Origin of the sequence: Pseudomonas sp. DE0157, from assembly GCF_007678615.1 — a bacterium.
Taxonomy (GTDB): Bacteria; Pseudomonadota; Gammaproteobacteria; order Pseudomonadales; family Pseudomonadaceae; genus Aquipseudomonas; species Aquipseudomonas parafulva_B.
On sequence record NZ_VEJN01000014.1, the window covers coordinates 1 to 56,532 of the forward strand.

General features: G+C 61.2%; 55 protein-coding genes and 2 pseudogenes (1 of these 57 only partly in view). 15 read left to right on the forward strand and 42 right to left on the reverse strand.

The window, feature by feature from the left end:
* The 4 genes from FS777_RS16450 to FS777_RS16475 form a co-directional block, all read right to left on the reverse strand.
* Positions 1-527 (reverse strand): hypothetical protein (locus FS777_RS16450; protein ID WP_145256461.1); only part of this gene is annotated, 527 nt, incomplete at its 3' end.
* 501 nt (positions 528-1,028) lie between these two features.
* Positions 1,029-2,930, reverse strand: a complete 1,902-nt coding sequence (gene cysN, locus FS777_RS16460; RefSeq protein WP_027914462.1) for a sulfate adenylyltransferase subunit CysN — start codon at positions 2,928-2,930, stop codon at positions 1,029-1,031.
* A 177-nt stretch (positions 2,931-3,107) separates the two neighbouring features.
* The gene (gene cysD, locus FS777_RS16465; RefSeq protein ID WP_058604935.1) at positions 3,108-4,025 is read right to left on the reverse strand and encodes a sulfate adenylyltransferase subunit CysD; all 918 of its coding nucleotides are present in this window, start codon (positions 4,023-4,025) and stop codon (positions 3,108-3,110) included.
* A 193-nt stretch (positions 4,026-4,218) separates the two neighbouring features.
* Complete coding sequence (locus tag FS777_RS16475) at positions 4,219-4,977, reverse strand: Nif3-like dinuclear metal center hexameric protein (RefSeq protein WP_145256467.1); 759 nt, start codon at positions 4,975-4,977, stop codon at positions 4,219-4,221.
* A gap of 169 nt (positions 4,978-5,146) precedes the next feature.
* Here FS777_RS16475 and algW point away from each other — a divergent pair, with 169 nt between their 5' ends.
* On the forward strand, positions 5,147-6,307 hold the full coding sequence (gene algW, locus FS777_RS16480; RefSeq protein WP_023534328.1) for a Do family serine endopeptidase AlgW: 1,161 nt from the start codon (positions 5,147-5,149) through the stop codon (positions 6,305-6,307).
* Between the two features lie 71 nt (positions 6,308-6,378).
* On the opposite strand, the gene FS777_RS16485 is transcribed toward algW, so the two are convergent.
* From FS777_RS16485 to FS777_RS16500, 4 genes are all read right to left on the reverse strand, one after another.
* Positions 6,379-7,143: an amino acid ABC transporter ATP-binding protein gene (locus FS777_RS16485; protein WP_058637173.1), complete on the reverse strand. Its 765-nt coding sequence runs from the start codon at positions 7,141-7,143 to the stop codon at positions 6,379-6,381.
* Positions 7,144-7,153: 10 nt separating this feature from the next.
* Positions 7,154-8,251 carry an amino acid ABC transporter permease gene (locus FS777_RS16490; RefSeq protein WP_058604933.1) on the reverse strand — a complete coding sequence of 366 codons (1,098 nt, stop codon included), beginning with the start codon at positions 8,249-8,251 and terminating at the stop codon, positions 7,154-7,156.
* A 10-nt stretch (positions 8,252-8,261) separates the two neighbouring features.
* Positions 8,262-9,440, reverse strand: a complete 1,179-nt coding sequence (locus tag FS777_RS16495; protein ID WP_058637174.1) for an amino acid ABC transporter permease — start codon at positions 9,438-9,440, stop codon at positions 8,262-8,264.
* A 66-nt stretch (positions 9,441-9,506) separates the two neighbouring features.
* Positions 9,507-10,535 (reverse strand): amino acid ABC transporter substrate-binding protein, encoded by a 1,029-nt coding sequence (locus FS777_RS16500; protein ID WP_145256471.1) that lies wholly within the window; start codon positions 10,533-10,535, stop codon positions 9,507-9,509.
* A 331-nt stretch (positions 10,536-10,866) separates the two neighbouring features.
* Between FS777_RS16500 and FS777_RS16505 the strand changes: the two genes are divergently transcribed.
* Together FS777_RS16505 and rhlB are read left to right on the forward strand one after the other, a co-directional pair.
* Positions 10,867-11,523 carry an alpha/beta hydrolase gene (locus tag FS777_RS16505; RefSeq protein WP_058637175.1) on the forward strand — a complete coding sequence of 219 codons (657 nt, stop codon included), beginning with the start codon at positions 10,867-10,869 and terminating at the stop codon, positions 11,521-11,523.
* Positions 11,524-11,623: 100 nt separating this feature from the next.
* Positions 11,624-13,072: an ATP-dependent RNA helicase RhlB gene (rhlB, locus tag FS777_RS16510; protein WP_058637232.1), complete on the forward strand. Its 1,449-nt coding sequence runs from the start codon at positions 11,624-11,626 to the stop codon at positions 13,070-13,072.
* Positions 13,073-13,203: 131 nt separating this feature from the next.
* On the opposite strand, the gene moaE is transcribed toward rhlB, so the two are convergent.
* The 5 genes from moaE to FS777_RS16535 all read right to left on the reverse strand — a co-directional run bounded on the left by moaE (position 13,204) and on the right by FS777_RS16535 (position 17,294).
* Positions 13,204-13,653 carry a molybdopterin synthase catalytic subunit MoaE gene (moaE, locus tag FS777_RS16515; protein WP_145256473.1) on the reverse strand — a complete coding sequence of 150 codons (450 nt, stop codon included), beginning with the start codon at positions 13,651-13,653 and terminating at the stop codon, positions 13,204-13,206.
* A gap of 2 nt (positions 13,654-13,655) precedes the next feature.
* Positions 13,656-13,901: a MoaD/ThiS family protein gene (locus FS777_RS16520; protein WP_058637177.1), complete on the reverse strand. Its 246-nt coding sequence runs from the start codon at positions 13,899-13,901 to the stop codon at positions 13,656-13,658.
* Positions 13,901-14,371, reverse strand: a complete 471-nt coding sequence (gene moaC, locus FS777_RS16525; protein ID WP_023534451.1) for a cyclic pyranopterin monophosphate synthase MoaC — start codon at positions 14,369-14,371, stop codon at positions 13,901-13,903. Before moaC ends, FS777_RS16520 begins: the two co-directional genes overlap by 1 nt.
* 121 nt (positions 14,372-14,492) lie before the next feature.
* The gene (locus FS777_RS16530; protein ID WP_023534350.1) at positions 14,493-15,887 is read right to left on the reverse strand and encodes a PhoH family protein; all 1,395 of its coding nucleotides are present in this window, start codon (positions 15,885-15,887) and stop codon (positions 14,493-14,495) included.
* A gap of 279 nt (positions 15,888-16,166) precedes the next feature.
* Positions 16,167-17,294 carry a polysaccharide deacetylase family protein gene (locus FS777_RS16535; RefSeq protein WP_078478029.1) on the reverse strand — a complete coding sequence of 376 codons (1,128 nt, stop codon included), beginning with the start codon at positions 17,292-17,294 and terminating at the stop codon, positions 16,167-16,169.
* Positions 17,295-17,429: 135 nt separating this feature from the next.
* Between FS777_RS16535 and yaaA the strand changes: the two genes are divergently transcribed.
* On the forward strand, positions 17,430-18,209 hold the full coding sequence (yaaA, locus tag FS777_RS16540; RefSeq protein ID WP_058637179.1) for a peroxide stress protein YaaA: 780 nt from the start codon (positions 17,430-17,432) through the stop codon (positions 18,207-18,209).
* 21 nt (positions 18,210-18,230) lie between these two features.
* Here yaaA and FS777_RS16545 read toward each other — a convergent pair whose 3' ends face one another.
* The 6 genes from FS777_RS16545 to FS777_RS16570 form a co-directional block, all read right to left on the reverse strand.
* A complete protein-coding gene (locus FS777_RS16545) occupies positions 18,231-19,367 on the reverse strand; it encodes an efflux RND transporter periplasmic adaptor subunit (RefSeq protein ID WP_145256476.1) in 1,137 nt (378 codons plus the stop codon).
* A gap of 69 nt (positions 19,368-19,436) precedes the next feature.
* Complete coding sequence (locus FS777_RS16550) at positions 19,437-20,858, reverse strand: TolC family protein (protein ID WP_145256479.1); 1,422 nt, start codon at positions 20,856-20,858, stop codon at positions 19,437-19,439.
* Positions 20,859-20,927: 69 nt separating this feature from the next.
* Positions 20,928-22,016 carry an ABC transporter permease gene (locus tag FS777_RS16555; protein ID WP_145256483.1) on the reverse strand — a complete coding sequence of 363 codons (1,089 nt, stop codon included), beginning with the start codon at positions 22,014-22,016 and terminating at the stop codon, positions 20,928-20,930.
* Entirely contained in the window at positions 22,009-22,674 is a 666-nt protein-coding gene (locus FS777_RS16560; protein ID WP_145256486.1) for an ABC transporter ATP-binding protein, read from the reverse strand. Before FS777_RS16560 ends, FS777_RS16555 begins: the two co-directional genes overlap by 8 nt.
* Before the next feature lie 18 nt (positions 22,675-22,692).
* Entirely contained in the window at positions 22,693-23,454 is a 762-nt protein-coding gene (locus tag FS777_RS16565) for a hypothetical protein (RefSeq protein WP_145256490.1), read from the reverse strand.
* An 89-nt stretch (positions 23,455-23,543) separates the two neighbouring features.
* Positions 23,544-23,969 (reverse strand): hypothetical protein, encoded by a 426-nt coding sequence (locus FS777_RS16570; protein ID WP_230375062.1) that lies wholly within the window; start codon positions 23,967-23,969, stop codon positions 23,544-23,546.
* A 367-nt stretch (positions 23,970-24,336) separates the two neighbouring features.
* On the opposite strand from FS777_RS16570, the gene FS777_RS16575 reads away from it, so the two are divergent.
* Together FS777_RS16575 and FS777_RS16580 are read left to right on the forward strand one after the other, a co-directional pair.
* Positions 24,337-24,801 carry a hypothetical protein gene (locus FS777_RS16575; RefSeq protein WP_058604910.1) on the forward strand — a complete coding sequence of 155 codons (465 nt, stop codon included), beginning with the start codon at positions 24,337-24,339 and terminating at the stop codon, positions 24,799-24,801.
* Between the two features lie 87 nt (positions 24,802-24,888).
* The gene (locus tag FS777_RS16580; protein ID WP_145256493.1) at positions 24,889-25,701 is read left to right on the forward strand and encodes an SDR family oxidoreductase; all 813 of its coding nucleotides are present in this window, start codon (positions 24,889-24,891) and stop codon (positions 25,699-25,701) included.
* A 21-nt stretch (positions 25,702-25,722) separates the two neighbouring features.
* Here FS777_RS16580 and FS777_RS16585 read toward each other — a convergent pair whose 3' ends face one another.
* The 4 genes from FS777_RS16585 to FS777_RS16600 all read right to left on the reverse strand — a co-directional run bounded on the left by FS777_RS16585 (position 25,723) and on the right by FS777_RS16600 (position 30,891).
* Positions 25,723-27,129: an efflux transporter outer membrane subunit gene (locus tag FS777_RS16585; protein WP_256675190.1), complete on the reverse strand. Its 1,407-nt coding sequence runs from the start codon at positions 27,127-27,129 to the stop codon at positions 25,723-25,725.
* A 98-nt stretch (positions 27,130-27,227) separates the two neighbouring features.
* Positions 27,228-28,301: an HlyD family secretion protein gene (locus FS777_RS16590; RefSeq protein WP_145256500.1), complete on the reverse strand. Its 1,074-nt coding sequence runs from the start codon at positions 28,299-28,301 to the stop codon at positions 27,228-27,230.
* A gap of 27 nt (positions 28,302-28,328) precedes the next feature.
* Positions 28,329-29,870 carry an MFS transporter gene (locus FS777_RS16595; protein ID WP_078478026.1) on the reverse strand — a complete coding sequence of 514 codons (1,542 nt, stop codon included), beginning with the start codon at positions 29,868-29,870 and terminating at the stop codon, positions 28,329-28,331.
* A gap of 115 nt (positions 29,871-29,985) precedes the next feature.
* Entirely contained in the window at positions 29,986-30,891 is a 906-nt protein-coding gene (locus FS777_RS16600) for a LysR family transcriptional regulator (protein WP_058604906.1), read from the reverse strand.
* Positions 30,892-31,072: 181 nt separating this feature from the next.
* Between FS777_RS16600 and FS777_RS16605 the strand changes: the two genes are divergently transcribed.
* Entirely contained in the window at positions 31,073-31,531 is a 459-nt protein-coding gene (locus FS777_RS16605; RefSeq protein WP_078478025.1) for a universal stress protein, read from the forward strand.
* 181 nt (positions 31,532-31,712) lie between these two features.
* On the opposite strand, the gene FS777_RS16610 is transcribed toward FS777_RS16605, so the two are convergent.
* From FS777_RS16610 to FS777_RS16625, 4 genes are read right to left on the reverse strand one after another with little or no spacing between them, the layout of a single operon-like run.
* Positions 31,713-32,567, reverse strand: coding sequence for an HlyD family secretion protein (locus tag FS777_RS16610; protein ID WP_058604904.1), 855 nt, complete (start codon positions 32,565-32,567; stop codon positions 31,713-31,715).
* Between the two features lie 10 nt (positions 32,568-32,577).
* A complete protein-coding gene (locus FS777_RS16615) occupies positions 32,578-32,778 on the reverse strand; it encodes a DUF1656 domain-containing protein (RefSeq protein ID WP_078478024.1) in 201 nt (66 codons plus the stop codon).
* Positions 32,768-34,945: an FUSC family protein gene (locus tag FS777_RS16620; protein ID WP_058637186.1), complete on the reverse strand. Its 2,178-nt coding sequence runs from the start codon at positions 34,943-34,945 to the stop codon at positions 32,768-32,770. The genes FS777_RS16615 and FS777_RS16620 overlap by 11 nt, the downstream gene beginning before the upstream one ends.
* Positions 34,942-36,471, reverse strand: a complete 1,530-nt coding sequence (locus tag FS777_RS16625) for an efflux transporter outer membrane subunit (protein ID WP_145256503.1) — start codon at positions 36,469-36,471, stop codon at positions 34,942-34,944. Before FS777_RS16625 ends, FS777_RS16620 begins: the two co-directional genes overlap by 4 nt.
* Positions 36,472-36,662: 191 nt before the next feature.
* On the opposite strand from FS777_RS16625, the gene FS777_RS16630 reads away from it, so the two are divergent.
* Both FS777_RS16630 and FS777_RS16635 read left to right on the forward strand, forming a co-directional pair.
* Positions 36,663-37,592: a LysR family transcriptional regulator gene (locus FS777_RS16630; protein ID WP_058604901.1), complete on the forward strand. Its 930-nt coding sequence runs from the start codon at positions 36,663-36,665 to the stop codon at positions 37,590-37,592.
* A 73-nt stretch (positions 37,593-37,665) separates the two neighbouring features.
* Positions 37,666-38,640: a D-glycerate dehydrogenase gene (locus FS777_RS16635; RefSeq protein ID WP_058604900.1), complete on the forward strand. Its 975-nt coding sequence runs from the start codon at positions 37,666-37,668 to the stop codon at positions 38,638-38,640.
* Positions 38,641-38,696: 56 nt separating this feature from the next.
* Here the strand turns inward: FS777_RS16635 and FS777_RS16640 are convergent, their stop codons facing one another.
* Positions 38,697-39,599, reverse strand: a complete 903-nt coding sequence (locus tag FS777_RS16640; protein WP_058637189.1) for a DMT family transporter — start codon at positions 39,597-39,599, stop codon at positions 38,697-38,699.
* Between the two features lie 182 nt (positions 39,600-39,781).
* On the opposite strand from FS777_RS16640, the gene FS777_RS16645 reads away from it, so the two are divergent.
* The gene (locus FS777_RS16645) at positions 39,782-40,669 is read left to right on the forward strand and encodes a helix-turn-helix domain-containing protein (protein ID WP_058637190.1); all 888 of its coding nucleotides are present in this window, start codon (positions 39,782-39,784) and stop codon (positions 40,667-40,669) included.
* Here FS777_RS16645 and FS777_RS16650 read toward each other — a convergent pair.
* The 6 genes from FS777_RS16650 to FS777_RS16675 all read right to left on the reverse strand — a co-directional run bounded on the left by FS777_RS16650 (position 40,666) and on the right by FS777_RS16675 (position 46,957).
* Positions 40,666-43,056 (reverse strand): TonB-dependent siderophore receptor, encoded by a 2,391-nt coding sequence (locus tag FS777_RS16650; protein WP_145256506.1) that lies wholly within the window; start codon positions 43,054-43,056, stop codon positions 40,666-40,668. The genes FS777_RS16645 and FS777_RS16650 overlap by 4 nt on opposite strands.
* 138 nt (positions 43,057-43,194) lie before the next feature.
* Positions 43,195-44,181 (reverse strand): FecR family protein, encoded by a 987-nt coding sequence (locus FS777_RS16655; protein WP_145256509.1) that lies wholly within the window; start codon positions 44,179-44,181, stop codon positions 43,195-43,197.
* On the reverse strand, positions 44,178-44,747 hold the full coding sequence (locus FS777_RS16660; protein ID WP_058637193.1) for an RNA polymerase sigma factor: 570 nt from the start codon (positions 44,745-44,747) through the stop codon (positions 44,178-44,180). The genes FS777_RS16655 and FS777_RS16660 overlap by 4 nt, the downstream gene beginning before the upstream one ends.
* Positions 44,748-44,751: 4 nt before the next feature.
* The gene (locus FS777_RS16665) at positions 44,752-45,078 is read right to left on the reverse strand and encodes a DUF3325 domain-containing protein (RefSeq protein WP_058637194.1); all 327 of its coding nucleotides are present in this window, start codon (positions 45,076-45,078) and stop codon (positions 44,752-44,754) included.
* Complete coding sequence (locus tag FS777_RS16670; RefSeq protein ID WP_145256512.1) at positions 45,078-46,655, reverse strand: PepSY domain-containing protein; 1,578 nt, start codon at positions 46,653-46,655, stop codon at positions 45,078-45,080. Before FS777_RS16670 ends, FS777_RS16665 begins: the two co-directional genes overlap by 1 nt.
* Positions 46,652-46,957 carry a DUF3649 domain-containing protein gene (locus tag FS777_RS16675; protein WP_058604892.1) on the reverse strand — a complete coding sequence of 102 codons (306 nt, stop codon included), beginning with the start codon at positions 46,955-46,957 and terminating at the stop codon, positions 46,652-46,654. The genes FS777_RS16670 and FS777_RS16675 overlap by 4 nt, the downstream gene beginning before the upstream one ends.
* On the opposite strand from FS777_RS16675, the gene FS777_RS21725 reads away from it, so the two are divergent.
* From FS777_RS21725 to FS777_RS16685, 3 genes are all read left to right on the forward strand, one after another.
* Positions 46,956-47,081 (forward strand): hypothetical protein, encoded by a 126-nt coding sequence (locus FS777_RS21725; RefSeq protein WP_256675189.1) that lies wholly within the window; start codon positions 46,956-46,958, stop codon positions 47,079-47,081. The two genes, FS777_RS16675 and FS777_RS21725, sit on opposite strands and share 2 nt — an antisense overlap.
* A gap of 115 nt (positions 47,082-47,196) precedes the next feature.
* Positions 47,197-47,544, forward strand: a complete 348-nt coding sequence (locus FS777_RS16680) for an HPF/RaiA family ribosome-associated protein (protein WP_058604891.1) — start codon at positions 47,197-47,199, stop codon at positions 47,542-47,544.
* 160 nt (positions 47,545-47,704) lie between these two features.
* Positions 47,705-47,995, forward strand: coding sequence for a DUF3509 domain-containing protein (locus FS777_RS16685; protein WP_058637196.1), 291 nt, complete (start codon positions 47,705-47,707; stop codon positions 47,993-47,995).
* Positions 47,996-47,998: 3 nt separating this feature from the next.
* On the opposite strand, the pseudogene FS777_RS16690 reads toward FS777_RS16685, so the two are convergent.
* The 6 genes and pseudogenes from FS777_RS16690 to FS777_RS16715 form a co-directional block, all read right to left on the reverse strand.
* A pseudogene (locus tag FS777_RS16690) lies at positions 47,999-48,232 on the reverse strand (phosphate-starvation-inducible PsiE family protein); the annotation flags it as partial.
* Positions 48,233-48,316: 84 nt separating this feature from the next.
* A complete protein-coding gene (locus FS777_RS16695) occupies positions 48,317-49,186 on the reverse strand; it encodes an RES family NAD+ phosphorylase (RefSeq protein WP_145256515.1) in 870 nt (289 codons plus the stop codon).
* 470 nt (positions 49,187-49,656) lie between these two features.
* Complete coding sequence (locus FS777_RS16700) at positions 49,657-51,333, reverse strand: trypsin-like peptidase domain-containing protein (protein WP_178091279.1); 1,677 nt, start codon at positions 51,331-51,333, stop codon at positions 49,657-49,659.
* Positions 51,334-51,534: 201 nt separating this feature from the next.
* The gene (locus FS777_RS16705; RefSeq protein WP_145256521.1) at positions 51,535-52,491 is read right to left on the reverse strand and encodes a hypothetical protein; all 957 of its coding nucleotides are present in this window, start codon (positions 52,489-52,491) and stop codon (positions 51,535-51,537) included.
* A 181-nt stretch (positions 52,492-52,672) separates the two neighbouring features.
* A complete protein-coding gene (locus tag FS777_RS16710) occupies positions 52,673-53,116 on the reverse strand; it encodes a phosphate-starvation-inducible protein PsiE (RefSeq protein ID WP_178091280.1) in 444 nt (147 codons plus the stop codon).
* Between the two features lie 137 nt (positions 53,117-53,253).
* A pseudogene (locus FS777_RS16715) lies at positions 53,254-53,502 on the reverse strand (phosphate-starvation-inducible protein PsiE); the annotation flags it as partial.
* Between the two features lie 218 nt (positions 53,503-53,720).
* Here FS777_RS16715 and FS777_RS16720 point away from each other — a divergent pair.
* Positions 53,721-53,984 (forward strand): YebG family protein, encoded by a 264-nt coding sequence (locus FS777_RS16720; RefSeq protein ID WP_058604888.1) that lies wholly within the window; start codon positions 53,721-53,723, stop codon positions 53,982-53,984.
* A 43-nt stretch (positions 53,985-54,027) separates the two neighbouring features.
* Here FS777_RS16720 and FS777_RS16725 read toward each other — a convergent pair whose 3' ends face one another.
* The gene (locus FS777_RS16725) at positions 54,028-55,047 is read right to left on the reverse strand and encodes a Glu/Leu/Phe/Val dehydrogenase dimerization domain-containing protein (RefSeq protein WP_058637235.1); all 1,020 of its coding nucleotides are present in this window, start codon (positions 55,045-55,047) and stop codon (positions 54,028-54,030) included.
* A 122-nt stretch (positions 55,048-55,169) separates the two neighbouring features.
* Here FS777_RS16725 and FS777_RS16730 point away from each other — a divergent pair, with 122 nt between their 5' ends.
* On the forward strand, positions 55,170-55,976 hold the full coding sequence (locus tag FS777_RS16730) for a SirB1 family protein (RefSeq protein ID WP_058604887.1): 807 nt from the start codon (positions 55,170-55,172) through the stop codon (positions 55,974-55,976).
* A gap of 22 nt (positions 55,977-55,998) precedes the next feature.
* Here the strand turns inward: FS777_RS16730 and maiA are convergent, their stop codons facing one another.
* Positions 55,999-56,532: the 3' portion of a maleylacetoacetate isomerase gene (maiA, locus tag FS777_RS16735; RefSeq protein WP_145256529.1), read on the reverse strand. 93 nt of this gene lie beyond the right edge of the window; the window shows 534 of its 627 coding nt (coding positions 94-627); its start codon lies off the right edge, out of view; its stop codon occupies positions 55,999-56,001.

Below are 56,532 nucleotides of genomic sequence, written 5' to 3' on the forward strand. Positions count from 1 at the left end.
GGCAGGATGCTGCTGCGCTGAAGCAGCGTGAACAGGTCTACACGGTGGCTCAGCGTGGGAATCCAGAGCGCTGGGCTAGAGGAATCCGCAGCTGGAAGCTGCCTGACCATGTGTATCTGAATCGTGAGCGAGACGCCCAGCAGCAAGTCGGTTAGGCAAGACACGACAACTACCTTGACACATACCGCCTCCAACATAAATAACCAAAAATCAACCTCATGTTCAGCCCCATCACACTCCATGACCCTTCGCATCATCTCAACCAGCTCATCGGTAGTAACGTCGGGAACCGGTTTGATATAGGGTTCGTATAGGACTTTACGGACCCAAGTGTCATGATCTTGGCCACCGTAGATGCCTTGAAAATCCAGGAAATCAAAGGAAGTTGAAGCTAGCTGATTAAACTCGAGAACCATGTGTTCCGTCAGGTCGCGTTCCCCGCAGTCTATTTCCTCAGAAAGACTAGTAAGCTTCAAAACTAGTTTCTCATCAAGTTTGGGTGGCATTAATTCACTACGCAAAGCCATACAGCCCCTCCACTGCTGGAATTTATAACGGCGCTTTTTGTGTCTAAAAGCACACTCATATTTTCAATGAGCAATTGAAGCTTACCTGACGGAGTAAGTTTTAACTTGTAGGATCCGTCTGAATACATCATGAGCGCCTGCTCCCTAATAGAAGATATATGCCACGGCGAACACCCTTAACCGACACCGGCGACGAAAGAGAAGGATGCTCCGAACAAGGCATGGCGCGGCTCTTGGAGTGGAGAGCGTCAGAGGAGCTTGCAGGATTCAGAATTAAAAATCGCTAGCCTTCCGGGTATGGATACAGCTCTGAGGCTTAGGGAAGACTCTTTGCACGCGGCGGTGAATGGCACCAGTTTTGCCAGTGTTCGCGGCTATAGCTCCTGGTTGCGCAACCTTTCAGATTCTCAGCAAGACAGTTGCTCTTACGGAACCCGCAAAAGCAACGGATTACGCGTATACAAAAAACCCGCCGAAGCGGGTTTTTTTGCAAGCCAGCGATTAGATCGCCCCACGCTGCCTCAACACATCCAGCACGAGCTTGACCCCTTCTTCCACGCTGGTGGCCTGGGTATCGATCACCAGATCGGCATCCAGTGGCACATCGAACGGGAAGCTCTCACCTGGAATGTTATCGCCTTCGGCCGCATACAGGCCCTGCGGATCGCGTTCGCGGCAGACCAGTGGCGAGGCTTGAACGTAGACGGTCACCAGGCGGTCCTTGCCGATCAGGGCCTTGGCCTGTTCGCGGCCTTCGGCATCTGGGGCCACGAAGGCGGCCAGGGTCAGCAAGCCGGCTTCGTTGAACTGGCGCGCCACATGGGCGGCGCGGCGCCAGTTCTCGGTACGGCCAGCGCGATCCTGTGGCAGGCCCTTGTTCAGGTCATGGCGCAGGTTCTGCCCGTCGAGTACATAAACGGCACGGCCCATGTCGAACAGTTTGCGCTCCACAGCGTAGGCCAGGGTGCTCTTGCCAGCGCCGGACAGGCCGCTGAACAGTACGGTCGCCGGCTGCTGGCCAAAGCGCAGGGCACGCTCTTCGGTCGAGACATGCGCCGACTTGCCATGCTGCCCGGCACTGCCATGGGGCAGTACAGGCTGGGCGATGATCATGCCGGCGCCCACGGTGCCGTTGGTCAGGCGGTCGATGACGATGAACGCACCGGTGGTGCGGTTGCTCTCGTAGCCGTCCAGCGCAATGGCGCTGTCCAGGGATACCTTGACGCGACCGATCTCGTTCAGCTGCAAGGCGCTGGCAGCGCCTTTTTCCAAGGTATTGACGTCCACCTTGTGGGTGATGCTGGCAATCGAACCCGGCACGTAGCTGGTCGCACGCTTGATGTCGTACTTCTTGCCCGGCAGCATCGGCTCTTCGGCCATCCACACCAGCATGGCTTCGAACTGGTCGGTCACAGGCGGCACATTGTCGGCATGCACCAGCAGGTCACCACGGGAGATGTCGATCTCGTCTTCCATGGTCAGGGTCACGGCCTGACCCGGGCCTGCGCTTTCCAGCTCGCCTTCGTAGGTGACGATGGACTTCACCCGGCTGCTCTTGCCCGACGGCAGCACGACGACTTCATCGCCCTTGTGCACCACGCCGCTGGCCAGGGTGCCTGCAAAACCACGGAAGTTCAGGTTGGGGCGGTTGACGTACTGCACCGGGAAACGCAGGTCGGTGAAGTTGCGGTCGGCCGCCACTTCCACGGTTTCCAGGATTTCCATCAATGTCGGGCCGGTGTACCACGGCGACTGCTCGCTGTGGTTGACCACGTTGTCACCCTTGAGCGCGGACATCGGCACGAAGTGCAGGCTGCTCGGCGTCAGGTTGATGGCTTCGGCGAAGGCCAGGTAGTCGGCCTTGATCGACTCGAAGACGCCTTCATCGAAGCCCTTGAGGTCCATCTTGTTGACGGCGACCACGATGTGCTTGATGCCCAGCAACGAGGCGATGTAGCTGTGGCGGCGGGTCTGGGTCTGCACACCGTAGCGGGCATCGACCAGGATGATGGCCAGGTCGCAGGTGGATGCGCCGGTCGCCATGTTACGTGTGTACTGCTCGTGGCCCGGGGTGTCGGCAATGATGAACTTGCGCTTGGCCGTGGAGAAGTAACGGTAGGCCACGTCGATGGTGATGCCCTGCTCACGCTCGGCCTGCAGGCCATCGACCAGCAGCGCCAGGTCCACTTCCTCGCCTGTGGTGCCGGACTTCTTCGAATCACGGGTGATGGCTTCGAGGTGATCCTCGTAGATCATCTTCGAGTCATGCAGCAGGCGCCCGATCAAGGTGCTCTTGCCGTCATCCACGTTGCCGCAGGTCAGGAAACGCAGCAGTTCTTTGCGCTCGTGCTGAGCCAGATAAGCGAGGATGTCTTCGCTGATCAAATCGGATTGGTGACTCATCTCATTCAAGCTCCAAGCTGTCAGCTTCAAGCGGCAAGCTTGTCGGCGTACAACTAGTTAGAAATTAGGTTGATCAACCCACTTGGCATTCTGGAGCGCTCGCGGGCCATGCAGGCGGCAATCCACAAGGTTCGAACGCTGCGCGCTCGATTGCTCTTGCAGCTTGCCGCTTGAAGCTTAGAAATAGCCCTGGCGTTTCTTGTCTTCCATGGACCCGGCGCCGTCGTGGTCGATGACCCGGCCCTGGCGCTCGGAGGTGCGGGTCAGGAGCATTTCCTGAATGATGTCGGTGAGCGTCTCGGCTTCGGACTCCACGGCGCCCGTCAACGGGTAGCAGCCCAGGGTACGGAAACGCACCTTCTTCTTGACGATGCGGGCTTTTTCTTCCTCGGACAGGTGCTCGAGGATGCGCGCGTCGTCGATCATGATCAGGGTGCCATTCTTCTCGATGACTTCGCGCTCGGCGGCGAAGTACAGCGGCACGATCGGGATGCCTTCGAGGTAGATGTACTGCCAGATGTCCAGCTCGGTCCAGTTCGACAGAGGGAACACACGAATGGACTCGCCTTTGTTAACCTTGCCGTTGTACACGTTCCACAGCTCAGGGCGCTGGTTCTTCGGATCCCAGCGGTGCTTGCTGTCACGGAAGGAGTACACGCGCTCCTTGGCACGCGACTTTTCTTCGTCGCGGCGCGCGCCACCGAAAGCGGCATCGAAACCATGCTTGTCCAGCGCCTGCTTGAGGCCCTGGGTCTTCATGATGTCGGTATGCTTGGAGCTGCCATGGGTGAACGGGTTGATGCCCTGGGCCACACCCTCGGGGTTGACGTGGGTGATCAGGTCGAGCCCCATTTCCTCGACCATCTTGTCGCGGAAGCGGTACATCTCCTGGAATTTCCACTGGGTGTCGACGTGCATCACCGGGAACGGCAGCTTGCCCGGGAAGAAAGCCTTGCGCGCCAAGTGCAGCATCACGGCGGAATCCTTGCCGATCGAGTACAGCATGACCGGGTTGTCGAACTCGGCGGCCACCTCGCGGATGATATGGATGCTTTCCGCCTCCAGCTGTTTCAAGTGCGTCAGTTTGTCGACCATGGCTACTCACGAAAAACGATCTTATGGACGGCCAGCGGGCCGTGTTCGAGCGAGCCACTCTATCACAGCAGATGCTTCTATTTAGGCGCCTGGATAGATCGAAAGCGTCTAACCATATGACTGAGGGTTTGGGCTGCGGGTCGGCGCTCAAGCCTGCCAACCCATTGCCACGCGGCCTGCGCCGACAGGTCGGTCAGATCGGATTGGGGCAGTCGATGAACAGGTGCTCCACGGCAAAACGCCGTGCCAGGTAATCGCCCAATGCCTGCACGCCGTAGCGCTCGGTCGCATGGTGCCCTGCGGCGATGAAGCTCACGCCGTTTTCGCGGGCGCTGTGGTAGGTCTGTTCCGACGCTTCGCCGGTCAGGTACAAGTCCACCCCGGCCGCGATCGCCGTGTCGATGTACCCCTGCCCGCCGCCGGTGCACCATCCCACACGACGAACGACTCTGTCTTCCTCGACCAGCAACGGCTCACGCCCCAGCACATCCTGCACACGGCGGGCGAAATCGCGGGCAATCATGGGTTGGGCCAGCGACCCGACCAGCCCGACCACCTTCGGGTTGTCTGGGTCGAGCGGGCCCTCTACGGTGATCTGAAGCTGTTGCGCCAGCTGCACGTTGTTGCCCACTTCCGGATGGACGTCGAGCGGCAGGTGAAAGGCCAGCAGGCTGATGTCGTTGTTGAGCAGGGTTTTCAGGCGTCGCTGGCGAATGCCGGTGATGCAGGGGTTTTCCCCCTTCCAGAAATAACCATGGTGCACCAGCACGAGATCGGCTTGAGCCTCAACGGCTGCATCGAGCAAGGCCTGGCTGGCGGTCACGCCAGTGACGATGCGCCCGACCTGCGGCCGGCCTTCGACCTGCAAGCCGTTGGGGCAATAGTCTTGGATCCTGCTGCTGCCCAGGTAGCGCTCGGCTTCTTCGACCAATGTACTCAGCGCGACGGCCATGGGAAATCTCCTCGAAAAAACTGCGTGCCTGCCAGGCGCAAGGCCTGGAGAAGGTCCGTATAATGCCGGCCATTATGGGCCGTCGTCGGCACTGGGGGAACCGGTGTATGATCGCGCGCCCACGCTCCACTGCGCGGCCCCAGGCCGCGGCTCTTTCCAGGATTCGTTCATGTTCAAGGCTCTGCGTTACTTTGGCTGGCCCCTGCTCACCGGCGTGCTCATCGCCGCCCTGATCATCCAACGCTTTCCGGAGTGGGTCGGCTTGCCCAGTCAGGATGTCAACCTGCAACAGGCGCCCCAGTCCACGCAGGTGGTGCAGGGCCCGGTCTCCTATGCCGACGCCGTTACCCTGGCTGCACCTGCGGTAGCCAACCTGTACACCACCAAGGTGGTGAACAAGAGCTCGCACCCGCTGTTCGAAGACCCGCAGTTCCGCCGGTTCTTCGGCGACAACCTGCCCAAGCAACGCCGCTGGGAGTCCAGCCTGGGCTCGGCGGTGATCATGAGCCCCGAGGGCTATCTGCTGACCAACAACCATGTGACCAGCGGCGCCGACCAGATCGTCGTGGCGCTCAAGGATGGCCGGGAAACCTTGGCCAGGGTGATCGGCAGCGACCCGGAGACGGACCTGGCGGTGCTCAAGATCGACCTGAAGAAACTGCCGGCCATCACCATCGGGCGCTCCGATACCATTCGCATCGGCGACGTGTCCCTTGCGATCGGCAACCCGTTCGGGGTCGGCCAGACCGTGACCATGGGTATCATCAGCGCCACCGGCCGTAACCAGCTGGGCCTGAACAACTACGAAGATTTCATCCAGACCGACGCGGCGATCAACCCGGGCAATTCGGGCGGCGCCCTGGTGGATGCCAACGGCAACCTGATCGGCATCAACACTGCCATCTTCTCCAAGTCAGGTGGCTCGCAAGGCATCGGCTTCGCCATTCCAGTGAAGCTGGCCCTTGAGGTGATGAAGTCGATCGTCGAGCACGGCCAGGTCATCCGGGGCTGGCTGGGTATCGAAGTTCAGCCGCTAAGCGCAGAGCTTGCCGAGTCGTTTGGCATGAAGGACCGGCCAGGCATCGTGGTGGCGGGCATTTTCCGCGAAGGCCCGGCAGCCAAGGCCGGTCTGCAGTTGGGGGATGTGATCCTGAGCATCAACGGCGAGCCGGCGGGCGATGGCCGCCGGTCGATGAACCAGGTGGCGCGCATCAAGCCCAACGAAAAGATCACCATCGAGGTAATGCGCAACGGTCAGCAGCTCAAGCTGATCGCTGAGGTGGGTCTGCGGCCACCGCCAGCGCCGGTGGCCAAGCAGGAAGAAAAGTAACGCAAGTGCCCAGCACGTGGGCGCTTGGGTTGGCCTGCGGCGCCACGCAGGCCAATCGCCCTTCTACTGCCTCAATGCAGAATCTGGCTAAGGAACAAGCGCGTGCGGTCGCTCTGTGGCCGGTCGAAGAAATCGTCCGGTGACGCCTGCTCGACGATCTCGCCCTTGTCCATGAAGATCACCCGATTCGCCACAGTGCGGGCAAAGCCCATTTCGTGGGTCACGCAGAGCATGGTCATGCCATCTTCGGCCAGGCCAACCATGGTATCGAGCACTTCCTTGACCATTTCCGGATCCAGCGCCGAGGTCGGCTCATCGAACAGCATGATCTTGGGCTTCATGCACAACGCCCGGGCGATGGCCACGCGCTGCTGCTGACCACCGGACAACTGCCCTGGGTACTTGTGCGCCTGCTCCGGGATACGCACTCGCTCCAGGTAGTGCATGGCGATTTCCTCGGCCTTGCGCTTGGGCATCTTGCGCACCCACATGGGCGCCAAAGTGCAGTTTTCCAGGATGCTCAGGTGCGGAAACAGGTTGAAGTGCTGGAACACCATGCCCACTTCGCGGCGGATGGCCTCGATCTGCTTGAGGTCGTTGGTCAGCTCCACACCGTCAACCACAATTCGCCCTTGCTGGTGTTCTTCCAGGCGGTTCAGGCAGCGGATGGTGGTGGACTTGCCCGAGCCCGAGGGCCCGCACAGCACGATGCGCTCGCCCTGGCGAACATTGAGGTTGATGTCCTTGAGCACATGGAACTGGCCATACCACTTGTTCACGCCCTGCATCTGGATGATGCCTTCGGGGCCGGCAGGCTGCTTGATCGCTTCACTCATTTCGAAACTCCTAACGCTTGTGGCCAGTGTCCAGCTTGCGCTCCAGGTGCATGGAGTAGCGGGACATACCGAAACAGAAAATCCAGAAAACCAAGGCGGCGAACACATAGCCTTCGGTGGCCATGCCCAGCCAGGCCGGGTCGGCGGCAGCTTGCTTGACGCTGTTGAGCAGGTCGAACAGGCCGATGATGATCACAAGGCTGGTGTCCTTGAACAGGGCGATGAAGGTGTTGACGATGCCAGGGATAACCAGCTTGAGCGCCTGGGGCAGGATCACCAGCCCCATCGAGCGCCAGTAGCCCAGCCCCATGGCGGCGGCGGCTTCGTACTGCCCCTTGGGGATGGCTTGCAGGCCCCCACGTACCACTTCGGCGATGTACGCCGACTGGAACAGGATCACCCCGATCATGGCCCGTAGCAGCTTGTCGAAGCTCATGCCCTCGGGCAGAAACAGCGGCAGCATCACCGACGACATGAACAACACCGTGATCAGTGGCACGCCTCGCCAGAACTCGATGAAGGTTACGCACACCACTTTCACCGCCGGCATGCGCGAGCGCCGCCCCAGTGCCAGTACGATCCCCAGGGGCAAGGCCCCGACGATGCCCACGGTGGCGATCACCAGCGTCAGCATCAGGCCACCCCACTGGCTGGTCGGTACCGTCTCCAGGCCGAACAGTCCGCCGTGCAGCAGGGTGTAGGCCACCAACGGGTACAGCACCAGGAACCCCAGGCCGTAGACCGCCTTGCGCGGGAAGCTGCGGATGAACAGCGGCGCTGCGCCCAGCACCGCCAGCCATACCGTCAGGTCCACCCGCCAGCGCATCTCGGATGGGTAGTAGCCATACATGAACTGGCCGAAACGCTGCTGGATGAACACCCAGCAGGCGCCTTCCTTGGTGCAGTCGGCACGGGTGGTGCCCACCCAATTCGCGTCGATCAACGCCCACTGCAGCAGCGGCGGCACGATCAGCCAGACCAGGTAGATGGCGAACAGGGTAAGCAGGGTGTTGAGCCAGCTGGAGAACAGGTTGGCACGCATCCAGGCGAGCACACCGACGGTCTTGACCGGAGGCGGCATGTCAGGTTTGAAAACATGAGCATTCACAGGCGTGTCCTCACCGTTCGATCAGCGCGATGCGCTTGTTGTACCAATTCATCAACAGCGAAATGCTGATGCTGATGGCCAGGTAGACGCTCATGGTGATGGCGATCACTTCGATGGCCTGGCCGGTCTGGTTGAGCACGGTGCCGGCGAACAACGAAACCATTTCCGGGTAGCCGATGCCTGCGGCCAGCGAGGAGTTCTTCGCCAGGTTCAGGTACTGGCTGGTGAGCGGTGGAATGATCACGCGCAGCGCCTGCGGGATGATTACCTTGCGCAAGGTTGGCCCTTCGCGCAGCCCTAGCGAACGCGCAGCCTCGGTCTGGCCGTGGCTGACCGAACGGATGCCCGAGCGCACGATTTCAGCGATGAACGCCGCCGTGTAGATCGTCAAGGCCAGGGTCAACGCCAGCAGTTCAGGGATCAGTACCCAGCCGCCGACAAAGTTGAAGCCCTTGAGTTGCGGCACCTCCCACTGCACGGGGCTGCCGAACAACAGCACACAGGCACTTGGGATGGCGATCATCAGCGCCAGCCCTACCCAGAACTTGTGAAACGGCTGGCCGGTTTCTTCGAAGCGCCGGTTGGCTCGGCGCACCATCAGCACGGTCGCCAGCACAGCTATCAGCAGGGCAGCCACGAAGGGCCAGAAGCCTTCTGCCATGGAGGCCCCAGGCATGTTCAGGCCGCGGTTGCTGATGAAGAACGCGTCGTCGATGTTGATGCTGCCCCGCGGCCCTGGCAGGGTCAGGAACACGGCGAAGTACCAGAACAGGATCTGCAACAGCGGCGGGATGTTGCGGAAGGTTTCCACATACACGGTAGCCAGCTTGTTGATCATCCAGTTCGGCGACAGCCTGGCGACACCGATGATGAAGCCCAGCAGGGTGGCCAGCACCACGCCGATGAGGGTCACCAGCAAGGTGTTAAGCAGCCCGATGACGAACACCCGCGCGTAGCTGTCCGACTCCACGTAGGGAATCAGGTGCTGGGCGATGCCGAAGCCGGCACTGCGGTCAAGAAAGTCAAACCCCGAGGTGATGCCCCGGTGCTGCAGGTTGGTTTGCGTGTTGTGAAACAGGTACCAGCCCAGACCGACCACGAAGACGATGGTCAGTAGCTGGAACAGCCACGCGCGCACACGTGGATCGCTCAGGGATAAACCCTTTCGTGCGCCAATTGGATTTTGCATGAAATGCCCCGAAGAAAAGGGTAGCGGACCGCCTGCGGCGGCGGGATGCCGCCGCAGGTGCAACCATCAGCGCACAGGGGGTGCGTACTGGATGCCGCCGTTGTTCCACAAGGCATTCATGCCACGGTCGATCTTCAGGTCGGTGCTCTGGCCAAGGTTCTTCTCGAACACTTCGCCGTAGTTGCCCACTTGCTTGACGATCTGCACTACCCAGTCTTTGGGCAGCTTGAGGTCATTGCCGTACTCGCCGTCGCCACCGAGCAGACGCGCCACGTCCGGGTTCTTGGTGCCCTTGGCCTCGGCCTCGACGTTCTTGGAGGTGATGCCGGCTTCTTCGGCATTGAGCATGGCGAACAGGGTCCACTTGACGATGCTGAACCACTCCTCGTCACCCTTGCGCACGACCGGCCCCAACGGTTCCTTGGAAATGGTTTCCGGCAGTACCACGTAGTCAGCTGGGGCAGCCAGCTTGGAACGCTGGGCGAACAGTTGAGATTTGTCCGACGTCAGCACATCGCAACGGCCAGACTCCAGGGACTTGGCGCTTTCATCCGAGGTGTCGAAGGTGATGGGAGTGTATTTCAGGCCGTTGGCGCGGAAGAAGTCCGATACGTTCAGTTCGGTCGTGGTGCCGGCCTGGATGCAGATGGTCGCGCCATCGAGCTCCTTGGCACTGGATACGCCAAGCTTCTTGTTGACCAGGAAACCTACGCCGTCGTAATAGGTGACCCCGGTGAACATCAGGCCCATGCCGGCATCGCGCGAACTGGTCCAGGTGGTGTTGCGCGACAGCACGTCGACTTCGCCCGATTGCAGCGCGGTGAAGCGTTCCTTGGCGTTGAGCTGGCTGAACTTGACCTTGGTCGCGTCCCCGAACACGGCTGCCGCCACGGCGCGGCAGACATCGGCGTCGATCCCGACGATCTTGCCTTGTGCATCCGGAACCGAGAAGCCAGGAAGACCGTCACTCACGCCACACTGGACGAAGCCCTTCTTCTTAACCGCATCGAGCGTCGCCCCGGCCTGGGCCGTACTCACAGCGCCCAGGGCAGCGGCAGCGGTCAGGACTGCCAGGGTGGTTTTCAACATCTTCATTCACAACCTCCAAATCGCTCTTGTTGTATCGAGCCGGAATTGCACCGCACCCTTTTGAGGCGCATCCGACCCGTATTGGCTTGTTATTGGGTCACTTGGCGCAATGGGCTGTTCTGTGACAGCCTTCGCGTGCAAAGGGTGTTACCGTCTCGGCCTGTCCTTTGCATCACAGATGGAAGTGCAAACCGCGTACCAGATTGCGTGGCTTGAGCGTTTAAGCACGAGTCAAGTAGGGAAAGTTGCATCGTTGCGACATTCTTTTTCCGACTCGCCGGGCGCGCGCCTTCTTTTCAAGCACGACCTCTTCCACACGCACGTTTTCGGAGCAGCCATGACCGACCCACTCATTCTCGAACCTCAAAAAGCCGCAGATGCCTGTGTGATCTGGTTGCACGGCCTGGGCGCGGACCGTTACGACTTCCTACCGGTGGCCGAATTCATGCAGCAGCATCTGCTCACGACCCGGTTCGTCATGCCCCAGGCGCCGACCCGGTCGGTGACCATCAACGGCGGCTACGCCATGCCCAGTTGGTACGACATCAAGGCCATGACGCCGGCCAGGGCCATCGACGAGGCCGAGCTCGATGCCTCGGCCGAGCAGGTCATCGCCTTGATCAAGGCCGAGCAGGCCAAGGGCATCAGCCTGTCGCGCATCTTCCTGGCCGGGTTCTCCCAAGGGGGCGCCGTGGTGCTGCACACGGCCTATATAAAGTGGCAGGAAGCCCTGGGTGGCGTGCTGGCCCTCTCCACCTATGCCCCCACCTTCGCTGACGAGCACACGCTGAGCGCGTGCCAGCAACGCACCCCGGCCCTGTGCCTGCATGGCGTGCACGACCCGGTGGTGATCCCATCGATGGGACGTACGGCCTTCGAGTACCTGAACACCTGGGGCGTCGCTGCCCGCTGGCACGAGTACCCAATGGAACATGAAGTGGTCGTCGAAGAGCTGAACGACATCCTCCAATGGCTGACCACGCAACTTCAGTAAGCCGCGCGCACGAGTCGTTCAAGGCCATTGCACTACGCCGAGCAGGGATCTTGCATTACACTGCCCGGCGTACATTCCTTAACCAATTGACGAGATGACCGTGCTCAAGGCACTCAAGAAAATATTCGGCAAGGGAGACATTGCCCCCCAGGCCACTGCGCCCGCTGCCAGCATTGCCCCGGCGCCAGCGGCCCCCCAGGCCCATGCGCCATCGGCCCCTGCCGTTGCGCGCAGCCAGCCTGCCGCCCAGGTTGTACAACCTGCCGCTACCAAGCCTGCCAGCGACAAACCGCGTCGAGAGCGCAAGCCAAAACCCAAGCCCCAGGCCAGCCTGTGGAAACCGGAGGACTTCGTGGTCGAGCCCCAGGAGGGCAAGACGCGTTTCCACGATTTCAAACTTTCCAACGAGCTAATGCACGCCATTCACGACCTGGGTTTCCCCTACTGCACGCCGATCCAGGCGCAAGTGCTGGGCTTCACGCTGCGCGGCCAGGATGCGATCGGCAGGGCCCAGACCGGTACGGGCAAGACTGCCGCGTTCCTGATCTCGATCATTTCCCAGCTGCAACAGACGCCCCCGCCCAAGGAACGCTACATGGGCGAGCCACGCGCACTGATCATCGCCCCCACCCGCGAACTGGTGGTGCAGATCGCCAAGGACGCGGTCGCCTTGACCAAATACACCGGCCTGAACGTGATGAGCTTCGTCGGCGGCATGGACTTCGACAAGCAGCTCAAGGCTCTGGAAGCACGGCACTGCGACATCCTGGTGGCTACGCCCGGCCGCCTGCTGGATTTTAACCAGCGTGGCGAGGTGCACCTGGACATGGTCGAGGTGATGGTGCTGGACGAAGCCGACCGCATGCTGGACATGGGCTTCATCCCGCAGGTGCGCCAGATCATTCGCCAGACGCCGCCCAAGAGCGAGCGCCAGACGCTGCTGTTTTCGGCCACTTTTACCGATGACGTGATGAACCTGGCCAAGCAGTGGACGACCAATCCCGCCATCGTCGAGATCGAGCCCGAGAACGTGGCCAGCGAAACGGTCGAGCAGCACGTTTATGCGGTGGCTGGCAGCGACAAGTACAAGCTGCTGTACAACCTGGTGACCCAGAACAAGTGGGAACGGGTGATGGTGTTCGCCAACCGCAAGGACGAAGTACGCCGTATCGAGGAAAAACTGGTACGCGATGGCGTCAATGCCGCGCAGTTGTCCGGCGATGTACCTCAGCACAAGCGTATCCGTACCCTCGAGAACTTCCGTGAGGGGCGCATCACGGTGCTGGTGGCGACCGATGTGGCTGGACGCGGGATCCATATCGACGGCATCAGCCATGTCATCAATTTCACCCTGCCGGAAGACCCTGACGACTACGTGCACCGGATCGGCCGTACCGGCCGGGCAGGCACCAGTGGCGTATCGATCAGCTTTGCTGGCGAAGATGATTCGTACCAGTTGCCTGCGATCGAGACGCTGCTGGGGCGCAAGATCAAGTGCGAGATGCCGCCTGAGGAGTTGCTCAAGCCGGTGCCGCGCAAGCACGCCTGATCGGGTTGGGTCGGTCAGGTCGATCTGCCCATGCTCCTGGCCGCCGGACCGGCCTCGATGGGCCGCGCAGCGGCCCTGGGCATCACAGCTCCCCGGGCGTTCGTGCAGAGCCCAAGGTCAATCGCTCCCCCCTATCCCCATCGCCCTGCCGCGTCCTGATCGCTCTGACGTCCTTCCACCCATCGTTCCCCTTGCCCGGTCGTTTCCTTCTTCCAGAACGGTGCCCGGGTCTTCAGGTAATCCATGATGAAGTTGCAAGCCTCGAACGAGGCCTGCCGATGGGCACTGGCCACGCCGACGAACACGATCGGCTCGCCGGGCGCCAAATGCCCCACGCGGTGCAGCACCTCGACCTTCAACAACGGCCAGCGCTGCTGTGCCTCGGCCACGATCTTGGCCAGGGCCTTTTCGGTCATGCCGGGATAATGCTCGAGCACCATGCCCGCCACCTCCTGGCCGTCGTTGAAGTCCCGCACGTAGCCGATGAAACTGACCACTGCCCCGACACCTACGTTGGCCGCATGCAAGGCGTTGGTCTCAACGCCCGGATCGAAAGCGCGTTCCTGTACCCGAACGGCCATGCTCAACCTCCAGTCACAGGCGGAAAGAAGGCCACTTCGTCGCCGTCTTGCACAGGCTCATCCAGCCTGCACAATTCCTCGTTGCGCGCGCACATCAGGTTTTGCTCGGCCAGCACCTGGTAAGGCTCGCCTCTACCCACCAACGCCAGGCGCACATCGTCCACTACTCTGAACGTCCCTTCGAGCGACTCGCTGCCGCGCTCCAGCCGCTCCCGGTAGCGAGCGAAATACATCACCTTGATCTTCATCAGCCTTGCACCTTGTACGGGCCGCTTTTGCCGCCCAGCTTCTCCAGCAGGCGCACTTGCTCGATGACCATGCCCTTGTCCACGGCCTTGCACATGTCATAGAGGGTCAACGCGGCTACGCTGGCCGCCGTCAGCGCTTCCATCTCCACACCGGTCTGCCCGGCCAGCTTGCACCGGGCGACGATACGCACTGCATCACTGCCCTCGGCGCTGAGCTCGACCTTGACACTGGTCAGCATCAGCGGATGACACAACGGAATCAGGTCGCTGGTCTTCTTCGCCGCCTGGATGCCGGCGATGCGCGCCACGGCGAAGACATCACCCTTGGGGTGCTCACCGTCAACGATCATCTGCAGGGTGTGCGGCAACATGCGCACGCGCGCTTCGGCCGTGGCCTCGCGCTCGGTCACGGCTTTTTCAGTGACGTCGACCATGTTGGCCCGCCCTTGGGAATCAAGATGTGTCAGCACTGCTCTGCTCCTGTGAAGGGAGCTGAGAGTGTAAACCGGTGGGTCAGGTTTGAGCAGGGGCCAGGCCGACGCATTGCGGCCCGAAGCCGCCGGGCGGTGAACCGCCCGGCGTGCGGGGCTACTACATGTGTGACTCGGCGAACTCGGCCAACACCGACCGAGGCACCCCTTGCAGGGTGATGTGCACGCCATGGGGGAAGTCCTTGAAGCGTTCGGTCAGGTAGGTCAGGCCCGAACTGGTCGCGGACAGGTACGGTGTATCGATCTGCGCCAGGTTACCCAGGCACACCACCTTCGATCCCGCGCCAGCACGGGTGATGATGGTTTTCATCTGGTGCGGCGTGAGGTTCTGGCACTCATCGATGAGGATCAGGCTCTGCTGGAAGCTGCGACCACGGATGTAGTTGAGCGATTTGAACTGCAGCGGCACACGTTCGAGGATGTACTCGACACTGCCGTGGGTGCTTTCATCGTCCATGTGCAAGGCTTCGAGGTTATCGGTAATGGCGCCCAGCCAGGGCTCCATCTTCTCGGCCTCTGTTCCCGGCAGAAAACCGATCTCCTGGTCGAGCCCCTGCACGCTTCGGGTGGCGATGATGCGCCGGTAACGCTTGCTGACCATGGTCTGCTCGATGGCCGCCGCCAGTGCCAGGATGGTCTTGCCCGACCCCGCCGCCCCGGTCAGGTTGACCAGGTGGATATCCGGATCGAGCAGCGCCAACAGCGCCAGGCTCTGATGAATGTCACGCGGTTTCAGGCCCCAGGCTTCCTGATGCAGCAGCGGCTCCTGGTGCAGGTCGAGCAGCAGCAGTTCGCCCTCGCGCGTGCCCTTGATCCAGCCGACGAACCCTTGCTCATCGATGATGAACTCGTTCACGTGCACCGCAGGCAGCGGCTCGGCCAGTTGCACCCGGTGCCAGGTACGGCCACGTTCCTGACGCGTGTCGACCTTGCTGACCCGGTCCCAGAACGAGCCGGTGACCGAATGATAGCCCTTGGACAACAGCGACACGTCGTCGACCAGCTGGTCGGTGCTGTAGTCCTCGGCGGCGATGCCGCAGGCGCGCGCCTTCAGGCGCATGTTGATGTCCTTGGTGACCAGCACCACGTCCAGGTCGGTGCGCCGTGCCCTGACTTCGAGCAGCTGATTGATGATGATGTTGTCGTTGAGGGTTTCGGGCAACAGCTTGTTCGGCTCGTTGCGCGGAGTCATCAGGATGGACAGATACCCTTTTGGCCCACTCTTGCCACGCTGGATGGGTACCCCCTGCTCCACCACGCTAGGCGAGGCATCACCCAGCGTCTGGTCGATCAGGCGGATGGCCTGGCGGCATTCGGCAGCGATGCTTTGCTTACCGGCCTTGAGCTTGTCGAGTTCCTCCAGCACCGTCATGGGAATGGCGACGTGGTGCTCCTCGAAGTTGAGTAATGCGTTGGGGTCGTGAATCAGGACGTTGGTATCGAGCACATAGAGGATTGGCTTGCTGGAGGAAGGGGTGCGTCCTTGGTCATCCATACTCGGTCACCTTATGTCGAAGCGGCACGGCGTGGTCTGTTACGCCGCGGGGTGACTGCCGTTCTTCCCGTATCCGCGTTGTTACGGGCGGGAAGCGATCTGGCCAGGTGGACCGATGTGACGCCACCTGTGCTGCAGGAATCGGCTGTCTGGTTTCTTCATACCGCAAAAGCCATGACCGGAAAAAGCATTTTCATGCGATTGCCAACTTTATTTTTCCGATTGACGAACAGGCCTTGGCGCCAACGCCAAGCAGGTCTACAGTCAGAAGTCAGGTTGCTACTCGCCCTGTCCATATTCGCGACAATCCTGCCAACCAATGCCGCTTTGCGCGGTGTGCTCAAGCAGCCATTGCACCGCAGGCCTGGCCTTGGGCAAGGCGTCGTGAAACTGGATCACGCCTTTGCGCCACAGCAGCATCAAGGTCAACACACGCTCGGCTGAGGCCTGCGCACTCAAGCCCGAGTCGTCCTGCGCATCGATATCCCACAGCGAGACCTGCAACTGCTGACGCTGCATGAACGCCTGGCCGTCGGCCCGCCGCTGGCCATACGGTGGGCGAAACAGCGGCACATACTGCTCGGGCAGGTCTGCCCGCACCCGTGCCTGGCTGCGGCTGATCGAGGCCTGCCAATCCGTCCACTGCGCATGGGACCGGTATTCCCACCCCTGAATGCCTACGCACTGGCCAGCATACAAGCGCCGCAGGGCCGCCAGCGACTCGCCGTCGCGACGTTGCTGCAAACGGCTGCCGAGCACGAAGAACGTCCCATCGAGTTTCTGCTTGCGCAAGTAGGCAGTCAGCTCGTCGGTGGTGCCTGCCGCCGCGCCCGGCCCACCGGCAAAGGTGAGCAGAAACAGCCGGTCATTGAGTTCATCGCCGTTGCGCTCGGCTGCAGACAGCCGCTGTACTTCGCTGCTGGTCTGGGGCAACAACGCCGCCTTGCGCAGTTGCTCGTTCAGGTACTGCTCATGAAATTGCCGGCTGGGCTCGATCCAGCCGGTGTAGAACTCACCCACATCGGTGGCGAAGGTCGCAGCTTGCAAGCGCAGTTCGGCCATCGACGTCACCGCATAGCAAAAGGACGCATCTTGCTCGCAACTGCGTTGCGCCTGTTGATAACCCTGCCAAAGACGCTGCCACAGCCGCGCCCGCACCTGCCTGATCTTCTGCAAGTTGACCTGCCGCAGGCCCAATCGGGCTGCCAGGGCGTTCTCGTCGAGCAGCTCGTTCTCGTGCAGTACCCGGGCGAACGAGAGGATTTCGGCCCGCGACGCCACATCGAACAGCGCAGGGTTGTCCAGTTGCTCGGGCCACAGGCCACGGTCCAGGCTGGCCGGCGTGGAAGGGGCGGCTTGCACGGCCAGGCTCAACAGGCCAGTCAGCAGGGCTGAAACGACGCGCACGGTCAGGGCTCCGTTCAAGGAAAACAGGCACTATAGCCGCTGCATCGGCCATGGGCGTTGACTATTGTCGCCATAGTTTGGACTTGCCTCGTCCAACCCTTAGAATCCCGCTCTTTGATGCCAGGAGCAGATCCGATGCTGACGGTGATTTCCCCCGCCAAGACCCTCGACTACGACACCCCACCGGTGACCGAGCGCTTCACCCTGCCCCGCCACCTCGACCATTCCCAGGAACTGATCGAGCAGCTGCGAGAAATGAGCCCGGCGCAGATCAGCGAACTGATGCACCTGTCCGACAAGCTCGCGGGCCTGAACGCCGCGCGTTTCGGCAGCTGGACACCCACGTTCACGCCAGAGAACGCCAAGCAGGCCCTGCTGGCCTTCAAAGGTGACGTCTACACCGGCCTGGACGCCCAGACCTTGGGTGAGGACGACCTCAGCTACGCCCAGGATCACCTGCGCATGCTCTCCGGCCTCTACGGCCTGCTGCGCCCGCTGGACCTGATGCAGCCCTACCGCCTGGAAATGGGCACCAAGCTGGCCAACGCCCGCGGCAAGGACCTTTACGCGTTCTGGGGCACGCGTATCAGCGAGTGGCTCAACGAGGCCCTGGCCGAACAGGGCGATGATCTGCTGCTGAACCTGGCCAGCAACGAATATTTCAGCGCGGTCAAGCGCAGCGCCCTGAAGGCCCGGGTGATCAATGTGGACTTCAAGGACCTGAAAAACGGCCAGCACAAGATCATCAGCTTCTACGCCAAGAAGGCGCGCGGCATGATGAGCCGCTTTGTCATCGAAGAGCGCATCAGTGACCCAACGCAGCTCAAGCAGTTCGACGTGCAGGGGTATTACTACAGCGCCGAGCAGTCGAAGGTCGATCACCTGGTGTTCTTGCGCGATCAGCCCGAAGCATAGGGCGCCGAGCGCGGCGGGGCATCAGGGTAACCTGACGTACCCTGCCCCCAGCCCTGACACCTCGACCCCCTGCGGCCCTATGCCGTCCACGCTGACGGTCACCTCGCTCGGCGCTTGGCCAGGGTCCTCACGAAACCACACAACGTGCTCACCTGCGCTGCTGCGCTGCAGCGCCTCTGGCGGGATGACAAACGCCTGGGCCTTGCTCGAGATACGTATGTCCACCTGCGCGCTCATGCCCAGGCGCAAGCTAGAGCGGGCTGGCTCGGCAGGCAGCTCGAGTTCGGCCACCACCTCATACCAGGCCCCTGCGCCATCCAGCGTCTTGGGTTGCTGAGCGATGGGGCCTAGTTTGCCTTCAAGGTGCTGCCCGGCCACGCTGACTCGCACCTGCTGCCCTTGCTGTACGTTAGGCAAGTCCTGCTCCTCGACTGTTGCCAGCACCTGCAATCGGTCCAGGCCGATGAGCTCGAGCACTGGCACGCCGCGCGCGACGTGTTGGCCAGCCTGCAAGGGCACGACCTGATTGACGCCTGCGGTCTTGGCAGGGACGACAACGCCGCTCAAAGGCGCATTGACGGTGCGTTGTCCATGCAGCGCGAGCAGCGCATGGTACTGAGCTTCGGCGTTCAGCAGTTCCATACGGGCAATCTGAAGGGCGTCGCCTTGACCTTGTGCAAGGGTCTGCTCCAACGCCTGCTCGGCCTCAAGCACCGCCTGCGCATGCATGTCGACCAGCTGGATCAGGCTACGAACTTCCATACCCGCGACGATACCGCGCTCGAAAAGGCGCCGGTTTTCCTCCAGGTCCAGCTGACTTGTGGACAGCGCATTGCGGGTGCTGCTCAGGTTCCGTTTCGCCCTGGCCACCTCGGGACCGGTGGTCCAGTGCTCCAGTACGTCCGCGTAGCGGCGGGCTTTCAACCAGGCTGCCTGAGCCATGCGCAATTCGATGTCGAGCTGTTCGGTATCGAGGGTGAACAGTGGATCACCCGCGCCTACCTGCTGCCCGGGCTGTGCCAAAACCGCTGCCACCCGTCCCTCGAAGGGCGCATTCACCGTCACCTGACGCGCAGCCTGGAGGCGACCGACCAAGCCCAGTCGTTGCTCGAGCGTTTGCGGCTCGATGCGCACCCATCGCGCCGTCTCAGGCTGCACTGAGCGGCCCCCTGATACCACGCGCCGAATCCGACGCTCAGCACTAGCAGCAGCAGACCGTTGCGCCAGTTAGTCATGGAGTACAACCCCCCAGCGCTCGAGGGTCGTGCCCAGCAGTTGGTCAAGGCTTGTCTGACCATTGAGATAGGCGATAGCCTCATCCAGACGCGCATGCTGAGCATAGCGAAGGTCACTTTCAAAGCTCAGGACCTCGAAGTTGCTTGAGCGGCCGAGCGACAGTTTTTCCTGCTCGATCGCAAGCTTGCACCGGGATAACGCCAGCGCCCGGCCGGCGATCTGCAACTGCCGCCATCGCCCCTGAATATCCTTCACGGCGTTGAAGATTTCGCGTTGCAGCTGTTGGTCTGTTTCGGCCTGCCCCAGGGCATGTTCTTGCAGCGCAACCTGCGTGCGCACCTGAGCTTGTCGTACCTGAAGGTCACCGATGGGGATCGCCAGCTCCAGCCCGACGTAATGCCGCCAGCTGGCCTGCAGGCCGGGCCTTTCGTGGGCCTGCGCGGCGCCGGCAACCAGCGACAGGTCCCAGCGCTGCTGGTCCTTGGCCAACAGCAGATCCACGGCAAGCTGCTCGCCTGTGAGCTGCTGCATGAGGTAGGCCGGTTGCAGAGCCTTGGCCCGGGCGAGCGCACGGGTAGTGTCAAGGTGGACCTGGCGTGGCTCGATCTCATCCACGGCCAGCAGTGGCGTGCTCAAGTCAATGGCCAAGGTCTGGGCCAGTGCCAGGCGACTTTCTTCCAGTTGCCGGTGACTGTTCTCCCGGGCCAACTCCTGGTTGGCCACTTCCGCTTGCGTCTGAACAATGTCGAACGCTGCCATGCGGCCGGTTTCGATGAGCGCCCGGTTCACGTCGACCAAACGCCGGGCACGCTGCAAGGCCTGGTCGGCGATCTTTTGCTGCTCCTGGGCACGGAGCAAGGCTCGATAAAGCAGGATGACCTGACTGATGGTCTGCCCCACGGTTTCGCGCAAGGCCAATCGGTTGAGCTGCTCCGACAGTTGCGCCTGACGCAAGGGGGCGGTGGCGACGTCCACGCCAGCGCCGCGCAGCAAGGGCTGGACCACGGTCAGGTTCGCTCCGTCCCGTTGGCGGGGCCGTTGGCCCTCAATCTCGATGTGGTCATAAGACCAGTCAAGGTCCAGGCGTGTACCGAAGGGGGTCAGCAGGCTGGCGGCAGGCACGAGCTGCACATCGCGCTGGCGGTCGTTCTGATCGCGGTGACGCAGGTAGCGCGCCTTGAGCAACTGCGGGGCGTATCGGTCGCGCGCCACGCGCAGGTCGAACCTGTCCGCCACACGCTTGAGGTGGGCGCTTCGAATGGCACGGTTTTCACGCAATGCCAAGGCCACGGCTTCATCGAGTTGAAGCGGCACTGGATCGGTCCGGGCCAGGGCCAACGCGCTGACCGCATCTGCCCGGGCTGCGATGGGAATGGACAACACCCAGGCCAGCGCCAGCCAACTAGTCTTCACGCAGCGCCTCCACCGGCTGCAACCTTGCTGCCGCAACCGCTGGGTATACCCCGCAGGCAACCCCTACGGTCACTGAACTGACCATGCCAAGCGGCACCGCGGCCAGGGCCAGCCCAGTAGGCCACCCGGACAGCAGGGCAAAAACCAGGCGGCCAGTACGCCGATCAAGGCCCCGCCAACCGCCCCTGTGCCTGACAGCAACATGGCTTCGAGCAGAAATGACCAGCCGATATCCTGTGCCCGCGCGCCCAATGCAAGGCGAATACCGATTTCTCGGCGTCGTTCGGCCACCGTCATGAGCATGATGTTCATCACCCCGATGCCGCCCAGCAACAAGGCGATGCCGGCAAACCCGGCCAACAGCCACGTGAGCATTTGCGATTGAGCGGTCATGCCCGCCAACAGTTGACTGGGCAACCTGACGAGCACCTGGTGGCGCGGCAACTGCATCTGCAGGTAAGCGGACAGGTGATCGGCTGCCAACGCCAGGGACTGCACGTCGCGCCCCAGTGCCAGCACCAGGCTCACCTCCGGCGTCGGCGTCAATCGGCGCATGCCTGCCAATGGCATCCACACGGCCTGGTCGAGCATGACCGGCAACAGCGGGTTGTCACCGGTCGAGACCAACAAGCCAACGACGTCATACACGTAACCGCCTATCTGCAACCGATCGCCCGTCTTGGCGTCCAGCTGCCTGGCCAGGATGCTGCCCAGCACCACGTGGGGTGCCTTGTCGTCATGCGCCGACAGCAAGCGACCTTCGTCCACGTCCAGCTTCAACAACCTGGCAAGGCCAGCGCCGCTGCCGATTATCATCGCCTCCTGCTGCAGGCCAGCACGGCGAATGCTGGCCGCAGCCACGCTGATCGCGACGGCCGCCCGTACGGACGCCGACATGGCGGTCAGATCAGGTTCGGCTTTCGAGCCTGCTGTGCCCTCGCGCTGCAGTTCAGCGACCATCAGCTCACTGCCAAGGTCCTCGTACAGCTGCCGCGCATGCTGCGCCGCGCTATGCCCCATGTTCAGCAACGCCACTACCGATGCGCAGCCCACGCCGATACCCAACCAGGCCAGCCAGGCACGACGCCCCATCAACCGCACGTTCTCCAGTGCCTCGCTCAGACGTTGCTGCCAGCCAGGGCCGTAGGGCTCATGCATCGCTCAGCCTGCCTTGATCGACGCGTACCCGTCGCTGCAGTCTGCGTGCCACCTTGGAATCATGGGTGACCACCAGCAATGTAGTGCCCCTCTCCCGGTTGAGCGTTAGCAATAGGTGCAGAACCTGCTCACCGGTCTGGGCGTCAAGGCTCCCGGTGGGCTCATCGGCCACCAGCAGGTTCGGCTCGGTGACCAACGCACGCGCGATCGCCACACGTTGGCGCTGACCGCCGGACATCTCGGCGGGCCTCTTGCCAGCCTGACTGGCAAGGCCAACGGCACGCAATTGCACCTCGGCGAGCTGGCGGGCAACGGGCAAGCGCAGCCCTCGATACGACAGCGGCAACGCCACGTTGTCCAGGGCGCATAACCGCGGCAGCAGGTTGAAACTCTGGAAGACGAAGCCAATCAGGCGGTTACGCATCACGGCGCGCTGGTCGGCGCTGGCCCCTGTCATGTCGGTACCACCGATCCATACCTGGCCTGCGCAAGGGCGGTCCAGCAGCCCAATGAGGTTCAGCAACGTGCTCTTGCCCGAACCGGACGGGCCGATGACAGCGCACGTCTGCCCGCTGGGGATCAGCAGGTCGATGCCGTGAAGCACCGGCACGTCACCCTGAAAACGGCTGACATTGCACAGCTGTACGGCGGGCATCATGCGGGCTTGCCTGGTTCGTCAGGGCCTTCGAGCGGGCGGGTGATCTTTTTTTGCCTGTTCTTCAAGCTTGCGGGCGGTTTTCAGGAGGGTGTCGATCAGAGAATCGGGGTCATCGCTGCGAGGGGGGTCGGTTTTGCCTATCATCAGGGTCATGTTGACTTCGTAATTGCCGAAACCTGCTTCCAGAATGGGCGGCAGCGACTTGTAAGTTGCAATAATTTCCCTGATCGCCTCATCTTGATACCCCGTCTGCTGATATTCAGCGTTTGCTTTATCCACCATCGCCCGGGACCATACTTCATAGCGCTTGCCTAACTCTCTGCTTGCGGCGAGGCGCTCGTTGTGGGTGAAATCGCCGCCTTCGTCGTAACCAATCAAAGCGAGCTGTTCAATTGTCAGTTTCTGGAAAGGATTACTCCCCTTTCCGTTCAGAAAATCCGTGGCTTGCCTTGCCCTTGCCAATAACTCGGGATCATCCGTGTCTGGGACATGTGCGTCGTGAAGGGGCTTGGTAAGCCTATATGCACTTCCGCCTAGCTCCATCTGTATCTTGGATGCCAAAGCAGCCAGCTCTTGCCGACTAAGCTGACTGTCGCGCGCAGCCGCCCGCTGAGCGGCACTTGCAAGTTGTTTGGACAACGTAGAAAGATCAAGGGAGGCTTGGCGAGTTGCACCTGAGGGTACCGCGCCCTCTTGATTCGGGACTGCTGAATGGGTATGGACGCGCGTAGAAGCGAGCGCACGGATTGGAGCAACAGAAAACTCACTAACTTTTGACATGACCAATCACTCACTATTTTGAAGTTCCACGGGCAGCCCAAATGCCCGCAGTGCTTGTGACGCCAAGCACTGCAGGCATTTTTAGCCGCTTACTTCATGGTGAATTCAGCCTTCCAGGCATAATTCGCGCTGAATCCAGAGTTCACAGCCGTGCACGTGGCCCCACCGGAGGGGGTCGCGGTCTTGTTCCATTTAGGCTGTTTAATGCCACCGGACATCATCATCACGAACGTAGTGCTGAAGGCACAGGTTTTACCCCCTGCCGCATACCTCAACATAGCGCCGTTGGTATCGGGGCTTACCAATCGTTGCACGCTAAAGGTAATCGACGAGCCGGGCTGTACCTCCTGAAGTGGTGTGGGCCTGGCAATCTGATACGTACTGGTCTCGTTCGCATTGGTCAGCTGGAGCTTCACCGGCTCGGTTCCGAGATTTCTGAACGTCACTTCAACGGGCGGCCCCGCAAGGGCTGGGGCCGCTGCCAGCATGACTGCGGTGGCAGAGAGGATTCGCATGCAGTTCTTCATCGTTTCAAGCCTCGTCTCTTCCATGTGTTTTGGGATCAGAAGCCTGCGTGGGCCGGCCACGCATTGACTGCGACGATCCTTCGTTCACAGCCGCCAATCACGACGTCTGGCCATGTTGGCGGCCCGGCGCTGAAAAACCTTAAAAACTGAAGGGTCTTCAAACGTTACGGGATGTGCTGAGAAATCGTGGAGCCCAGGCGCGAAGGACCGTTTATTGACGTCAAGCAATAAACAGCGGCAAAAATTTTTTAGATCGCCATCTTAATCCACAGCCGGCCACCCCCCTCGTTTTGAGCGTTCACCCATTTCACGCTACGATGCTTCAACCCTCGCGCAACCAAGGTCTGCAAGGCTCATGATCATCGGCGCTCTCCTTATCCTCACCTGGCTGGTGCTGTTGCTGCGCTACCCTGCCAAGGCCTTGCCGATTTCGCTGGCCGCCGTGGGTGGTCTGGGCCTGGTGGCCTTGTTCGTCATCTGGCAGGACACTCGCGAAACCTCGCAACTGGCCCGCTTGGACATGCGCCTTGCCTATGCCCCCACCCAATGCCCCGCCGACCGCCCCTTGCAGGTCACCCTGAAGAACGGCAACAAGGTGCCGCTCACCGAGCTGCGCTGGCGTGTGGCGGCCTATGCGCCAGGCGACACAGTCAACCTGGCAGAAAATACCTACAATGCACCGCGCTACCGTGGGCCTGGCGAATTGCAGCCGGGCGCGCAGTGGTCCGATTGCCTGCCATTGCCTGCGCTGCGCTCGGGCTACCGTGCACAGACGTTGGAATTCAGGGCCGAGCACCTGCAAGGCAGCTTTGCCAACTGACTCCTTGTCGACGCCCAACGGCTGGCGACCGGTTGGCGACTCGGCGCAGACCCGCTGCCCCTCCACACAGACCCAAAGGCCTTCTGCATGTCGACAGTCCTGATCACCGGTTGCTCCAGCGGCATTGGCCGCGCCCTGGCCGATGCGTTTCGCGATGCCGGCCATCAGGTCTGGGCCACCGCCCGCCAGGCTGAAGATGTGGCGCGCCTGGCCGCTGCGGGCTTCGTTGCCCGGCAACTGGATGTCAACGACCCACACGCCCTGGCCCTGCTCGCGCAGGAACTCGAGGCACTGGACATCCTGATCAACAACGCCGGCTACGGCGCCATGGGGCCGCTGCTCGATGGCGGGGTCGACGCCCTGCAGCGCCAGTTCCAGACAAACGTGTTCGCGCTGGTCGGCGTGACACGCGCGCTGTTCCCCCAGCTGCGTCGCGCCCAAGGCCTGGTGGTGAACATCGGCAGTGTCTCCGGCGTGCTGGTCACGCCGTTCGCCGGCGCCTACTGCGCCTCCAAGGCTGCCGTGAAGGCCCTGAGCGACGCCCTGCGCCTGGAACTGGCGCCGTTCGGCATCCGCGTGATGGAGGTGCAGCCTGGGGCCATCGCCTCGCAGTTCGCCAGCCACGCTCAGCAGCAGGCGCAGCAGGTGCTGGCGCCGCAATCGCCGTGGTGGCCACTGCGTGAACACATCCAAGCCCGGGCCCGCGCCTCGCTCGACAGGCCGACACCGACGGCGACCTTTGCCCAAGGCGTGCTGAAAGCGACCCAGCGTTCGCCAGTGCCGGTACGGGTGCGGCTGGGCAATGGCAGCACGGCCCTGCCGCTGATGGCCCGCCTGGTGCCGCAGCGTTTACTGGACAAGGTGCTGCGCAAACGGTTTGGCTTGTCACGAACGTTGTAGGCCGGTCACGAGCCTACGCGTTCAGACCTTGTCGAATGCCTGCCACCCACCGCCGAGCGCTTTGTACAGCCCCACGAGCGCCTGGGATACCGCGGCAGCGCTGTCGATCCACTGCTCTTGGCTGGCCAGCAAGGCCGACTGCACGGTCAGTACATTGAGAAAATCCACCGCGCCTTCCACGTATTGACGCTGGGCCGTTTCCAGGGCGATGCGGTTCTGGCGCACGGCTTCGGCGAGGCGATCGCGACGCAGCTGGCTGGCGTTGTACAGGCGCAGCACATCATCGATTTCATGCCAGGCCCCCAGCACCACCTTGCGGTAGTTCAGGGCCGCTTCCTGCTGCTGCGCCTGGCGCAGGGCCAAGGTGCCCTTGAGGCGACCGCCTTCGAAAATCGGCAGCGACAGCTGCGGCCCGAAGGCGAAGCGGCGAGCATCCCAAGCACCGAAGTCAGCCAGCTGCATGGCCTTGAAACCCACGTTGCCAGACAGCCGGATACGTGGATAAAAATCAGCCTTGGCCACGCCGATGCTGGCCGTGGCAGCATGCAGGCGCGCCTGGGCCTGGCGAATGTCCGGACGACGCTCGGCCAGCTCCGACGGCACGCCGATGGCGAACGTCTGCTGCGGGGCGGGCAGCTCACCGGCTTGCAGCAAGCTGCCCTGCAGGCTGCGTGGGGGCTCGGCCGCCAGCAGGCTCAAGGCATTGATCAGATCGTCACGGCGCGCCTGCAAAGTGGGCAGGCGCGACTCGATCAAGGCGACCTGGGCGTTGGCCTGGGCCACGTCGAGCCGGGTGGCCACGCCTTCGGCCTGACGGTCTTCGGACAACTTCAGGCTGTGCCGCGCGACCTTGAGGTTGTCCTCGGTCACCTGCAACGTATGCTGCACCGCGCGCAGCTGGATGTAATCACCGGCCGTTTCGGCGAGCAGGGCCAGCAGGACGCCGTTTCGGTCGTTCTCGGCCACCTCGACACTGGCGTCGGCTGCTTCGACCTGACGCCGCACACGTCCCCAGACATCCAGCTCCCAACCTGCTACCAAGTCACCCTGCCACAGGTTGAAAGCCGATTTGCCCGCGTTGCCGGAGGGGTCACTCAGCCCTTCGGCGCTGTTGCGGGCACGGCTGTAGCCGGCATTGGCGTCCACCGACGGCTGCTGGTCGGCGGCCACGGTGCTGCGCAGCGCACGGCTTTGCAGCAAGCGGGCACTGGCGATCTGCAGATCAAGGTTGCGCGCGGCGACCTGTTCGATCAGTGCGCTGAGCCGTGGGTCGTGAAAGCTGTCCCACCAGCGCAACTGCATGGGCTCGGCCACAGGTTGGCTGGGCGCGTGCTCACCCTCCAATTGGTCCCACTGCTGGGGCGCGTGGGTATCGGGCTGCTGGAAGTCAGGGCCAAGGGTACAGCCCGTGAGCAGTGCAGCGAGCATTATGGCCGCAGGGGCCTTGCCCCCCAAACGCGTGATGGGCCGCGATGAACGGGCTGCCTGTGGGCCGGCGGGTGCAGGGCTCTGCGCGTAGGTGATGTTCATCGGGCCGTCACCTCGCTACCGGCCAGCTTATCGCCTTGGGTGTCGCTGGTCGTGTCGATGATCGCTTCGACCGACATGCCCACACGCAAGCGCGTCAACAACGGCTGCCCGTCATCGAAGACGATCTTCACCGGGATGCGCTGCACCACCTTGGTGAAATTGCCGGTGGCGTTGTCCGGCTTCACCGCGGCGAACGTCACCCCCGTGGCCGGAGCGATGCTTTCGACGTGCCCATGGAGTCGTTCATCGGCAAAGGTATCGACGCTGATGCTGACCGGCTGACCGGGCTGCACGTGGGTCAATTGGGTTTCCTGGAAGTTGCCTACCACATAGGCCTGCTGCAGGGGCACCACCGACAACAGCCGCGCCCCGGGGTTGACATAGGCCCCGATGCGCAACGCGCGTTCACCGACCATACCGTCCACTGGCGCCGTGATGCGGGTATAGGAGAGGTCCAGCCGGGCCTTTTCCACCCCGGCTTCGGCGCGCTTGAGCTGGCCATCGGCGCTGGCGACCTGAGCGGCGAGGATGTCCACCTGCTTGCGCGCAGCTACCGAAGCTGCACGGGCATTGGCCAGGCGAGCACGGGCCTGATCCACGGCGCTGCGTGCCTGCTGGGCGTTTTGCACGGTACCGGCGCCCTGCTCGGCCAGGCGTCCGTAGCGGCGAACTTCATGATCGGCGAACGCCGCCTCGGCCTCGGCGGCTTTCACCGCTGCCTGGGCCTGAGCAATCAGCGCGTCCTGGCGGTCGAGGGTGGCACGGGCATCGGTGCTCTGGGCCTGGGCCACTAGCAGCTGCGCCTGGGCAGCGTCCAGGGCAGCCTGGTAGTCGCGGGCATCGATGGTGGCCAGCAGTTGGCCGGCCTTGACTTGCTGGTTGTCCTCGACCAGCACCTGGGTGATGAAGCCGGCGACCTTGGGCGCGACCACGGTGTAGTCGGCGGTCACGTAGGCGTCGTTGGTGCTCTGCCGGTGGTCGCTGCCCAGCAGCCAGGGACCGACGAGGGCGGCCAGCACGGCCACGGTCAGCACAGCGCCGATGAACAGGGTTTTACGGTGGGTGGTCATTTGGCGTTTCTCGAATTCAGACAGGGGTCAGGCCACCGCACGCGGTGGATAAACCCGGGTGGGCATGACAGGAATCAGGCAGATCAGGGCTACGGCGATTACGGCCAGGACCAGGTAGAGGTCGGCCGAGGTCAGTACCAGCGCCTGGTCATGGATGCGCCTGGCAAGGCTGGCAGCGTGGTCGTCCAGCAACGGGGCATTGCCCAGGCTGTCGACCAGGTGATTGGAATGGAAATGCCGGCGCAGCGTGCCCAATGCATCGAGCAGCCCGCCCGCCACGACGGCGGACAAGCCCTTGACGGTGTTGAACCAGGCCGAGGCGAAGGGGCCTTCCTGGGGGCTCATGCCCGTGGTCGAGAGCATCAGCAACGGCAGCACCGCCATCGGCTGGCCGAACACCTGCAACAGGTAGAACGGGTAGAAATCGGTGCGAATCCACTGGCTGGTGAGCAGGCTGCTGCCGATGCAGGAGGCGGCCAGCATCCCCAGGCCGATGCCCAGCACCCAGCGACAGTCGACTGCGCGGATATTGCAAAGCGCGGCGGTCAGCGGCAGGGCGATCAATTGTGGCATCGCCACCAGCAGCATCAGCGGGCTGGTCTGGGCGGGCCGGTAGCCCTGGAGCTGTGCCAGGTAGGCGGACGGCAAACTACCCACACCCGAGAGGACGATGAGCACGCCCGCGACGGTCAACAGGGCAAAGGCCAGGTTACGCCGGCCCAGCAAGCGCAGCTGGAAAAACGGCAAGGGCTCGGACCACTCGTTGAACATGAACAGCACCAACAACAGCAGCCCACCGCCCAGCAGCCAGCAGATCAACGGCGAATCGAACCAGCCCCAGCGATCACCCAAAGACAACCCCAGCACGATACCGCAGATCGCCGGTAACCCAAGCAGCACACCACGCCAGTCGAACTGCCTGAAACGCTCCAGGCGCAATGGGTCCTGCGGCAGCCCCCACGCCACGCAGCCACCGGCCACCAGCGACGGCAGGATGATCTGCCAGAACGCCCAGCGCCAGCCGACGTATTCGGTCCACAAGCCGGCCAACGGTGTACCCAGGTTGGGGCCGAAGGTGGCAGTCAAGGCATAGCACGCCAGGCCGTAGACCTTGATGCCAGGGGGCAGGAAGCGCAGCGCCACGCTCATCAGCATCGGCGGCAGTGCCCCCGAGGCAAGCCCTTGCAGCACCCGCAGCAGCATCAGGCTGTGCAGGTTGGGGGCGAAGGGTTGCAGCAGACCCAGCACTGCGAAGGCACCGATGGCTGCCAGGGTGAAGCGCCGCAGGGAAAAGGTGGTCGCCAACCAGGGCGAGAAGGCCATTGCCGAGACGGAGGCTGCGCTGTACACCGCCAGCAGCCAGGCCCCCTCATCGGCACCGATAGCCATGGCCCCGCGGATATCGGCCAGGGAAATCTTGGTCACGGACTCGTTGAGGCCCGCACACAGCACCGCCAGCAACACGCCGAACAGCCCGACCACCACCTGCAGGCCGAACGCGCCCTGTGCAGGGGCGGTCGATGCAGGCGTGGCAGCCAGCCCGCTAGCAGGGGCAGAAACGGCATTCATTTAGAGACATCTCCAGCAACACTTTTACGACTGGAGCGATTTTAGGCAGGGTAAATGCTGACGAAAACTGAATTATTGGCAGTTTTATATTGCGCCAAACGCAACGATGGCCTGTTCAGGGATCGCTTCGGGTACACGCCTTGATCGTCTGACGCAGCCACTGGTGGGCCGGGTCGTTGTCGAAACGTGGGTGCCAGGCCTGCATCACGTTCACTTTTTCAAGCGGTACGGGAATCTCGAAGGCGCGCAGGGGCAGCTTTAGGCGCTGGACACTGTTCAGGATGTTGGCTGGAATCGGCAGGATCAGGTCCGAATCGGGTAACGAGAACATCGCCGAGTGAAAGCTGGTGGTGATCAGCGCCACCCGGCGCTCCACCCGATGGTTGGCCAGGGCCACATCGATCGGACCGTTGGCACGGCCGCGACGCGACACGCTGATCTGTGGGAACGCGGCGAAGCGTTGTGGGGTGATGTCCTGGTCGAAGACCGGATGTTCCATGCGCGCCAAGCCGACGAAATAGGTGCTGAACAAACTCTGCACCTTGATCTCCGGCCCCAGCTCCACGGAGGAGCTAACGATCAGGTCGATGTGGCCGTTGCGCAACATGGCATCGTCGTCACTGCTGCCTTCGGGCACGAAGCGCAGCACGGTATTGGGCGCGTCGGCCAGCATCATGCGCAGCAGCTTGGCCCCGTAGAGGGCGATGAACAAATCGTTGGTACGCACGTTGAAGGCACGGTGCAGCTTGGACAGGTCGACGCCTTCACGGCTGCGAAACACCTGCCCGGCCTGCTCAACCAGGCCATGCACCTGCTCGCGCAGGGCCAGGGCCCGTGGCGTTGGCACCAGCCCGCGACCGGCGCGCACCAGGATGGGGTCGCCCATGGCCTCGCGGATGCGCCCCAGCGTGCGGCTCATGGCGGCTGGGCTGAGGTTCATGCGTTGTGCCGCGCCTACCACGCTGCCTTCATCGAGCAGCACGTCGAGGGCGACCAGCAGGTTCATGTCAGGGAGTTGCATGGCCGTTTTCCGAGACGACGTTGGGAAACGGCGATGTTAGCAGGTTGCTCGATTGCGCCCGACGCAATGTGCTCGTGCGTGGCAGGGCCTTTATTCGCAGTCCAGGTGAGGTCGAGAATGGCAGCAGCAGGTTCGGCCCCATGCCGGAAGACGAGCCACCACTCACGATAAAGGATCCCGCATGCCCAGCCCCGTGCTCATTGCCATCGACGCCTCCCCTGCCACTCAAGCGCTGCTCGCCCTGGCCCGCCGCTGGTGTCGCCCTGAAGACCATACCTTGCATGTACTGCTGGCCATCGATGCCACCTTTGCCGTGCACGAACAACCGGCGCCCTACACGGCCGACGAACAAGCGCAGTACCCTGCCGCGTGCGAGGAACAGCAACAGGCCGATCATGCCCTGGGCGAGGCGGTCCGTGCCTTGCAGCAGGCAGGCTTCGCCTGCCAGGGCTGCATGGTGGCCGGTCAGCCTGTGGAGGTCATCGTGGCCAGGGCACAGGCACTGGAATGTGAACTGATCATCATGGGGCACCGTCATCTGTCGCGGCTGGGGCGACTGCTGGACCCCTCGATCAGTGCCAAGGTGATCGATCAGGCCCAGGTGCCGGTGCTGGTCGGGGCGGCTGAACGTAGCGCTTGAGAAGCTGAACATCAGGTAAATGCGGGACCTGTAGGAGCGGTCTTGTACCGCGATGGGTCGCGCAGCGGCCCCAGGAATATTTGCTGCGAAGCTGAAATCTTGGGGCCGCTGCGCGGCCCATCGCGGCACGAGACCGCTCCTACAAGGGGTAGCGTGCCGCAGTGTCAGGCCGCCGAGTGCTTCACTGCGGATCGACCACCACCGTACAGGTAGTCCCCGCTGCCAGGAAGAAGCCTTCGGGCACCTGGTCGATATGGATGCGCACAGGCACCCGCTGGGCCAGGCGCACCCAGTTGAAGGTGGGGTTCACATCGGCAATCAGCTCGCGGCTCTGGGGGTTGTCGCGGTCGTAGATGCCCCGGGCGATGCTCTCCACATGGCCCTGCAAGCGTTCCCCGCTCATCATCTGCAGTTCGGCAGGGTCGCCTACCTTCACATGGGGCAACTTGGTTTCTTCAAAAAACCCGTACACCCAGAATGACGCCTCATCGACCACCGCCATCACCGCCTCGCCGGTGCGTGCGTAATCGCCCTTGTGAACGTTCAGGTTGGTCACATAGCCATCGACCGTGGCCACGATCCGGGTACGTTTGAGGTTCAATTCGGCGGCCGCCAGGGCCGCCTGGGCCTGCTGGTAGTCGGCCAGAGCAGCGCTGGCAATGTTGCTGGCATCGTCGCGGTTTTCCTTGGAGATCACCAGGTTGTCCAGGTCGGCACGGCGCCTGGCATTGACCCGGCGCATTTCCCAGGTGGCCTTGCGGGCGGCGACCAGGGCCTTGGCCTGTTCGACCGCCAAACGGTAGTGTTCCGGATCGATCTGGATCAACAGGTCGCCCTTGCTGACCCGCTGGTTGTCCTTGACCGGCACATCGACCACGTAGCCAGGCACATCGGCCGCCACGTTGATGATGTCGGCGCGTACCCGGCCATCCCGGGTCCAGGGGGTGGTCATGTAATGCAGCCACAGCTGACGACCGATCACCACGGCGGCCGTCAGGACCAGCAACGTGGCGACAAGGCTGAAGAACTTTTTCATCGAAGGATTCTCACCAGTAGAGCGACAGCGCCGGGGCGCCGAACAGGCAGACGAACAGGCTCAGGCGCAGCAGCGCCGGGTGCCAGAAGAAACGGTAGCCATCAACGCTGGCAATGAACCGGTCAAGCCCCCAGGCCAGGCCTAGCGCAAACAGGAACATCAGGGTCAGGGTGGGCATGTACACGCCGTGGAAGGCGATTTCACGAGGCATGGGGCAACCCTTTGGGTGGCGCAAGCGGTGAGTGGGGGTCGAGCAAGGACGAGCGGATGAAGTGCAGGTAGCTCTGCACACGGCGTAGCACTGACGTGTCGAAGTGCCGCGCAAACGGCTCGTCGGTGGCCTGGACTCGGGAAATGGCATGGTCCACCGCCACCAGGGCACGCTCATGATTCCCGACGCTGGGCTGCAGGAACAGGCGCGCCAGGGCACGGCCCATGACCCGGATAGCCTGGCGCCACGGCTGGGACTCGGCATAGGCCGGGTGCACGGGGGCCCGCGCCTGCTCCTTGCGCAGCTCGATGACCGCATGGCCGATTTCCAGCACGCTGAACATCCAGCCCATCAACTGGCTTTGCACCTGGGGCTTGCCGGCCGCCAGGCCATAGGCCTGGTGCAGCAAGTCGCGCGTGCGGCTTTCGAAAGCCGTGCCGATGCCGCGCAGGCGCCCGCTGATGGCAAACAGCACTTGTTCACGCAAGGCCTGCTCCAGCCGGCTCCACAACCAGCGGCTATTGGGTGGCAGGATGATCGCCCCGGCAGCCGCGCACACGAACATGCCGACGACCATGGCGATGTAGTCGTTGATGAAGCTGTACGGGTCATACACCGTCAGGTTGTTGGGCACCGAGCCAATGGCGAAAAACACCAGCAGGCCAATGCCGTAGCCCGAGTAGGCCGGGCGCGACGAGAGAAACGCACCCAGCACGAACACCGGCGCCAGGACCATGCACAGCAAAGGGAAGCCGTCGATCCAGGGAAACACGAAGAAGGTTTCGAAAAAACCGACCACCGCGCCGATCGCCGTGCCGCAGGCCATCTGGAACGACAGCCGCTTGGGGTTGGGCGAGGCCGCCGACAGCCCGGCGGTGACCGTGGCGATCAAGGTCATCATGGCGCCGCTTGGCCAGTCGCTGATCAGCCAGTAGCTGCCCAGCAGCAACAGCACCGCCGCCGAACGCAGCCCGGCTGCCAGGCATACCAGCGTACTGGTCTGTGCCACGTAGGGTTCGTCCCACTGCTCCCGCGCGTGGTTGTGCACGGCCAGGGAGGCGTGGGTTTCGGCGTAGCTGTACATCTCGTCCACGAAGCGGTAAAGCAACTCGAACGCCGTGTGAAAATCCAGCAGGTCGGCTTCGCCGGGCGCGGTGGCCAGGTAGTCGGCGCGCAAGCTGCGGACCTGGGCCTGCAACCCTTCGCGGTAGGCACCGAGCTCGAGGGTCAGGCGCAAGGCGTCGGCGTCGGTCAGCGCGCGCCCCACATAGGGTTCGAGCAGGTCGACGAGGGTGTGCAGGCCAGGCTCGATGGCGCTGACGATCTGCACAGGCCCGCGTGCGCGAAGCCGCTCGATCAGACGGTGCAGGGCGTTGAAGCGGGTGGTGATGGCCATGAATTCGCTGTTCATGCGCACCAGCCGGCCACTGCGCCGACGCATGTGCGGGTCCTCGAAGGCAGTGACGTTGCGCAGGCTTTCCAACCCCACCGCCTCGGCCACGAAGCGCACATTGCTGCTTTCGAAACGCTCACGCTGACTGTCGCCGCGCAAGGCTTCGACGACTACCGCCGCGAACGCGCCAAAGCGCTGGTACAGGGCGTTGCGCATGGCGGCACTGGCCGACTGCGGCAGGATGGCGGCGCTGACGAAGGTGGACACCAGGATGCCCAGGGCAATCTCCAGCACTCGCCAGACCGCGGCCATGAATGCCTGGTCGGGGTGCTGCAACACCGGCAGGCCGATCATCGCCGCGGTGTAGCCGGCCAGCACGAAGCCATACGCCTGGAAGGTGCGGTAGCGCATGGCGCCTGCCGAGCACAGGCCCACCCAGACGGCCAGGCTGGGCAGAAACAGTTCGGTGTTCTGCGGGAAGACGGCCATCAATGCGACCATCATCACAGAGCCGGCCAGGGTGCCCAGCACCCGGTAGAAGCTCTTGGCGAACACATGCCCGCTTTGCGGCTGCATGACGATGAACACCGTGATCATGGCGGTACGCGGCTGCGGCAACTCCAGGCGCATGGCCAGCCACAAGGTGATGAAGGCTGCAGCCAGCACCTTGAAGATGTACACCCAGGTGACCCCATCGGTCCGCACCCAGGCATGGAAACCGCGCCGCCATTGCAGGCTCTGCGACCAGCGCAGGGGTAAACCCCATGTGCTCATGGGCGTGCTCTCGGCTTGGGGTTGAGAATGGCGAGGGTTGCCGGCGTGGCTGGCGGCGCCTGGCGCTCTTGGTCCGGTACATCCGAGCCGGCTTGCAGACCGCCGCCCAGCGCCGTCACCAGGGCGGCGTGGGCGATCAGGCGCGCGGCCTGCACCTGCTGCTGAACCTGTTGCTGACGAAACAGCAGCGTTTGCGCGTTGAGCACGTTCAGGTAGTCGGTAAGGCCCCGCTGGTAGGCGACCATGGCGATGTCATAGGTTTTCTGCGCGGCGGCGACCGACTCGGCCGCGAAGTGCGCCTGCGCCTGCATCGATTCGCGACGCACCAACTGATCGGAGATGTCCTTGAGCGCGCCGATCACCGTCTGGTTGTAGCGCGCCACGGCCACATCATAGTCGGCGGCGGCGGCCCCCAGTTGCGCGCGCAGACGCCCGCCATCGAAGATCGGCAGGGTGACGGCCGGGCCGACGGTGTAGTTGAACTTGCGCCCGGTGAGAAACGCCAGCGGGCCGCCGCCAGTGGCGACGAAACCCAGGCTGCCGATCAGGTCCACGTTGGGGAAGAAGCCGGCGTGGGCCATGTCGATCCCACGCGCCTGGGCAGCGACCTGCCAGCGGCTGGCGACCACATCGGGGCGCTGGCCGACCAGTTCGGCGGGTAGCCTGGAAGGCAGCGTCAGCGGTGCGGCAAGGACCAGGCTGGGGCGCTGCAGCTGCGCGCCCTCCCCTGGCCCCTTGCCCGCCAGGGCGGCCAGCTGATGGGTGGCCAGGACGATAGCCTCGTCCAGGCTGTCGAGCTGGCGATGGGTTTCCGGCAGCGGCGCCTGGGCCTGGCTGACCTCCAGATGGGTGCCGATGCCCGCGTCCAGGCGACGCTGGGCCAGGTCCAGGATCTGCTCTTGCTGCGCCAGTTGAGCCTTGATGATGTCGCGCCGGGCGTAATGCAGGCTCAGCTCGATGTACACGCTCACTACCGTGTTCTGCAGCTCCAACTGGGCCTGCCTGGCCTCTGCCACCTGTCGATGGGCCTGGTCCACGGCCTGCTCGCTGGCATTGCGCTCGCGCCCCCAGAGATCGAGGGCGTAGCTCAAGCCAAGGGTTGCGTTGTTATCCCAGGTGGTGGCACCGGACAAGTCGCCAGGGCCATAGAAGGGGTCGTCAGGCCAGTTGTGCCGGTTGAGCGTCGCCTGACCGTTGCCTTGCAGGTGTTCGGCCGACTCGGCAAGGCCAGCCAGGGCACGCGCTTGACGCACCCGTGCTGCGGCGATGGCAAGGCTAGGGTTGGCGGCCAGCGCCATTGCTATCCAGTGATCGAGCTGGGGGTCGCGGTAGGCGCGCCACCATTGCTGGTCCGGCCAGTGGGCATCGGTGGCGGCCTGCTCGATGGCTGCACTGGGGCTCAGGGTGTTGGCTTGCAGCGTTTGGGTCTGCGGGGCAATGCCCCAGGTTCCGATACAGCCGCTCAAGGTGAGGGCAAGGGCACAGGCACTGAACGCTTGAAGCGTTCCGATGATGCAACGCGGCACAGCTGCGATATCCCGAGGAAGAGGTGGAGGGGCTGGGCAATTCTAGGGGGCGGCCACACTGGCGATAAGCGCTGATTCCTGCGAATCTTTGTTACTGAAACGGCGATAATCAGCCTTTGGTCGAAGGCAACTTTTCATCCTGGTTGCACGACTTCGTGACACAATTTTGTCCTCTACATCGAGAGTGACCCATGGACACCCTGCAAAACATGCGTGCCTTCAGTTGCGTGGCCCAGCTCGGCAGCTTCACGGCCGCAGCGGGCCAGTTGGATACCACCACCGCGAACGTCTCGCGAGCCGTCTCCAACCTGGAAGCTCATCTGCAAACACGCCTGCTCAACCGCACCACGCGCCGCATCGCGCTGACCGAAGCCGGCAAGCGCTACCTGATGCGCTGCGAACAGATTCTGACCTACGTCGAAGAAGCCGAGGCCGAGGCCAGCGACGCCCATGCCCGCCCTGCCGGGCAGTTGAAGGTGCACTCGATGACCGGGGTGGGCCAGCATTTCGTGGTCGATGCCATTGCCCGCTACCGCGAATCGCACCCGGACGTGACCTTCGACCTGACCATGGCCAACCGTGTACCCGACCTGCTCGACGAAGGCTACGACGTGTCCATCGTGCTGGCCACCGAGCTGCCGGATTCAGGCTTCGTGTCGCAACGGCTGGGCATCACCTACAGCATCGTCTGCGCGTCGCCGGCCTATATCGCCCGTCATGGCGTGCCGCACAAACCGGCCGATCTGCTCAAGCATGCCTGCCTGCGCATGGTCAGCCCGGTGATACCGCTTGAAAAATGGCTGTTTGACGGCCCCGAAGGCCAGGAAATGGTCAACATCACCAGCTCGCCGTTCATGGTCAACACGGCCGATGCGATGCGCACGGCCATTCGCAGTGGCATGGGGGTGGGGGTATTGCCGATCTATTCGGCCATCGAAGGCTTGCGTAACGGCACCCTGGTGCGAATCCTGCCGCAATACCGGCTGCAGGAACTGAACCTGTATGCCATCTACCCGTCGCGCCAGTACCTGGACGCGAAGATCAAGACGTGGGTGGAGTACCTGCGTAACTCGCTGCCGGAAATCCTCGCGGCCCATGAAGCCGACTTGAAAGCGCACTGAGCCACCACCGGGCCAAGGGTTGCAGCCTGCTGCGCACAACCTGTAGCTTCAGGCTTTTGCCTTCAGGTGAACGATGAAAAAGACCGTCCTTGCCTTCAGCCGGATCACCCCGGCCATGGCCGAGCGCTTGCAGCACGATTTCACCGTGATCATGCCCGATCCCAAACGCGGTGACGTCAACGCGCAGTTCAACGAAGCCCTGCCGCATGCCCACGGCCTGATTGGCGTGGGCCGTAAGCTGGGGCGTGCCCAGCTCGAAGGGGCCGGCAAGCTCGAAGTGGTGTCCAGCGTGTCGGTGGGCTACGACAACTACGATCTGGACTACTTCAACGAGCGCGGCATCGCCCTGACCAATACGCCGGACGTGCTCACTGAAAGTACGGCTGACCTGGGCTTTTCCTTGATCATGGGCTGCGCCAGGCGAACCGCGGAGCTCGACGCCTGGACCAAGGCCGGCCATTGGCAGGCCAGCGTGGGGCCTGCGCTTTTCGGCAGTGACGTGCATGGCAAGACCCTGGGCATCGTCGGCATGGGCAACATCGGCGCGGCCATCGCCCGGCGGGGTCGCCTTGGCTTCAACATGCCGGTCATCTACAGCGGCAACAGCCGCAAGACGGCCCTGGAGCAGGAACTGGGTGCACAGATGCGCAGCCTTGAGCAACTGCTGGGCGAAGCTGATTTCGTCTGCATCGTGGTGCCGCTGTCCGATGCCACGCGCCAGTTGATCGGCGCCCGCGAATTGAAGCTGATGAAGCCCTCGGCGTTTTTGATCAACATCGCCCGCGGGCCAGTGGTGGACGAGGCGGCACTGATCCAGGCCCTGCAGGACGGCACGATCCGCGGTGCCGGCCTGGACGTGTATGAAAAGGAACCCCTGGCCGACTCCCCGCTGTTCAGCCTGCCCAATGCCCTGACCCTGCCCCACATTGGTTCGGCCACCGCCGAGACGCGTGAGGCCATGGCCAACCGCGCCATCGACAACCTGCGCGCGGCGCTGCTGGGCGAACGGCCCAGGGACCTGGTCAATCCTCAGGTGTGGAAAGGCTGAGCACGGGCGTAGCTGACACGGGCCGCAATCAATGCGGCCCTGTTTCATGAACAGGCCTAGGCAGGCCGAGGCACCTCGGGGCCGCGCGCAGCCTTGGGTTTGCGAAACACCAGCACATTGCCCGCCATCACCGCTACCAGGCCAAGCAAGGCGGTGGGCGTCCATTGATAGCCTTCGACGGCCGCCGACACGTTCAGGGCCACCAGCGGGAAAAGCACCGTGCAGTAGGCCGCACGCTCCGGCCCCATGCGCCCGACCAAGGTCAGGTATGCGGTGAACGCGATCACCGAGCCCGGCACCGCCAGGTACAGCAATGAGCCCACGTAGCGTGCGCTCCACTCCATCTCGAACGGAATCCCACCCACCAGGCAGGCAATTGCCAGCATGCCTGCCCCATAAGCCATGCCCCAGGCATTGGTGGTCATGGGCTTGAGCCCGGCCGCCTGCTGAACACTCGAAAGCATGTTGCCTGCCGAAAAACACAAGGTGCCAAGCAGCGCTAGACCAAGGCCGTACAGGGTTTGGCGGCTGGCTGCATGGTGCGACAGCTCCGGCCAGAACAGCAGGCCCAGGCCCAGCAATCCCAAGGCGCCACCGCCTAGTACATGCGGGGCCACCTGACGGCCAAAAAACAGCCGGGCATTGATCGCGTTCCACAAGGTGGCGGTGGAGAACACCACGGCAATGAGGCCGCTGGCGATCCATTGGCTGGCGCTGAGAAAGCAGATGAAGTTGATGCAGAACAGGCATAGTCCCTGGGCCAGGCAGATCTGGTGGCCGCGCCGACCCATGGGCTGCAGGCGCCGGGTGAGCAACAGCATGGCAAACAGGATCAGTGCTGCCAAGGCAAAGCGATAGACGATGGATACGGGGATGGCGACCCCACCCAGCTGGAATTTCAGGGCAATCCAAGTCGTACCCCAGATCAGCACGGTGAGCAGGTAGAGCGACAGGTTCATGGTGTGTTTCCTTTGGGCCTTCCACAGGTGTCCCGGCCAAGGCAGGCATGCCTGGAGTAACGGGCACCGCCAGTATTTCGCTCGGTAGCCCTGCCCTGCTTGCATAAACTTGCGCTTTTGCGCATCAGGGCGCTGTCACCTGCCCTTGGCCGCAGTAGCATGTGCAGCAGAGGTAGGCCCCGATGACGCCATTCACGCAGCTGCAAGTGTTCAATGTCATGCATGCATCCCCCAACGCCCGGCTGGAGCTCAGCGCGCACCTGGGCGATGGGCTGGCGGCTGCGCTGTGGCGCAACCGCGACGATGCCCGCGACTACCAGGCACCCAGCCACCACACCCTGTCCTGCTACCTGGCTGACGGTACCGGCACCTTTCGGCGCCAACGCCCGGCCGACAAGGGTGCTCCGGACAAGCTGTGCGTATTGCCGGCCGAGCACGAATCGAACTGGGTGATCAACGGGGCCATCCGCATGGCCCACCTGTATGTGAGCCCGGCGCAGTTCGCGCTGGGGTGCGTACGCCTGCTCGACCGGGAGCCGCGGGCGCTGCAACTGCAGGAGGCGACCTTCATGGACGACCCCAGGCAGGCCCTGCGCTTTCGCCAGCTGTCAGGCCTTGACTGGAACGAGCCGGCCGAACGTTTGCTGGCCAGCAGCCTGGCCCACGAGATCGTCGACCATGCCTTGCTCAGTCAAGTGGGCCTGCGCCAGGGGCTGCGCCTGAAGGGCGGGCTAGCGCCCAGCCAGCGCCGGCAGTTGATCGACTACATCGAAGCACACCTGGAGCATGCCCTTACCCTGGGCGAGCTGGCCGTGCGCTGCAACCTGTCCGAGTACCATTTCGCACGCATGTTTCGCGTGAGCTTCGGCTTGCCCCCCCACCAATACCTGCTGGCCCGGCGCCTGCACCGGGCATGCCTGCTGCTGCGGCTGGGCCATGCGCCCTTGGGCGAGGTAGCCCTGGCCTGCGGGTTCGCCAGTGCCAGCCATTTCAGCAATCGCTTCCGCCAGGTGCTGGCGGCCACGCCTGGGGAGTATCGCCAGGCCCTGGGCCGCAGGGCTGGTCGCTAGAATTCGAAGGTGCCCGATACGCTCACCTGCCGCGCATCGCCCACCGCCACGAAGTACTGGTTGACCGACGAGCTGTAGTACACCTTGTCGAACAGGTTCTTGACGTTCAGTTGCAGGCGAACGGTGTGCGCGTCCAGCTGGGTCTCGAAGCTGGCGAAGGCGTCGGCCACCGTGTAGGACGGCAGGTCGAAGGTGTTGGTGGCATTGCCGGTACGCTCGCCCACATAACGCGCCCCGGCACCGGCGCGCAGGCTGTCGCCACCGAACAGGCTGCCGAAATCGTAGACGGCGGACAACGAAGCGCCGTGCCGCGCCACGTTCTGCAGGCGGTTGCCCTTGAGGGCCGGGTCCTGGGTGACCTTGGCATCGGTGAAGGCGTAGCTGCCGATCAGGCTCCAGCGCTCGCTCAACTGGCCGGTCAGGTCCAGCTCGACGCCCCGGGAGTTCACTTCACCGGCATTGCTGTAGACCGTCTCGCGGGTGCTCGAATCGAAGTTGGACACCAGAACGTTGCGCTTGGTGATGTCGAACAAGGCCAAGGTGCCGGTGATGCGCCCTGGTACGTCGAGCTTGGCCCCAAGCTCCCACGACTTGCTCTCTTCCGGGGCGATGGCGCCGTCGAGCACCACGTTGCCGGCCAGTGGTGCGATGGTCGAGTTGGGCTTGAACGATTCGCTGTAGCTGCCGTAGAACGAGAGCTGTTCATCGACCTTGTACACCACCCCCGCATGGGGGACCCAGGTTTGCCCGCTGATGTCGGTGTTGGCCTTGAACGGGCGTCCGCGACCGGCGTACTGGTCATATTGCTGGAAGCGCCCACCGGCCACCAGGATCCAGTGATCGTCCAGGTGCAGCGCATCCTGCATGAACAAGGCGTCGGTGCGCAGCTCGTCGGTCTGGTCACTGTCGGAGGCGCGCACTGTGCTGCCCTCCACTTCACGCCCATACACAGGGTTCAGGTAGCTGAAGGGGGTGCGCGGCGTCTGGCGGATCAGGTCGGCGCGGTACACCTTGCGGTCTTCATGGTCCAGGCCCACCAGCAGATCATGCTGCAGGCCTGCCAACTGGACTGTGCCGGCCAGGCTCGCCGTGACGAACTGGTCTCGGCTCATGGCACCGCGCGTGCCATCGATGCTGCGCGTCAGTGTGCCGGTGCGCGGGTTGACCCCGGTCACGCGGACCTGGCTGGCGTCATAGGTTTCCCGGTTGAAGCTGTAGCCCAGGTGCAGCTTCCAGTCGTCGGCAAGCTGATGGTCCAGTTGCAGGCTGTAGAGGTCGGAGCGGCCCTGCATGTCGTTGAACGGCTCATCCAGGCGCCGAGTGGCCGGGATGTTGAGCGGATGGCCGTCGTTGCCGAAGGCCGTGCCGCGGTCGAACGGGTAAAGAAATTCACGGTGCTCGTAGGCCACCACTACTTGGGTATCCTCGCCCAGCCAGGCCAGCGAGGGGGCCAGCAGTGTCTCGCGGCGCACGCCGTAGTTGCGCCAGTAGTCTTCGTCCGTGTGGTCGGCAATCAGGCGGTAGGCCAAGTTGCTGTCGCCCAGCGCACCGGTGCTGTCGAAACCACCACCGCTGCCGTTCTTGCCATCGCCGTAGGTCGAGCCGCGTGCAGTCAGTGCGTTGTAGGCCTGCAGCTGGGGCCGCTTGCTGACCACGTTGATCACCCCGCCTGGATCCTGGATGCCGTACAACAGCGAAGCCGGCCCCTTGAGCACCTCGACCCGCTCGGTGCTGGCGCTGAGGCTGCGGCCCTGCACCAAGGGCATGCCATCGCGCATGATCGAACCGTCGCGGTTGTCGCCAAAGCCTCGCTTCATGACGGTGTCGGAGGTACCGCCGAAATTGTTGCCTTGGGTAATGCCGCTGACATTGGCCAGGGCATCGTCCAGGTTGCGCGGCGCCTGGTCGCGCAGTACTTGGGCGGGCACCACGTTGATCGCCTGGGGGATGTCCTGGGTGGGGCCCTGGCCGCGCATGATCGAGGTGGTGGTCGGCGGCTGATAGCTCAAGCTGTCGAGCTGCGAAGTCACGGTGGTGGCCTGCAGGTTCAAGGCACCGGCGGTGTCCAATGCCTGCAGGGTGAAGGTATGGGCATCGACCCGTTGCCAGGTCAGCCCGGCATTACCCAACAAGCGCTGCAACGCCTGCTCGGCGCTCAAGGCCCCGTGCAGCGCAGGCGCTTGCACGGCAGGCAGCGTCAGGGTATGGACCACGCTCTGCCCGGTGACGCGGCTGAAGGCGGCGAGGGCCTGGAGCAGTGGCTGGGCAGGTTGGTCGAAGGTATAAGCTTGCGCGCGTTGCGCCGCACTCGCCGCCTGGATGTAGATGAACGGCGGGAGTACTGCAAGACCGAGCCAAAGGGGAACGCAACGCAAAGTAGACTTCATGGACGCTGACCTGAGAGAAGGTATTGAGTGCGAATGAATCGCACTTTCACGCACTACACGGTTATGGCGTGCTGTTACCTCACCTGCGGTAGGAAGTTTTTTTGGAGGGCATGAAATAGGGTGGTCAACGACCAGCAATCAACGGATAACCGTGAACCGACCAAGCACTGTCTGACGCGAAAAGCCGAGCACTGCGCCCAGTGAGTCCAGCGCCTGCAAGGGTTCGGCAATGGGGAAGCTGCCACTGACTTCACGCCGCCCCAATGCCTCGTTCAGCAGCACGATGTGGCCGGGGTAATAGCGACCCAGATCCTCAACCACCTGGGCCAGGGGCGCCTGGGAATAGGTCAGCCAACCCTCGCGCCATGCCAGGTGCTGCTCGCTGTCGACCGACAACGTATGGCTGACCTGCCCCGCGCCGTAGCTCACCTGCTGATTGGCAATCAACTCACGTGCCACGGCCCCCTTGGACGGGCTGACCGCCACGCGACCAGCACGGACGGTGACCTGGGTGGCGGCGCCCTGCTCGCGCACTTCGAACTCGGTGCCCAGCACTCGCACCTGCCCATCGGCGGCCTGCACCACAAAGGGCTCGCCGGTGTGGGTGACCTTGAAGAACGCAGCGCCGTGCAGCAACCGCACGCGGCGCTGGCCGTTTTCGAATTGCACGGCAACCGCACTGTGGGCGTCCAGCGTGACCGCCGAGTGGTCTGGCAAGGTCACTTCGCGCCGGTCGGCCGACGTGCTGTAGTCGGCACGCAGGTCCAGCAGCCAATGACCGGGCTGCCACCCACCGAGCATGCCGATGGCCATGATCAGGCAAGCGGCCATGGCCAACGCCCCTGCACGCCAACGTCCGGGGCGCCTGACAGCGGGCGGGCTCATCCGGTCGAGGTAATGTTGCAGGGCCAGCTGGTCTTCATCGGCCAGGGTCGCCGCAGCGGGGGCGCTGTGGTTCCACAGCGCCTGCGCCTGCTCGTACGCAACCGGATGCCGCGGGTCGGCCAGCAGCCAACGCCTGAACGCCGCACTGCGGGCTTGCTCGGGCTGCCCGTTGATGCGTACAAGCCACTGCAGGGCGGCATCGGATTGTGCCTGAGTGACAGCAGGTAACGTGGTGGTCACGGCGTGCCCCGTGGTGGTCGTGGAATGGGCGCGGCCTGGGCGACACTGGCCTTGCACGCTTGCAGGGCACGCATCATATGTTTTTCCACAGCGCTTTGGGACAGTTGCATGGCGCGTGCTATTTCGCTGTACGTGCAGCCGTGGACACGGTTGAGCAGAAAGATTTGCCGGGTACGCTCGGGCAACGCACGCAAGGCGTTTTCGATGCGTTGCAGATCGTCGTCCACCTCCAGGGTCTGCTCCAGCGTCTGGCTCACAAGGTGCACGCTGCCCTGTGAAACATCGGCCAAAGCACGCTGGCGGCTGCTCTCGCTGCGCAGGTGATCGATGGCCAGGTTGCCGGCGCAGCGCATCAAGTAGGTGTCCAGGGCTTCGACCTTCACTTGCGCACGCCCCCAGAAGCGCAGGAACAGCTCCTGGACCAAGTCGGAGGCGGTGGCCCGGCAACCTACCCGGCGACTGACCAGCGCCTCCATGCGCGCGCGCTGGGCCATGAACACTTGGATAAAGCGGGCACGAGCGCTCGATTCACCCTCTGAGCCGTCGTTCTGCGTCGTGGGGCTCATGGCATCATCCGGCTAACAGGACCAACAACGGCCCCAGCAATGCACTGACGGCGGCCATGCCGACCAGCAAGCGAGGCAGGTACGCCAGCCCGAACACCCACAAGGTCACACCTGCCATCGCAACGGCCGTCCACTCCACAAGACCGTGAGCCCAGCCCCGCGCCTGCACGCCAAGGGCCAATGAGACCAGCAGCATGAGCCAGCCGGTCGCTCGTAACAGCCGCGGTTGTCCTGGGACCGGCGTGAGGCCCAAAAGCGCTTCGAAGTGCTTGGGCATGGCCAGACACAAGGCGGCGAACCCCGCGAAGGCGATCAGGGCGATACCGAGCATCACTGGACCTGCGCCGTTTCATGGCCAACCTGGCTGGCGCGTGAACGGGAAGGCTTGGCCAAGGCCAGCGCAGGGCGCAGCTTCTTGCTTGCCAGCCAGGCCAGGAACAGGCCGCAGCCCAATGCGGTGAGATCGAACCCAGCCATGCTCCAATCGCCATCGATGATGGCGTGGTTGAGCCCGTGCGCGGTCGTCAGCGCGTTGAGCAGTGGCAACAGCGTGAAGGCCAGCGCCCCGAGCGCCAGCTGCTCGCCCCAGGCCCGGCGACCGCTACGCGCCATCGCGTGCACCAGCGCCAGGCCCCATGCCATGAAGAACGCATTGACCTCCCAGTCGGCACGGGTTTCAAGCGCCGCCGGCAGCAGCCGGTTAGCCCAGAAAAAGCTGGCCACTGCCAACAGCAGCCCGCTCATGCTGACGATGTTGAGCACCTCCACCAGACGCAGCTCACGCGGAACGCGCGGGGCCTTGGCATGCTTGAGCTGGCGCTTGTCCAACCACATCACCAGGCCGGTCCCGATCACGGCAGTGCCTGCCAGCCCGAAGCAGAAATACAGCCACCGCAGCCAAGGGCCGGCAAAATTGCCCATGTGCAACCCGGCGAAACTGAATGCCGTCAGCATGGCGCCACTTTCGGGCTTGCCTTGTTCGAGCAGCGCGCCTGTGGCGCCGTCGAAGGTCCAGTTGGCACTGCGCCGATAGGCAACGTGGTCGGCGGCAGACTGGGTGAAGGTGACCCGTGCGTTGCTGTCGCCCGGGTTCTCGACCCGAATGTTGCCCACCCGCGCCCCCGGTTGCAGCGCCTGGACCTGGGCATAGAGCGCCGGCAGTGGGGCAAGCGGCGCGGCGACCTGAGCTGCCTTGGGCGCCTCCCCTGCCCCAAACAAATCATTGAAGTACTTCGAGGTGTCATCACCGTAATGCGCCATCAGCCCTGCGGGCATGACCAGGTACATGAACAGCACCAGGCTGCTGTAGCTGATCATCAGGTGAAACGGCAGCACCAGCACGCCGATGGCGTTGTGGCCGTCCAGCCAGGAGCGCTGGCCCTTGCCAGGGCGAAAGGTGAAGAACTCCTTGAACAGTTTCTTGTGGGTGATGATGCCGGTGACCAGGCCGAGCAGCATGATCAGAGCGCAGAATGTCGACAGCCAGCGGCCATACGGATAAGGCATCTGCAGCTGGAAGTGGAACCGGTAGAAGAACTCCCCGCCGCGACTGTCGCGCGCCATGACGGGCTCGCCCGTCTTGGCATCGAGGGTCTGGGTGACGAAACCGCGAGGGCCGCCGTTCGCGTCCCGATACCCGACCTTCACCCCTGCTTCACGCTCATTGGGCAGGCGGATGAACCAGCTTTGCGAAGCGGGCGCCTGACCTTGCAGATAGCGCTGCGCCGCGCCCAGCGCGGCTTGCGGGTTGGGTGCGTAATGGCCTATCTCAGGCTGCATCCAGTGGGTGATTTCTTCTTTGAAATACGACAGGGTGCCGGTGAGGAAGATGGCAAAGAGCAGCCAGCCGAACAGCAGGCCTGTCCAGGTATGCAGCCAGGCCATCGCCTGGCGAAAGCCGTCTTTCATGACAATTTCATCCAATGGACCAGCGCGCCGAGCAGCCCGAGCACCAGGCTCGGTATCAACACGCCCAACCACGCCCGCCAGGCGTCACGGCAGGCAAAGCAACCGATGAAGGCCAACACGTAGAACACGAACGACAGCATCAGGCCGATCAGCGTGGCGTCGACCGGCGCTATGGGCAGCGACACAGCCACGCAGAAACTGGCCGTAGACGCCAACAGATAACCGCCAAGCAACGCCGCCAGGCTGCGTGAAGCCACGGCCAGGCGATAGCTGGGCGTGAGGCTGGCGGGTTTACGGGTCATGGCCAAGTCCGGAAATGTTGAAGCCAGCAATAATAATGATATGGATTCTCATATGCAAAGCCTGGCCGACAGCGTGCCGGACAAAAGTGAGCAATCGGCTTTGCTACAAGACATTTATTTTTAAGAGGGGGTTGAATTCGCTATTGGCTTGCCTGACCTTAGAGTCAAGAGGCGCAGAAATTCCAAGGGTCTCAAGGACCTGGCGTCTCCATGCGAGCAAGCTGAATAAGGATTGAATCATGCAAATCCAGGTCAACAGCAGCAACCACATCGATGGCAATGCCCGGCTCGATGAGTGGGTCCGCAACACGGTGCAAGACACGCTGGAGCGCTACGAGGAAGACCTCACCCGTATCGAGGTGCACCTGCGCGATGAAAACGGCGGCAAACCCGGACCACAGGACAAGCGCTGCCAGATGGAGGCTCGCCCCAAAGGCCATCAGCCGATCTCGGTGACACACACGGCCAACTCGCTTGACCAGGCGGTGGAAGGCGCGGCCACCAAGCTGACCCATGCGCTGGAGCACCTGTACGGCAAGTTGCGCAGCAAGCGTGGCGTGCTGGAACTGAGCGATCCGGAGGCTTGATCGCCTGACCGGGACGGGGCCGCGTAGCGGCCCTTGCCTTATCCAACCGCAAGGGCTCAGCCTTGCACCACTGCCGCCGTGCCGCGACCGATAAACGGTTGGAACCCGGCCCCACCCCCACTAGTCAATTTCTGCATCACCACGTTGCAGAAGCGCCATCATGACCAACCCATTCGATCAGATCAGTGCAGCGTTCAGCCCCCAGTACCGGGTCAACCTGAGCATCGAGGCGCTCGACGGGAGCATCATGCTCACCTTGTCTGACGAGGCGGGCATAGCCGCCAAACGCTTGATCAGCCAGGCGCAACGCAATGACCCCGCTCGCTTGCAACGGGTCATCGACAGCATCCGCCTGGGCCTGGCGATAGATCGCAGCCAGAATCCCATGCAAGTGCTCGCCGCCCTTACGCGCCCCAGTGGTGGTCAAGCACGCAACGTGGTGGCCAACTGAGGGTCACTTACCCTCTTCCACATCCTTGCCGCTGGCGTCCAGGACCTTGGTCGACGGATAGCGATACGACGCGTAGCGCACTACCAGAATGGCGAATGCCAGCAGCAGAATGCCCCCGCACACGTACAGCAGCCCCACATCGGGCGCCTTGTGGTGCGACACGTCGCCAATCAACAGGCGGGTGAGCGCGGTGATGGCCACGTACAGCAGAAAGCGGATAGGCATGTGGTTGGTCTTGACCAGTCCTGCCGCCCAAAAATGTCATTTTCGATCGACCTCAGCCATATGCAGGAACTAAGAGATCTGATCGACAAAGCATTCTCACAGCCCTGGATGCCAAGGTGGCTCAAATCTGCAAGATATATTGTCTTCAATATTCCCTTTCTTCCAGACTAGTTGTCCTCCTGCAGTGATGCCTATGACATGCTCAGTTCGTGTAGTTTCGTAGAAGCCGAAAGCTAAGTGGCGAACCCTCATACGTCGAGCAGCCACTACACTCCAAGAGTTCCAGAAGTCATCAGTCCGCACTGCAAAGTTTATCGCCCCATGTTGCCTAACACTGGGATAAGCGACTGCTGATATATTCCTATTTTTATTAAAGATTGACTCAGAAACAAATGATGAAATTAGATACTGCTCATCATCACCAACCAAGCACTCAAACAAAAACGCATCCGTTATTAGAAGAGATCGAGCTTGATCAGTACTACAGGCGTTCAACATATTATTTATGGTAGCCGAAGCATCGCCGGATAGAAATCCTCTCCCTGTACGCTGAATTTGCAGCATTTCCCCTATCGGGGCAATCCTACAGTTAGCACCTTCTCGAATCCTCAGTTCAGAAAGCAAGACAACGTCGTCATTTATGTGAGTTTCACTAAACGCTGTTTCTGGCCTATCTGCGATGTAAATAACCGGAAACCCTTCGGGATTAGCCCTACCAACGAAGGGTATACCGCCAACTCTCCATAGAAGATCTTGAACTGAGGACGGATAATTATTTTCATCAATTTTCCTTGCCCGCCTAAATACAGAGCCAGCACCGAAGTCCATACTAACCAGTGGATGCACTTGAACGAGGTCAGATATGAGCAAATGCTTTTCATTCAACGAGGCAGATGAAAAACTTTCAATCCTATGAACTAGCTCATCGAGAGTCAACGGCGGAAATTGATCTGTAATAGTAGCCATATATAATTTTACTTTTAACCTACTCCATCATGAACAAACCCCGCCGCAGCATTAGCTTTGCTGGAAGGGAATATATTTGAGGCAACCCTGACCGCGAAAAAACGACAATGACAAGAAAATTACGCCAAGCCATAGGCTTGCCAGTCAGTAGGCCGCAGAGAAAACTGCGTTAGATAGGGTTGATTGGTTTCGACAAGCACATCCTAAAACCAGCATAAGATACAGTTATACCGCTTAAACATGTGACTTAACAACAAGACATCTGAAAGTCCAAAAGCCCTACCAAAGCTCACAACATAGAAGTGGCCAGCATTGCTCGGCACAAAAACAAGCAGAAAGACTTCTACCCCGAGAACAGCATAAAAAGAATAACGACAGCTTTATCCAGGCTTTCAACAGACCACTACTACAAAAATCAACAACATCTTTTTTTCAAAAACAAAAATCTAGCAGTTACTTACAAATGAAAACTAAACAGATACTGGCAGAATAGCTTTTCTATAATCTTCCAAAACCACTAGCAATTCGGAAACACAAATAAACCTGCTATGATCACAGTAGTCACCGTCATTGCCTTTCGCCACAACACCAACTAAATTATTATCCTCATCCAAAACTGGCCCGCCACTATTCCCGGCATAAAGCTCCTTATCTACTTCAAAATATTTAACGCCCGACATTGAGAACTTATTTCTAACAACAACAGTTTGACGTCCAGCGTGATGGGCCCCAAGCTTATCTTTCGGGAAACCTAAAACGCTCAACACGTCCCCAACATCAGCTAGCCTAGTAGATATCTCAAATTTCTCAAACACTAGTGACTCATCATTCAACTTCAGTATTGAAATATCTCTAGCTTTGTCTCGATATACCACCCCTGCTTTGTACTTTTTCCCCCGAGCATTAGCACGATATACCTCAGACTCAGAAGTAAATCGGCCTTTAAATTCAGACACGTGAGAGCAAGTAACCAAAATATTATCGGCAACAAAAAATGCTGAACCTTGTCCAAACTCAAGATCAAGCTCCGTTTCGACAATCCAGCACCGTTTATCATACCAAGGGGTAGATCTTCTAAACTCCACTCCCCTACGGTTTTTAGAAACCCCGAGTGGGAGTTTGAAGTTCAAATCCAAAAAGTTAAATCTCATAGCCAATCGGCGATAAACTTCTGATTCGACACCCACTACTTGCTTAATAAACAAAAGTCTTCCATGCAGGTGGGCGTCGAGTACTACCTGCACACCCGTGTCAGGATCTATAGGGGGATTACTGGCCGAAAAACGTTCCCTTGCAAAACCTAAACCTTGCTTTTCTATAGAATGTATCATCGCACTTGTCTTACGAATATAAGACCGCTCGACATTGACCTTCTTATTAACCACAAGTCCTGTAACGACTTGCCGCTCGTATCTGCTTTGCAATCTAACCTTAGAGAGATTTATCCCAAACCCACAAGATTCAATTACAGCAGCCAGAGGCCTACCACATTTAACGTAATAATGATTAGAAACGCCATCCCCCATCAAAACCGAAACTATATCTGGCGATATATATTTCAAATCATCATAAAACGAAAAAGTTATATCATCTGCGTACCTTGAATATCGAGCCCTGTGCTTAATGGCAAAGTACTTCAACTGACGATCCAAACCCGAACATATCATATTAGATAACACGGGTGAGCATGGCGACCCTTGGGGGAGGATGCCATTTAAAGTACACAAGTGAGCGATTACGGTAGCTACTCCTGACTGCAGCGAATAAGGCTTAGCCATCAACAACCCACGAACACGCGGGAAAGTTATACTGGAGAAGAAATCTGATAGATCTAAATTAAAGACAAATTTTTTTCGCGTATGCTGCTTAGCATTTTCGACAATTGACCGACCTTTGATAAAGGCCATCGCCGATGATTTAGGAGTGTAAAGTTCATCCAGAAGTATTTTTAGACGTTCTTGAAGAACTTTTAATTGATCATGAGGAGCGGATATGACACGAACCCCTCCACTCTTCTTCGAAATTTCGAATGTTTTATAGTAGTTCGAGATGGGCTTGGAATAATAATAGTAACGTATTTTCCCATAACTAGTCCCTAAAAGCCCTGCCAATTCGTCGACATCTACGCTAGAATTGAGCTTACTCAAAAATGCCCCCGCTTGCACTTCACCCTATAGACTGGAGATAACTTAACATTCAGCACATGAGATAACCCAGGGACTGTAGCCTGCAGCATTGTTGAATCGGGTCGCATTTTAACAACCCAGTTTAATCGCAAGCAGGGGCATCGCATTAATCTACCCAAATCTCATAGCAATGTCAATATGCCACTGCTATCAACTTACTTATTACGAGATACGCTGAGGATGCTCGTATTCGATGACATCCCACGGTGCATGCCTTACCTGAAAGTCATACTGCGTAAAGGGAATTTCGCAAGAAACGCCCAAATAGTATGCAAAAAGAATACGATTGACATTCTGGGCAAGCTTGAACAGTGAAAATTTATTTATTTCCAAACTTCTTTCCAACTGTTTGTCGCTAAACCATTTACGTTTAGACTTTTTGTGCTCCAACCCATGCTTGATCATCCAATCGGTCATGCATTGCGACAGCTTTTTCCTGTGTTCTGGCTCATAAATTAAGCCGTGCCCATAAAAGGCATTACGCATATGCATAATCACATCTATTTCCTGGTCAAGATACCTCATAAATTCTTTAACTTTTCTGCGATGCTCAGGATCATTGTTTTTATCCTGACGCACAACTTTTCCAATTATCCTTTTATACCCCTTACTCCCTAGTTGACTATACTTGCCTCGGACATCAAGCGAGGCATTGGCCAAACACTCGATAGATAAAGCAAATAGCCCTAATGTATGAGGCATGTACATATCCGCCATCTGAACTCCCAAACAGTAGTTCGACAGGGATTTATATATAAAATCATTTTTCCATTTAGGGTTTGACTTAAGCGGCCTTCGCTCAACTTTTCGGATATACTTTAAGAAAAATCCTTTATTAAAGGGTAGATCACCTCTCATAAATGAGCAGGTTGAGTTCCTCACCGCATACGGATCCGTGGCTGACTCTCCAAAGTAAAGCGTCAACCACATCAATAACTGATAATCAACCTCACCACCATCTATCCGGCGTATCAGATAACCATAACCACTTTTAACCCTACAGTCGGCAAAATCCAATTGATAGCTGGCAGATTTAAAACTAAAATCTATTGTACTAGCACCATCTAAGATCAGCCTGCACATATTAAAATGTGATAAATTCTCATTTGCTCCCAGCATCAATCAAACTCCTTATTAACAGGGCACTTAACCGCCTAAGATCGCCCGCACACACCATATCCGCTAGCAAAAAAAATAAACTCACCACATAAAATCAAGACATCTCTTTACAGCCCTAATCTTTAACAACATAAAAACAACAAAAGCCGCTCGTAAGCAGCTAACTTTACCAAATACCTCGTCAGTCCGCTTTTTCTTTTACTGATGGAAATCGAGCAGAAGCATACCGCACGACGAGGATCGAAACGGAAAGCATTACCACCCCACCAGTCAGATAGAGAATCCCTTGATCTGGGGATTTGTGATGCGACACATCGCTAATCAGTAGTCGAATCAGGGCTGTAACCCCAATGTAAAGCAAAAATCTGAGCGGCATATGATTTGTGCGAAAATAGATTCCGCTCATCGCCAGTAATTCGAGGTAAATAAATAGTAGTAGAATATCATCGACGGTGATTTTATCTTGATGAAGCATGTCAATGAATGTAGTAATCCCTGCGTAGACGGTAATCGCACCGATGCCAAACAGAGCAAGATAATGGAACAGCTCAACACCGAGGTTGCCGAGACTGTTCGCTCCCGAATGTAACCTCACCCGCATCCGATCTGCCCATTTCATATCTATCCCCTCATCTACACGCTAAATCGACAAAAATGCTTGAGTAGCAAATCCAAGCCGCGAGCACCAAAAAGTTATGCCATAACAAATTGATTTTGTTGGAATTTCAAAAATACCGAGGATTGAGGGGGTGTTAGTATCGTGTAGTTAGTCTTGAAGTAGATGCCCACCATGGCGCCCAACTCCAGGTAGATGAACAGCAGCAGGATGTCATCCACGCTGATCCCACCTTTGCCGAGCATGTCCAGAAACGTCACCACAGCGGCATAGGCCGTTATCGCACCGATGCCGAACAAGGCCAGGTAGTGAAAGCCTTCGACGCACAGGTTGCCCAGCGAATCGGCTGAGCCGTGCAGGCCTTTGCGCAGTTTTTCTGCCCATTTGATGTTCATGATCGATGACTCCCCGAAGCTCTCTGAAAAATGATCCGCTGCCTGTATGACGCTTGTGCCATGCAGTTAAAGGGCCAGGCACAGTGGCTTGGAAGGTGGTCGAGTGATGCAGGACACGCACACCCCCTGGGAAATTCAGGGTTGCGCGATTCAGGGAATGCCATTACTGTATATCGATACAGTAAATCGTTAACAGCAAAAAGGCATAGAGGTGATGAATGGCCGTCGAAGTGGTGTATCGCAGCAGCCGCGACCCGGAGCGCTTGTTCATGGATAAGGCCGAAGCAGACCGTCACGACAAGATGCTCGAACTGGCTGAGCGCCTGGCAGAAGTCCTGCACAAGGCTGTGCCATCGTTGAGCGAACAGCAGGTAGAAGAAGCCGGTATCTACATGGCCAAGAACCGCGATGTGTTCGCCAGGGCGTTCAAGAGCCAGCCCGACGCGCTGGGTGAACTGCTCGAGGGCGATGCTGCTCAATAGCGATCGCTGGGCCTTTGAGCGACGAGGCCTGAGGGCGTTGTATTCAGTCGTACAACAAACGTTCCGCCAGCGCCTGCGCCACACGTGCAGGCGAACGCTTTTCAGCCTGGGCATGGCCGAACACTTCGGTCAGGCGGGTGGGTATACGGGCAATGTGGGCGGTGATCGCCTCCGCTTTTTCGCCCCTATGGGCCAGCGCTGAGTAGATCAGGGCACCCGCGTTGATCACGTAATCAGGTGCATACAGAATCCCCCGCCCTTCCAACTGGTCGGCAACGTGCAACGATGCCAGTTGGTTGTTTGCAGCACCCGCCACTGCCGCGCACCTCAACTGCATCACGCTTTGCCCATTCAATCCCGGGCCTATGCCGCAGGGGGCGAAGATGTCGCACGGTGTACTGGGGAGCGCATCGTGGGCAATCGGTTGTGCGTCGAACTGCTCTACTGCAAGTCGCACTCGGCCAGGCTCCAGGTCGCTGACCAGCAGGTCTGCACCTGCTGCGTGCAGGTGTTCGGCCAGCGCGTACCCTACACTTCCCAACCCCTGGATGGCGACACGCAGTCCTTCCAGGTTGTGGCTGCCCAGCCGCGCATGGGCGGTGGCGCGCAGGCCCGCGAATACCCCCATCGCCGCATGTGGAGCAGGGTCACCCAGCGCTGTCGTGCTGACAACATGGGGGGTGCCTTGCGCCAGGCAATCCATGTCCAGGGTCGAGGTGCCGCTGTCCAGGGCGATGAGTAGCCGCCCTTGCAAGCTATCGATACAGCGGCCGAATGCTTCGAACAAGGCAGCGCGGTCGTTCACCTGCGGGCTGCGCAGCATGACCGCCATGCCGCCCCCGAAAGGCAGGCCCGCCATTGCCGCCTTGTAGCTCATGCCCTGGGCCAGGGTGACTGCGTCGGTGATCGCACTCTCATGATCGGTGTAGGCCAGGTAGCGACAACCGCCCATGGCAGGCCCGAACCGCTCGCTGTGAATGACCACGACGGCCTCAAGGCCTGTCTGCGGATCGTTGAACACATGCAGTGACTGAGTACGGGTGCTTTGCATTAGTGCGAACATGGCCTGGCTCCCCATGAGGTGCAGCATCCAGTATAGGCACCTGAAACGGGCGGGCCGGGCTACCGGACAACTGGACGAAACCGCTCTGGCCGGCTATTACTCAAGGGTGAGTGGAGAAGCCCATGAAGCCACGTCAAGCCTGCCTGGCCTGCCTTGAAAACACGCCTGCCGCCCTGCTGCAAGCTGCGCTGTGGATCGCCGCCGAACATGACCCAAGCGTCGATCCTGATGCCTGCCAGGCCGTGTTCCAGAACATGCAGCACACCATCAGCATCCACCTGCCCATGATTGGCGTCACTGAACTTGCCCAGCCGCTCTTGCGCCAGCTCAACGCGTTGGGTTTCCAACAGGATGAATACCTGCCGCTGCGTCCTCACGCTGCCTTGATGAACCATGTGCTGACAAGGCGACGCGGCCAACCGCTGGCCTTGGCCATCCTGGCACTGGAGTTTGCGCAGCGTCTGTCCATTCCACTCGAAGGCGTCGCCTTCCCCGGGCATTTCCTGTTGCGCGTGCCGGGTGCCGACCATTTGCTCGACCCCTGCGGCGGCCGGCGTCTTTATCCCAATGATTGCCGGGAGCTGCTGGTCCGCCAGTACGGTCCTGGCACCGCCTTGAGCGCCGAGCACTTGCGCCCGGCCAGCGCCATGCAGATGCTGCAACGGCTGTCACGCAACCTGCGCCAGTTGCACACCAGCAATGATGCCCCACTCGCGGCGCTGATCGACGCCGAGCGCGTCATGCAACTGGGGCCTGCCCAGGTCGGCGACTACCTGGCCCGGGCAAGCCTGTACAGGCAGCTTGATTGCCCACACGCCGAGCGCTTCGACCTGGAACATGCATTACTGCTGACGGAAGACCCTGTGCAGCGGCTGGTATTGAGCGAGCGGCTGGAGCAGTTGCCCGCGACAAGCCGCTCCCTTCATTGATCGCGCAATCTAACGCTGCACACTACGGCGTATCGGGTTGACGCGAAGGATGAGCCTGCATGAACGCCGGATGCTGCTGCGCCAACGCCGCCACCCTGCGAATGCGCGGGTAACCCCCAAGGTCGATCCCGAATCGCTCGGCGGCATAGAGCTGCGGTATCAGGTAGACATCCGCCAGGCCAGGCGCATCGCCCAGGCAGTAGCCACCCTCGCCGATCACCTGCTCGACAGCCCCCAGCCCCTGGCTTATCCAATGGCCGATCCATTGGTTGATCTGCACTTCATCCTGGCCCGCTTCACGCAGGCGGTTGAGCACGCTGACGTTGTGCAGGGGGTGGATGTCGCAGCCGATAATCGCCGCCACCCCACGCGCCTTGGCGCGCTGCGCCGCCCCTGCCGGTAGCAGCGCGGGCTGCGGATAGGCCTCTTCCAGGTACTCGATGATCGCTGGAGATTGCACGAGCAGCTCGCCACCGTCTGTACGCAGGGTGGGCACCCGGCCCTGGGCATTGATACCCAGGTAACCGGCTTGCCGATGCTCGCCTTGCAGCAGATT

Coding starts and splice junctions, on each gene's coding strand:
- FS777_RS16570 (WP_230375062.1), bottom strand. CDS start 23,969: ATGCGAATCCTCTCTGCCACCGCAGTCATGCTGGCAGCGGCCCCAGCC.
- FS777_RS16640 (WP_058637189.1), bottom strand. CDS start 39,599: ATGAACCTGTCGCTCTACCTGCTCACCGTGCTGATCTGGGGTACGACT.
- FS777_RS16560 (WP_145256486.1), bottom strand. CDS start 22,674: ATGATGCCCGCCGTACAGCTGTGCAATGTCAGCCGTTTTCAGGGTGAC.
- FS777_RS16630 (WP_058604901.1), top strand. CDS start 36,663: ATGGACACCCTGCAAAACATGCGTGCCTTCAGTTGCGTGGCCCAGCTC.
- yaaA (WP_058637179.1), top strand. CDS start 17,430: ATGCTGACGGTGATTTCCCCCGCCAAGACCCTCGACTACGACACCCCA.
- FS777_RS16695 (WP_145256515.1), bottom strand. CDS start 49,186: ATGGCTACTATTACAGATCAATTTCCGCCGTTGACTCTCGATGAGCTA.
- FS777_RS16555 (WP_145256483.1), bottom strand. CDS start 22,016: ATGCATGAGCCCTACGGCCCTGGCTGGCAGCAACGTCTGAGCGAGGCA.
- cysN (WP_027914462.1), bottom strand. CDS start 2,930: ATGAGTCACCAATCCGATTTGATCAGCGAAGACATCCTCGCTTATCTG.
- FS777_RS16565 (WP_145256490.1), bottom strand. CDS start 23,454: ATGTCAAAAGTTAGTGAGTTTTCTGTTGCTCCAATCCGTGCGCTCGCT.
- FS777_RS16650 (WP_145256506.1), bottom strand. CDS start 43,056: ATGAAGTCTACTTTGCGTTGCGTTCCCCTTTGGCTCGGTCTTGCAGTA.
- FS777_RS16500 (WP_145256471.1), bottom strand. CDS start 10,535: ATGAAGATGTTGAAAACCACCCTGGCAGTCCTGACCGCTGCCGCTGCC.
- FS777_RS16610 (WP_058604904.1), bottom strand. CDS start 32,567: ATGAAAAAGTTCTTCAGCCTTGTCGCCACGTTGCTGGTCCTGACGGCC.
- FS777_RS16605 (WP_078478025.1), top strand. CDS start 31,073: ATGCCCAGCCCCGTGCTCATTGCCATCGACGCCTCCCCTGCCACTCAA.
- FS777_RS16685 (WP_058637196.1), top strand. CDS start 47,705: ATGACCAACCCATTCGATCAGATCAGTGCAGCGTTCAGCCCCCAGTAC.
- FS777_RS16720 (WP_058604888.1), top strand. CDS start 53,721: ATGGCCGTCGAAGTGGTGTATCGCAGCAGCCGCGACCCGGAGCGCTTG.
- FS777_RS16730 (WP_058604887.1), top strand. CDS start 55,170: ATGAAGCCACGTCAAGCCTGCCTGGCCTGCCTTGAAAACACGCCTGCC.
- FS777_RS16590 (WP_145256500.1), bottom strand. CDS start 28,301: ATGACCACCCACCGTAAAACCCTGTTCATCGGCGCTGTGCTGACCGTG.
- FS777_RS16665 (WP_058637194.1), bottom strand. CDS start 45,078: ATGCTCGGTATCGCCCTGATCGCCTTCGCGGGGTTCGCCGCCTTGTGT.
- FS777_RS16485 (WP_058637173.1), bottom strand. CDS start 7,143: ATGAGTGAAGCGATCAAGCAGCCTGCCGGCCCCGAAGGCATCATCCAG.
- FS777_RS21725 (WP_256675189.1), top strand. CDS start 46,956: ATGGCCAAGTCCGGAAATGTTGAAGCCAGCAATAATAATGATATGGAT.
- cysD (WP_058604935.1), bottom strand. CDS start 4,025: ATGGTCGACAAACTGACGCACTTGAAACAGCTGGAGGCGGAAAGCATC.
- FS777_RS16505 (WP_058637175.1), top strand. CDS start 10,867: ATGACCGACCCACTCATTCTCGAACCTCAAAAAGCCGCAGATGCCTGT.
- FS777_RS16475 (WP_145256467.1), bottom strand. CDS start 4,977: ATGGCCGTCGCGCTGAGTACATTGGTCGAAGAAGCCGAGCGCTACCTG.
- FS777_RS16585 (WP_256675190.1), bottom strand. CDS start 27,129: ATGCTCGCTGCACTGCTCACGGGCTGTACCCTTGGCCCTGACTTCCAG.
- FS777_RS16495 (WP_058637174.1), bottom strand. CDS start 9,440: ATGCAAAATCCAATTGGCGCACGAAAGGGTTTATCCCTGAGCGATCCA.
- FS777_RS16680 (WP_058604891.1), top strand. CDS start 47,197: ATGCAAATCCAGGTCAACAGCAGCAACCACATCGATGGCAATGCCCGG.
- algW (WP_023534328.1), top strand. CDS start 5,147: ATGTTCAAGGCTCTGCGTTACTTTGGCTGGCCCCTGCTCACCGGCGTG.
- FS777_RS16645 (WP_058637190.1), top strand. CDS start 39,782: ATGACGCCATTCACGCAGCTGCAAGTGTTCAATGTCATGCATGCATCC.
- FS777_RS16670 (WP_145256512.1), bottom strand. CDS start 46,655: ATGAAAGACGGCTTTCGCCAGGCGATGGCCTGGCTGCATACCTGGACA.
- FS777_RS16530 (WP_023534350.1), bottom strand. CDS start 15,887: ATGGATGACCAAGGACGCACCCCTTCCTCCAGCAAGCCAATCCTCTAT.
- FS777_RS16615 (WP_078478024.1), bottom strand. CDS start 32,778: ATGCCTCGTGAAATCGCCTTCCACGGCGTGTACATGCCCACCCTGACC.
- FS777_RS16725 (WP_058637235.1), bottom strand. CDS start 55,047: ATGTTCGCACTAATGCAAAGCACCCGTACTCAGTCACTGCATGTGTTC.
- FS777_RS16575 (WP_058604910.1), top strand. CDS start 24,337: ATGATCATCGGCGCTCTCCTTATCCTCACCTGGCTGGTGCTGTTGCTG.
- FS777_RS16520 (WP_058637177.1), bottom strand. CDS start 13,901: ATGAAGATCAAGGTGATGTATTTCGCTCGCTACCGGGAGCGGCTGGAG.
- FS777_RS16705 (WP_145256521.1), bottom strand. CDS start 52,491: ATGCTGGGAGCAAATGAGAATTTATCACATTTTAATATGTGCAGGCTG.
- FS777_RS16675 (WP_058604892.1), bottom strand. CDS start 46,957: ATGACCCGTAAACCCGCCAGCCTCACGCCCAGCTATCGCCTGGCCGTG.
- FS777_RS16595 (WP_078478026.1), bottom strand. CDS start 29,870: ATGAATGCCGTTTCTGCCCCTGCTAGCGGGCTGGCTGCCACGCCTGCA.
- FS777_RS16580 (WP_145256493.1), top strand. CDS start 24,889: ATGTCGACAGTCCTGATCACCGGTTGCTCCAGCGGCATTGGCCGCGCC.
- moaE (WP_145256473.1), bottom strand. CDS start 13,653: ATGGCCGTTCGGGTACAGGAACGCGCTTTCGATCCGGGCGTTGAGACC.
- FS777_RS16660 (WP_058637193.1), bottom strand. CDS start 44,747: ATGAGCCCCACGACGCAGAACGACGGCTCAGAGGGTGAATCGAGCGCT.
- FS777_RS16600 (WP_058604906.1), bottom strand. CDS start 30,891: ATGCAACTCCCTGACATGAACCTGCTGGTCGCCCTCGACGTGCTGCTC.
- FS777_RS16635 (WP_058604900.1), top strand. CDS start 37,666: ATGAAAAAGACCGTCCTTGCCTTCAGCCGGATCACCCCGGCCATGGCC.
- FS777_RS16620 (WP_058637186.1), bottom strand. CDS start 34,945: ATGAGCACATGGGGTTTACCCCTGCGCTGGTCGCAGAGCCTGCAATGG.